This is a genomic window from Ideonella alba, from assembly GCF_018069875.1.
GTDB lineage: Bacteria > Pseudomonadota > Gammaproteobacteria > Burkholderiales > Burkholderiaceae_C > Ideonella > Ideonella alba.
Genome location: NZ_JAGQDF010000008.1, coordinates 1 through 56,584, shown reverse-complemented (window position 1 = coordinate 56,584; position 56,584 = coordinate 1). Strand labels below are relative to the sequence as shown.

The window sequence follows — 56,584 nt, the reverse complement described above, 5'->3', positions numbered from 1 at the left end:
ATCCGCGAGACCGCCGACGCGGTGCGCGGCGTGGTCACCCAGGTGCAGCTGACCAGCGCCCACGTGAGCGCCGTGGACGCCACCTGCCAGGCGCTGGAGCAGCAGGCGCGCCAGGGCAGCCAGGAGGTGCAGGACACGGTGGGCTCGATCGAACGCATCGACCAGCGCACCCGCGAGATGGACGAGGCGATCGTGCTGATCGAGGCGATCGCCTTCCAGACCAACCTGCTGTCGCTCAATGCGGCGATCGAGGCTGCGCGCGCCGGTCAGGCCGGGCGCGGCTTCGCGGTGGTGGCGTCCGAGGTGCGCACACTCTCCTCCCGCACCCGCGACGCCGCGGCCCAGGTGCGCGCCTTGATCGAGCGCGCGCGCCAGCAATCGGGCGACGGCGTGCAGCGCGTGCTGCATGTGCGCGAGACGCTGCAGCGCATGACCGGCTCGGTGCAGGACGTGGCGGCACGCATGCGCGAGGTCGCGGAGGATGCCAGCCGCCAGCGCGAGGCGCTGGACGGGGTGCTGGGTCACCTGGACGCACTGACCACGCTGACCGACGCCAACGCCAGCATGGTGGCACACAGCGTGATGGCCTCCGACGACATGAACGCCAGCGCGCGCCAACTGACCGAAGTGGTGGCGCGTGCCCAGGGTCAGGGCAGCGCGCCTCGGCCAGTTGTGGCGCCTGTGACGGCAGAGGCGGAGCCCGCGATCGAGTTCTTCTGAGCCCTCAGGGCTGGCAGATGCCCCGCTGCCGTGGCCGGCGCCGCGGCGCGCCGTCAGGTCCTGTCACCCGGCCACCACCACCCGGTCGCGTCCCTCCGCCTTGGCGCGGTACATCGCCCGGTCGGCGCGGTCGATCAGCGCCTGCGGTGAGGCCTCGCCCGGCAGCACCTGGGCCACGCCGATGCTCACCGTCAGCGGCTCGCCCAGCGTCTGCTGCGCGGCCTGGCGCAGGCTCTCGCGCAGGCGGTCGCAGGCCAGTTGCGCTGCGGCCAGGCTGCTGCCCGGCATCGACAGCAAGAACTCCTCGCCGCCCCAGCGGCCCAGGGTCTCGCCAACGCGGATGCGCGATTGCAGGTGACGGGCCACGAAGACCAGCACCTCGTCGCCGCGCGCATGGCCGTGGCGGTCGTTGATCGACTTGAAGTGGTCGACATCGATCAGCGCCAGTGACAGGCCGCTCATCTGGCGCTGGTGGCGCGCCCAGTCGACCGCCAGACCGTCCTCGGTGGCGCGGCGGTTGGGCAGGCCGGTCAGGTGGTCCTGCCGCGCGCTGGCGCGCCACTGGCTGATCAGACGACCCAGCAGCAGGAACAGGTAGCCGAAGTTGAACACCGCCGAGGCCACCAGCGAGGCCAGCACCTGCGGCACCCGGGCCGCCTGCTGCATCTGGCCCAGCGCCGGCGCGCCCAGCATCAGGTGCATCACGCCACTGGCCAGACCGGTCAGGCCGGTCAGTGCGCTGGGCAGCAGCACCGCCAGCGCGGCCAGCGTACCGGCACGCCGGCGCAGCGGCCGCCACAGCAGCGCCACGCTGGACAGCAGCAGCACGCCCAGGCCAAACGCATACGGCGTCTCCTGCCAGCGCCGCCGCAGGGCGGGGTCCTCGACCCACAGCGCGCTGAGCACGATCGGCAGCAGGGTCAGCACGGTCAGGGGCAGCAGCCAGCGGTCCAGCGTGGCGCGGCCGCGGGTGAACAGGTCGATGCCGCGGGTGGCAGCGACAAAGCCCAGCACCGACAGCACCAGGCTGGCCATCGGCGGCCGCAGGCCCTGCGCCATCGGCTCGGCAGCCAGCCAGGCAGAGGCCGCCTGCATCAGCGCGTAGGCCGCCCAGTGGGACAGCGCCGCCCGCTCCTCGGCCAGGTAGACCGCGGCCAGGGCCCAGCCCAGCCCGTAGAGCGCCAGCTGCAGTCCGGCAATCGCTTCGATCGGCACGCGGCCCCTCCCCGCCCCCGGCAGGCGGCGAAGGCCGCCCGAGCCCGGCGCGTCGTCAGGTTATCGGCGGCGCGGCTCGCGGGCTTGAGCTCAGGCGTACTCGAGACGCTCGGCCAAGCGGTCGCTGCGGTACTCGACGAACTCGAACTGCACACTGCCCTCGTCCACCAGGTAGGCGCTGCGGCGCACCGCGCTGCTACCGCCCCAGTGGTCGAGCGGCCAACCGGCGGCCTGCAGCCGCGCCACCACCGCCTCCACATCGGGGACGATAAAGCCCAGGTGCTTGACGCCCACCGCATGGCCCTGCCAGTCCAGGGCCTCGCCGTCGCCCTGCGATTGCAGCGCCAGGTACTGCTGCTCATCGCCCACATGCAGCCAGCGGATGCGGCGGCCGGACCAGTCCATCGTGCCCTCGCCGCGCACCCGCCAATGGGGCAGCGCGGTCAGGATGAAGTGCAGCGTGCGGTCCAGGTCGCGCACGGTGAGGTTGGCGTGTTCCAGGGTGATCATGGGGTCTGTCCTTTCAGGTTGCAGGGTGGCCGGCTTGCAAAGCGCCGGGGGCTGGCGCTATTCTCAAAGTTCAAGTGAACTTCAAGTCAAGAGGTGCGGCATGGCCACGAGCCCGGAGGACGGCTGGCTGACGATCGGCGAGCTGGCGCGACGCGCCGGCGTGGCGGCCAGCACGCTGCGCTTCTACGAGGCCGAGGGCCTGATCCGCGGCGGCCGCAGCAGTGGCAACCAGCGCCGCTACGCCAAGGACACGCTGCGGCGCGTGGCCTTCATCCGCGTGGCGCAGGGCGTGGGTCTGGGCCTGGCCGAGGTGCGCCAGGCGCTGGCCACGCTGCCCGACGCCCGCACCCCCACCGCGGCCGACTGGAAGCGCCTGTCCAGCGCCTGGCAGCCGCTGCTGCAGGCGCGCATCGACGCCCTGTGTGCGCTGCGCGACCAGCTCGAGAGCTGCATTGGCTGCGGCTGCCTGTCGCTCAAGGCCTGCCGGCTCTACAACCCCGGGGATGGCGCTGCCCGCTGGGGGGCCGGCCCGCGCTACCTGATGGGCAACCGCTCGTCGGATCTGGACAGCGCCGCCACCGAGTCTTGACGCCCATCAAGACCCCTGGTCGCGCGGCCACGACGCCTGGCTTGACAGTCCTCAAACATGCGCGTGGAATTCAGGTTTTGCCGCCGTCGCCGACCATGTCCAGCCGCACCATCCCGATCGCCGCCGCCTGTGAGCCGGGGGCTGAACCCAGCCGCTGCCAGGCCTGCGGTGGCGGCGAGATCGCGCCGCCCTGCGGTGCCTCGGTGCGCGGCCTGCCCTGCGCGGCACCGCGCCTGGAAGGCCCCAGCGACCTGCTGCAGCGGGTGATGGGCGAGCTCACCGAGGCCCTGGACCGCGAGAGCCGCGGCTGCGTCGCCGCCCGCGATTTCGTCCATCTGTTGCGGGTGCAGGACGGCGAGGCCGAACTGCGCCTGGGTGTGCACCCCGACCACGCCGGCATCCAGCTGATGGACACCGCCTTCCAGACGCTGCGCCGCCTGCTGCCCGACACCGACATCTACGTGCAGCAACTGGCCTGACGTCCGGCCAGCGCCGGCCGTAAGATCGGGGCAGGCCGGGGTCACCCGACAGCGGCCAGCCGCACTGGGAGCCAACGGTTGTTGTCCGCGCGCTTCGCTGAATCGGTCCACGGCCGCGTCACGGCCTGGGTCGTGCTCGCCGTCTCGGTGCTGATGACCGTGCTGGCCTGGCGCGCGGCCGAGCGCTACCAGGCCGACGATGCGCGCGGCCGCTTCGAGGCCGCGGTCGACGCCACGCAACTGCGCATTGTCGAGCGCCTGCGCAACTACGAACTGGTGCTGCGCACCGGCGCCGGCCTGTTCGCCGCCAGCCAGGAGGTCAGCGCCGACGAGTGGCGCGCCTTCACCGCCCGCATCGACCTGCAGCGCAGCTACCCCGGCCTGCAGGGCCTGGGCTACGCGGTGCTCACCGCGCCCCCCACACCCCAGGCGGCCGAGGGCCGCAGCGCCATCATCTACCTCGAGCCCCAGGACTGGCGCAACCAGCGCGCACTGGGCTTCGACATGCTGTCCGAGCCGGTGCGCCTGAGCGCGATGGCCCGCGCCCGCGACGAGGGTGGCGCCGCGCTGAGCGGCCGCGTCACGCTGCTGCAGGAAACCGTGGAGGACATGCAGCACGGCACGCTGATGTACTGGCCGGTCTACCGCAGCGGTGCGCCGCTGGACAGCGTGGCGGCGCGCCGTGCCGCGCTGCAGGGGTGGGTGTACGCGCCGTTTCGCATGCGCGACCTGATGGACGGCATCCTGCCCGCCCAAGGCCAGCAGGTGGCGTTCGCGCTGCACGATGGCGACCGCGTCGACCCGGCCCGCCAGCTGGTCGCCAGCGGCACCGCCCAGCCCGGCACCCGCTACCGCGCGCAGCGGCAGATGATGATCGCCGGCGCGGTCTGGACGGTCGATTTCTTTGCCACACCGGCCTTCGAGGAGGCCGCGCACAGCCTGCAGCCGGCGCTGATCGGCCTGGGTGGGCTGCTGGTCGACCTGCTGCTGTTCGGCGCGCTGCACGCGCTGGCGCGCAACGGGCGCCTGCTGGCCGAGCGCAACCTGGAGCTGCAGCGCAGCCGCGAGGCCCTGTCGCGCGAGCAGGCCGCGCTGCGCGAGCGCGAGCGGCGCTACCGCGGCGTCGTCGAGTCCACCCGCGAGGGCTTCCTGATGGCCGACCACCAGGGCCGCATCACCGAGGTCAATGACGCCTACCTGGCGCTCAGCGGCTTCCCGCGCGAGGCGCTGATCGGCCAGCCGATCGGCAGCGTCGATGCACAGCTGGACGCTGCGGCGCTGCAGGAGATCGCCCACCGTGTGCAGCTCCAGGGCCACCTGCGCTTCGAGACCCGGCACCGGCGCGCCGACGGCCCGCCCTGGCCGGTCGAGGTCTCGCTGAGCCGCCAGGCCGAGGACGGCGCGGTGTTCGCTTTCGTGCACGACCTGGGCGAGCTCAAGCGCCTGGAGGCCGAGCGACAGCAGGCCACCGAGCAGATCCGCCGCCTGGCCTTCCACGATGCGCTGACCCAGCTGCCCAACCGGCGCCTGCTGCTCGACCGGCTGGGGCAGGCGCTGTCCGCCGCGCGGCGCACGCGCCAGCACGGCGCGCTGCTGTTCATCGACCTGGACCACTTCAAGGCGCTGAACGACACCCACGGCCACGCCGCCGGCGACGAGGTGCTGGTGCAGTGCGCCCAGCGCCTGCAGGCCTGCACCCGTGCCGAGGACACGGTGGCACGGCTGGGCGGCGACGAGTTCGTGCTGATGATGGCCAGCGGCCTGCCCGAGGACCCGGCCGAGGCCCTGGCCCAGGTGCGGGTGGTGGCCGACAAGCTGCTGGCAACACTGGACCTGCCCTACGCGGTGGCGGACACGCAGCACCACTGCTCGCCCAGCATCGGTGCCACGCTGTTCCGCGACCAGGCGGCGGCCGAAGACGTCTTGCGGCAGGCCGACGACGCGATGTACCGTGCCAAGCGCGAAGGCCGCCGCGCGCTGCGTTTCGCCACCCTCTGACCCTGCCCTGCATGAGCACAGCGATCACCGACCTGCTGCACCGCCACGGCCACCGCCGCGATCGCCTGGTGCAGCTGCTGCACGACGTGCAAGCCCTGCAGGGCTGGCTGCCGCGCCCGGCGCTGGCCGAGCTGGCCGCCGGCCTGGGCCTGAGCGCCGCGGTGGTCGAGGGCGTGGCCGGCTTCTACCGCTTCTTCCACCTGCAGCCGGTGGGCCGCTACCACCTGCTGTTCGCCGACAACGTCACCGACCGTTTCGCCGGCAGCCGGGCGCTGGCCGCCGACCTGTGCCGCCGGCTGTGGCTGGAGCCCGGGCGCACCAGCGAGGACGGCCTGGCCCGGGTGGGCTTCACCTCCTGCACCGGCCTGGGCGACCAGGGCCCGGCGCTGCTGCTCAACCAGCAGCGGGTGATCACCCGGCTCGACGGCGGCCGCATCGCCGAGATCGCCGAGCTGGTGCGCGCCCAGGTGCCGGTGGCCGAGTGGCCCGCGGAGTGGTTCGTGGTCGAGCCCGGGGTGCGCCGGCCCGGCGTGCTGCTGAACGCGCCTGCGCCGCGCGGCGAGGCCATCGTCGCCACCCGCGCCCGCGGTGCCGCCGCCGCGCTGGACGAGGTGCAGGCCAGCGGCCTGCGCGGCCGCGGCGGGGCCGGCTACCCCACGCATGCCAAGTGGCGCGCCTGCCTGGCCGCGCCGCTGGCCGCCGGACAGACGCGGGTGGTGGTCTGCAATGCCGACGAGGGCGAGCCCGGCACCTTCAAGGACCGGGTACTGCTGATGCAGCACGCCCACGCGGTGTTCGAGGGCATGGGCGTGGCCGCCGAGGTGCTGGGCGCGCGCCAGGGCCTGGTCTACCTGCGCGCCGAGTACCGTTTCCTGCTGGAGGGCCTGCAGGCGGTGCTGGCCGAGCGCCGGGCGGCCGGCCTGCTGGGGCCGCACTTCGACATCGAGATCCACCTGGGCGCCGGCGCGTACGTCTGCGGCGAGGAGAGCGCGCTGATCGAGTCGCTCGAGGGCAAGCGCGGCACGCCGCGCATCCGCCCGCCCTTTCCGGTGGAGCGCGGCTACCTGGGCCAGCCCACGGTGGTCAACAACGTCGAGACCTTTGCCGCGGTGGCCTGGATCGCCCGCCACGGCGCCGCCGCCTGGGCGGCGCTGGGCACGCCCGAGAGCCGCGGCAGCAAGCTGCATTCGGTCAGCGGCGACGTGTCGCGCCCCGGTGTCTACGAGCTGCCCTTCGGCACCCCGCTGGCCGAGCTGCTGCGCGAGGCCGGCGCCCATGACGTGCAGGCGGTGCAGCTGGGCGGCCCGTCGGGCCTGCTGCTGGCGCCACCCGACTTCGAGCGCCGCCTGGGCTTCGAGGACCTGCCCACCGCCGGCGCGCTGATGGTGTTCAACCGCCAGCGCGACCTGCTGGAGGTGGTGCGCGGCTTCGCCCAGTTCTTCGCCCACGAGAGCTGCGGCTTCTGCACGCCCTGCCGCGTGGGCACCGAACTGGTCGTGCGGCGCCTGGACAAGCTGCATGCCGGCCACGGCTCGCCCTTCGACGAACGCGAGCTGCGCGACCTGGAGGCGCTGATGCACGGCACCACCCACTGCGGTCTGGGCGCCAGCGCCACCAACCCGCTGCGCGACCTGCTGCAGCGCTTCCCCGAGGCGCTGCGCAGCCGCTCGCCGCATGCCGGCTTCGTGCCCGGCTTCGACCTCGACGCCGAGCTGGCCTCGGCGCGCGCCGCCACCGGCCGCGACGACCGCCACGCCCACCTGGACCAGGTTCCCCGATGAGTGCCACCTTTGACCTCGACGGCCAGCCGGTGCCCTTCGAGCCCGGCGACACGCTGATCGCCGCCGCGGCGCGCGCCGGCCACCCCATCCCGCACCTGTGCTGGGACCCGCGCCTGGGCCCCAGCGGCGCCTGCCGGCTGTGCACGGTGGAGGTCGACGGCCGCCCCGCCGCCGCCTGCACCACCCGCGCCCTGGCCGGCCTGCGCGTGGCCTGCCGCACCGACGCGCTGCAGGCGCGGCGCCGCCAGCTGCTGCAGATGCTGTTCGTCGAGGGCAACCACTTCTGCCCCTCGTGCGAGAAGAGCGGCGGCTGCGCGCTGCAGAGCGCCGCCTACGACGCCGGCATGACCGGGCCACAGTGGGAGGAGTTCTACCCGCAGCGCGCGGTGGACGCCAGCCACCCCGAGCTGTGGCTGGACACCAACCGCTGCATCCTGTGCAAGCTGTGCGTGCGCGCCAGCACCGAACTCGACGGCAAGGGCGTCTTCGCCATCGGCGGCCACGGCATCCACACCCGGCTGATCGTCAACTCGCCCAGTGGCCGCCTGGCCGACAGCCAGCTCGCCCCCGGCGACGAGGCCGCGCAGATCTGCCCGGTGGGCGCGATCCTGCCCAAGCGGCGCGGTTTCGCGGTGCCGATCAGCGAGCGTGCGGAAGACAAGGGATGAAGCCCCCAAGCTCGCTGGCGCTCGCTCCCCCCCGAGGGGGCCGCCCACCAGCGGCCCGGCAGAGCCGGTTCCGCGGCGGGAACCCTGGTCTGACCCGCTCCGCCGCGGTTGGTGCGATGCACTTCGGAACACGAACATGAGCAAACCGCGGATCGCAACGGTGTCGCTGGCCGGCTGCTTCGGCTGCCACATGTCGCTGCTCGACATCGACGAGCGGCTCTTCGCGCTGGCCGAGCTGGTCGAGTTCGACCGCAGCCCGCTGACCGACCTGAAGGAGGTGGGTCCCTGCGACATCGGCCTGATCGAGGGCGGGCTGTGCAATGCCGAGAACGTCGAGGTGCTGCGCACCTTCCGCCGCCAGTGCCGCGTGCTGGTGGCCGTGGGCGCCTGCGCGATCAACGGCGGCCTGCCGGCACAGCGCAACGGCCGCGACATCGGCCGCCTGATGGCCGAGGTCTACCACGCCCGCCCCGGCCTGGCCGAGGGCAGCGGCATCCCCAATGACCCCGAGCTGCCGCTGCCGCTGGCGCGCGTGCACCCGATCCACGAGGTGGTCCACATCGACCACTGCCTGCCCGGCTGCCCGCCCTCGGCCGATGCGATCTGGGCCTGCCTCACCGCACTGCTGGATGGCCGCGATCCCGCCCTGCCCCGCCCACTGATCCGCTATGACTGAGCCCCTGCCCAGCGGCTTGCGCCGCGTCGCCATCGATCCCGTCTCGCGCGTCGAGGGGCATGGCAAGGTCACGCTGCTGCTCGACGATGCCCACCGCGTGCGCCAGGCGCGGCTGCACATCGTCGAGTTCCGCGGCTTCGAGGCCTTCATCGTCGGCCGCCCCTACTGGGAGGTGCCGGTGATGGTGCAGCGCCTGTGCGGCATCTGCCCGGTGTCGCACCACCTGGCGGCCAGCAAGGCGCTGGACGTGGCGCTGGGCCTGCAGGCGCCGCCCGCCGCGCAGGCGCTGCGCCGGCTGATGCACCACGCGCAGATCATGCAGTCGCATGCGCTGCACTTCTTCCACCTGTCCTCGCCCGACCTGCTGCTGGGTTTCGACAGCGAGGTGGCGCGGCGCAACATCGTCGGCATCGCCCAGGCCCACCCGGATGTCGCCCGCCAGGGCGTGCTGCTGCGCGCCTTCGGCCAGGAACTGATCCGCCTGACCAGCGGCAAGAAGGTGCACGGCACCGGCTCGATCCCCGGCGGCGTCAACCGCCAACTGACGGCCGACGAGGTGGCCCAGGCCCGCGCCCAGGTGCCGCAGATGCTGGCCTGGTGCGAACAGGCGGTGGACCTGGCCGAGCGGCTGTGGGCCGCCAACCGGCCGCTGCACGAGGGCTTCGGCGCGTTTCGCTCGTCCTTCATGGGCCTGGTGGCGCCCGATGGCACGCTGGACCTGTACGACGGCGCGCTGCGCGTGCGCAGTGCGGAGGGCGCCCGACTGCTCAATGACGTCAGCGTGCAGCAGTACCTGGACCACATCGAGGAGGCCAGCGAGCCCTGGAGCTACATGAAGTTCCCCTACCTGAAGGCGCTGGGCCGCGAGGCCGGCAGCTACCGGGTGGGCCCGCTGGCGCGGCTGCAGGTGGCCGATCGCCTGTCCACGCCGCGCGCCGAGGCGCGCCGCCAGGCCTTCCTGGCCGAGGCCCGGGACGGCGGCGTGTTCGGCTCGCTGGCCTACCACCGCGCGCGGCTGATCGAGATGCTGCATGCGATGGAGCTGATCGCCGACGGCCTGGACGACCCGGCGCTGCTGGGCGGCGAGCTGGCGCAGCCGATGCCGCGCCCGCAGCCCGGCCAGCGGCGCGAGGGCGTGGGCGTGATCGAGGCGCCGCGCGGCACGCTGATCCACCACTACGTGCTGGGCGACGACGACCTGGTGCAGTGGTGCAACCTGATCGTCAGCACCACCCACAACAACGCGGCGATGAACGAGGCGATCCGCCAGGTGGCCGACACCTATTTTGACGGCCGCGAACTCAGCGAGGGTCTGCTCAACCACGTCGAGGTGGCCGTGCGCGCCTACGACCCCTGCCTGAGCTGCGCCACCCATGCGCTGGGGCAGATGCCGCTGGCGCTGGACCTGGTGGGCGGCGACGGCACGCTGCGCCAACGCCTGGTGCGCGACAGCGACGGCCGCATCACCGACGCCGCGCCCGCGTGAGGCCGCCGCTGCTGATCGGCATCGGCAACCCGGCCCGGGGCGACGATGGCCTGGGCCCGGCGCTGGTCGAGGCGCTGCAGACCGAACCCGGCCTGGAAGCGATCGCCGTCTTCCAGCTGCAGGTCGAGGACGCGCTGCTGCTGGCCGACCGGCCGGCGGTGCTGTTCGTCGACGCTGCCCGGCCCGGCCATGCCGGCGACGGCGTGCAGTTGCGGCCGATCAGCGCGCAGCCGGACCGCGCCCCGATCAGCCACGCGTTGCAGCCCGAGGCGCTGCTGGCGGTGGCCCGCGACGTGCTGGGCCAGGCACCGCCGCCGGCCGCGCTGCTGGCCATCGAGGGCGAGCACTTCGGCCTGGGTGAAGGTCTCAGCGGGGTCGCTGCCGCCCGGATGCCCGTCGCGCAGGCGCTCGTGCGCGACTGGCTGACCCGCGCTGTGGCCTAATCTCGTCTTGCCCTGCGGCCCAACTTGCCGCCAGCAAAGACATGCCCCCAAGCTCACTTCGTTCGCTACCCCCCAAGGGGGCCGCCAGTCCCTTCGGAACGGCCGTGCGGGACTGACATGCTTCGCATCACCGAACTGCGCCTGCCGCTGAACCACGCCGAGGACGCGCTGCGCCCGGCCATCGTCGCCCGTTTGCGGCTGCCTGACGACGCCCTGCTCGGGTTCGAGGTCTTCCGCCGTGGCTATGACGCCCGCCGCAAGAGCGACATCCAGCTGGTCTACACGCTGGACTGCACGCTGGCCGACGAGGCTGCGGTGCTCAAACGCCTGCACGGCGACCACCACATCCGGCCGACGCCGGACACCCGCTATCGCTTCGTCGGCCACGCGCCGGCCGACTTCTACACGTCCGGCGAGCGGCTGCGGCCGCTGGTCATCGGCTTCGGGCCCTGCGGCATCCTGGCCGCCCTGATCCTGGCGCAGATGGGTCTGCGGCCGATCGTGCTGGAGCGCGGCAAGACGGTGCGCCAGCGCACCCAGGACACCTGGGGCCTGTGGCGGCGCAGCGAGCTCAACCCGCAGTCCAACGTGCAGTTCGGCGAAGGCGGCGCCGGCACCTTCTCGGACGGCAAGCTCTGGAGCCAGATCTCCGACCCGCGCCACCTGACGCGCAAGGTGCTGACCGAGTTCGTCAAGGCCGGCGCGCCGGAAGAGATCCTGTTCGTCAGCAAGCCCCACATCGGCACCTTCCGCCTGGTCAGCATGGTCGAGAAGATCCGCGCCGACATCGAGGCCCTGGGCGGCGAGATCCGCTTCGAGCAGCAGGTCACCGATCTGCTGATCGAGCGCGGCGCCGACGGCCAGCGCCATGTGCGCGGCGTCACGCTGGCCAGCGGCACTCAGCTGCGCGCCGACCACGTCATCCTGGCGCTGGGCCACAGCGCGCGCGACACCTTCGCGATGCTGCATGAGCGCGGCGTGCAGATGGAGGCCAAGCCCTTCTCGATCGGCTACCGCATCGAGCACCCGCAGGGCGTGATCGACCGCGCCCGATTCGGCCCCAGTGCCGGCCACCCGCTGCTGGGTGCGGCCGACTACAAGCTGGTGCACCACGCGAAGAACGGCCGCTCGGTCTACAGCTTCTGCATGTGCCCCGGCGGCACCGTGGTGGCCGCCACGTCCGAGCCGGAGCGCGTGGTCACCAACGGCATGAGCCAGTATTCGCGCAACGAGCGCAACGCCAATGCCGGCATCGTGGTGGGCATCTCGCCCGAGGACTACCGCCAGGACCGGGGCGGCAGCGGCCCGGTCAACCCGCTCGACGGCATCGCCTTCCAGCGGGTGTGGGAGTCGCGCGCCTATGAGCTGGGCGGCGGGCGCTACATCGCCCCGGGCCAGCTGGTGGGTGATTTCATCAAGCGCCAGCGCGGGCCGGCCGCGGGCTTCGGCACGGTGATGCCCTCGTACAAGCCCGGCGTGCACCTGACCGACCTGAGCGAGAAGGGGCGCGAGAGCCTGCCCCCCTACGCGCTGGAAGCCATCCGCGAGGCCCTGCCCGCCTTCGAGCGCCAGATCAAGGGCTTCAGCATGGCCGACGCGGTGCTGACCGGCGTCGAGACCCGCACCTCCTCGCCGCTGCGCATCAACCGCGGCCGCGACTACCAGAGCCTGAACACCCGCGGCCTGTACCCGGCCGGCGAGGGCGCGGGCTACGCCGGCGGCATCATGAGCGCGGGCGTGGACGGCATCGAGGTGGCCGAGGCGCTGGCGGCCGCGGTGCTGGGCGTCCCGGCACCGGGCGTGAAGACGGCGGCTTGACGCCAGCGCCGGCGGGCGCGACGATCAGCGTTTTCACGGCGCCGCGTCGGGCGCCCCGTCTTCGCCTGTCCCCGGTGTCCACCCTGCCCCCGTCGATGTTGCCGAACGCCTCCGGCAGCGGCCCCAATGCCGAGTTGCGCATGCTGCGCAACCTGCTGCTGGCCGGCTGCGTCGCGGTGCTGGTCAACGCGCTGCTGGAGTTCTCCCACGGGCGACTTTCGCCCTGGGACCGCTGGGCCTATCCGCTGATCACCGTCGTGTTCGCCTGCGGCGCGGCGATGCTGCAATGGCGACCGCGCTGGGAGCGGCTGGTGCGCCGGGTCACGGTGGTGACGCTCAACGTCTATCTGGGTGCCGCGCTGTACCTGGTGCTGCTGGCCCAACACGGCCCGCCGGACCTGTACCAGCTGGTCAGCAACCTGTACTGGCTGCCGCTGACCTATGGCTGCGCCTTCATCTTCCTCAGCCGGCGCGACGCGCTGATCGTCTCGGCCTGCATGTACGTCACGCTGTTCGGCGGCATCTTCTGGCTGCTGCAGCACGGGGTGATCGACCCGGGCCCGGTGCCGCTGGGGGTGATCCTGTCCAACGTGGCGATCGCCCAGCTGATCTACGTGGTGCTGCTGCTGGCCATCTCGAACCTGCGCCTGGACTACCTGCGCACCCGCGAGCGCGCCGAGTGGATGCAGCAGATCGCCGCCTCCGACCCGCTGACCGGCGTGGCCAACCGCCGGGCGCTGAATGAGCGGCTGGTGGGCTCGATGGCGCTGCTGGAACGCCACGGCCAGCCGCTGTCGCTGCTGCTGCTCGACATCGACGAGTTCAAGCAGATCAACGACCAGCATGGCCACGCCTGCGGTGACGCGGTGCTGGTGGAACTGGCCGGGCTGATGTCCGAGCAGTTGCGCGTGTCCGACCAGCTGGGCCGCTGGGGTGGCGAGGAATTCCTGGTGCTGGCCGCCAGCACGCCGCTGGAGGCCGCGGTGGAGCTGGCCGAGCGCATCCGCAGCGCCACCCAGGCCCACCGCTTCAGCCACGGCCAGCCGGTGACGGTGAGCATCGGCGTGGCGCAGGCGGTCGCGGGCGAGCGGCCTGAACAGCTGGTGGCGCGGGCCGACGTGGCCCTGTACGAAGCCAAGCGGCGGGGGCGCAACCAGGTGCGGCTGCACCGCCTGGACACGCAGCCGGGCACGCGCGCCGGCACCGACACGCGCTGACCCGGACCGGGCCGCGCCGGCGTGAGCGGCCTCAGGTCTGGAGCTGCCGGTGCGGGTGCGCCAGCACCTGCTCGACCATCTCGCCCCAGGCGCCCTGCGGGCTGCGGCGCAGTTCTTCCTCGCGCTGGCGCATCATCTCGATGAAGGCGTCGGAGGACTTGTCGGGGTGGGGCGCCGCCACGCGGTCGGTGGCGCGGCGCTCGCCGCCCTGGACATGGGCCACCGCGCGGCGCACCACGGCGTGGTAGATCTGCGAGACGCGCGACGGCGTCACCTTCAGCGACTGGGCCACCTCGACCGGGGTCAGGCCGACGCCCAGGTAGGCGTCGATCACCATGCGCTCGCGCTCGGGCAGCTCGGCAAAGAACTTCTCCAGGCGGCGCAGCACGATGCCGGTGTCCACGCGGGCCTCGACCTCCTCGCGCGGCGTGGCCGGATGGAAGTGGCGCTGGCCCTCGTCGTCGGTCTCGTCCACCTGGACCTGGTGGCGGCCATGCTGGTCGGCCTGCAGCAGCGAGCCGATCTCGTCGGCGTCGATACCGGTGCTGCGGGCCAGCTCGCCCAGGCTGGGCTCACGGCCGCTGTCCTGGCGCAGGCGCTCGCGGGCGATCTGGATGACCTTGATCTTGCGGCGCTCGCCGCGGGTCAGGAAGTCCATCTGGCGCAGCTCGTCGAGCATCGCGCCCTTGACCCGCATGCGCGCGTAGCGCACGAAGGCCTCCTGGGCCTCGGCGGAGTCGCGGTCGCCGTCCCACTCGAAGCTCACCGCGGCCTGGGCCACGGCGATCAGACCGACCTGGATCAGATCGGCCCGCTCGACATTGGCGGGCAGGTGGCGCACCAGCGCCTGGGCCTGCTTGCGGACCCAGCTCTGGTTGCGGGCGATGAGGACTGACGGCACGCCGTCCATGGAAATCATGCGACGATCTTAGGAAGCCGGGCGCCCGGCCATGGGTTTTGAAGGCCTGCTTTTGGGCCCGATATCTGCGCCTGGGCGGCCCCCGCCCGGCTTGACAGCCCCGCCGGGCGCTGTCAGGCCGCTGCAATCCGGCGGTCGCACACTGGCCGCGTACCCCCGACAACCTGGATCTGAGGAGACTTCCATGACCGCTTCCCGTGACGTTTTCGTCGTCGGTGCCGCCCGCACCGCCATTGGCACCTATGGGGGTGCCCTGAAGGATGTGGCGCTGGCCGACATCGCCACGCTGGCGGTCAAGACCGCCGTCGAGCGCTCGGGCGCCGGTGCCGAGAGCGTCGGCCACCTGGCCATGGGCACGGTGGTGGTCACCGAGCCGCGTGACGCCTACCTCAGCCGCGTCGCCGCGGTAAACGCCGGCATCCCCAAGGAAACGCCCGCCTTCAACGTCAACCGCCTGTGCGGCTCGGGCCTGCAGGCCATCGTCTCGGCCTCGCAGGCCATCCTGCTGGGCGACTGCGAGATCGCGGTGGGCGCCGGCGCCGAGAACATGAGCCGCGGCGCCTACCTGCTGCCGCAGGGCCGCTGGGGCGCCCGCATGGGCGACACGCCGATGATCGACATGGTGGTGGGCGCGCTGCACGACCCCTTCCACAAGATCCACATGGGCATCACCGCCGAGAACGTGGCCGAGCAGTACGGCATCACCCGTGAGCAGATGGACGCGCTGGCTGCCGAAAGCCACCGCCGCGCCGCCGCGGCCATCGCCGCCGGCTACTTCAAGGAGCAGATCGTCCCGGTGGTCACCGCCAGCAAGAAGGGCGACATCGTCTTCGACACCGACGAGCACGTGAAGGCCTCCACCACGGTGGAATCGCTGTCCAAGATGCGCCCGGCCTTCAAGAAGGACGGCCATGTCACCGCCGGCAACGCCTCGGGCATCAACGACGGCGCCGGCGCCGTGGTGCTGGCCAGCGGCGAGGCGGTGAAGGCCCGTGGCCTCAAGCCGATGGCCCGCCTGGTGGCCTACGCCCACGCCGGCGTCGAGCCCACCATCATGGGCATCGGCCCGGTGCCGGCCACCCGCCTGGCGCTGAAGAAGGCCGGCCTGACGGTGGCCGACCTCGACGTCATCGAGTCCAACGAGGCCTTTGCCGCCCAGGCCTGTGCGGTGGTCAAGGAACTGGGCCTGGATCCGGCCAAGGTCAACCCCAACGGTTCGGGCATCTCGCTGGGCCACCCGATCGGCGCCACCGGCGCAATCATCACCACCAAGGCCCTGTACGAGCTGCAACGCGTCGGCGGCCGCTACGCGCTGGTGACGATGTGCATCGGCGGCGGCCAGGGCATCGCCGCGATCTTCGAACGGGTCTGATAGGGCACCCGGCGCCGGGGGTACCCGGCGCCACCCGCCTGGCGGGTGGGCCGGGCGGCTTGGGGCGGCCCGGCGCTCGCCCGGCCACCCCGCCGCAACGCTCTTCGTCCCTCTGACCAGAGCCTCCCTCCCGGAGGGAGGCTGGAGGGAGCCCATGCCCATGCTGGAGCCCCTTCCCGGAGGGTGCTCGGGGAAGCCCAACGCATCGGCCGCAGGCCGGAACCGGGTGTGCGGCTCAGCCGCACACCCGGTTCCGGCCTTCGCGCTTGGCGCGGTACAGCTCGCGGTCGGCGGCCTGCACCAGGTCCTCGGCCACCGGGTCGGCGGCATCGCCGGCCACGCCGATGCTCACGGTCACGCGGCTCAGTGTGGGGTGCAGGCCTTCCACATCCATGGTCGCCACCAGCCGGCGCAGCTTCTCGCACACGCCGCGCGCCGCCGCCAGCGGCGTCTCGACCAGCACGACCAGGAACTCCTCGCCGCCGTAGCGGCCGACCAGGTCGCCCTGGCGGCAGGTCTGCAGCAGCAGCCGGCCGATGCGGCGCAGCACCTCGTCGCCCACATGGTGCGAACAGCGGTCGTTGATCGCCTTGAAGTGATCCAGGTCGATCATCGCCACCGCCAGCGGGTGGCCGTGGCGGCGGGCGCGCTCGCGCTCGCGCATCAGCATGCTGTCGAGCCAGCGTCGGTTGGCCACGCCGGTCAGGCCGTCCTCGCGCGCCAGCTGGCGCAGCAGCTCGGCCTGGTGGCGCAGCGCCCGCACCAGTTCGTCCTTGTGGCGGTCGCTGGCACGGGCGATGTCCAGCGCCTCGGCCAGCGCATCGCCGCGGCGGCGCTGGTGCTCGGCATCGCGGTGCACCACCTTCAGCTCGCTGCCTGCCAACAGCGTGCGCAGGCGGCGCTGCACCGCCTGGCCCTGCACCCGCTGCAGACAGTCGTGGAAGGCCTGGTGGTGGCGCAGCGCGGCCTCGAACTCGCGCTGCTGCTCGTGCCAGCGCGACAGCGCACGGTGCACCCGGCCGGCCAGGTGGTCGGCCTGCAGCCGCTCGGCGCCAGACAGGGCCTGCAGCAGCAGCGGCCGCGCGTCGCTGCTGTCGCCCTGGCGGCCGCGCAGTTCGCCCAGGCTCAGCAGCACCTCGGCCTCGGCCAGCGGCTGGCCGCCGCGGCGCGCCGCGGCCAGGGCCTCGTGCAGCAGCCACTCGGCGCGCTGCGGCTGGGCCAGGCCCTGGTGCGCCTGGCCCAGCGCGTGCAGCGCCGAGGCCAGGTCGTCGATGCGGCCGCTTCGGTGGGCCACGGCCAGCGCGCGCTCCAGGTGGGACAGCGCCTCCTCGGGGTGGCCGGTGCGGGCCAGCAGCCGGCCCAGGCCGGTGCGGGCCGACGCCTCCAGCGCCGGGTCGGGCCATTGCTCCAGCACCGCCAGCGCGCGCAGGTGGAATTCGGTGGCGCGGCCGGTCTCGCCCAGCTCGGCCAGCACGGTGCCGATGCTGGCCAGGGCATGCGCCGTGGCGCGCTCGTCGCCCAGGTCCTCGGCCAGCTCCAGGCTGGCGAAGAGGCAGGCCAGCGCGTCGGCGAACTGCGCGGTGTCGCGCAGCAGCAGGCCGATGTTGTTGAGCACGCCGGCTTCGCCGATGCGGTCGCCCAGGTCGCGCCGCACGCTCAGGCTGCGGTGGTACAGCGGCAGCGCCTGGGCGTGGGCGCCGCAGGCGGCATGCAGGTTGGCCAGGGTGTTGGCCGCCTCGGCCTCGCCGTGGCGGTCCTCCAGGCCGACGAACAGCTCCATCGCCTGGCCCAGCCGCTCATGCGCCGCCTGCTGGTGCTGCTGGCGCGTGCCGCCGGCCGGAGCCACGGCCAGCGCGCTCAGACACTGGCCGGCGCGCAACAGGGCGCGCGCCAGATCGCCCTGTGAATCGAGCGCCCGCGCCAGCACCTCGGCCTGTTCGCACAGCGCCAGCGCCTCGGCGGGAAAGCGGCTGCGCAGGCTGCCGGCGCGGGCCAGGTGCTGGGCCAGCTGGGTGCGCGCGTCCGTCGGCAGCGGGGGCGGAGGGGCCGTGGACGCGTCGTTCATGCTCAGCGGGCCGGCCGGTCCAGGGGTTGGCTCTGGGCCATCTGCTCGCGCCGGCGGTCGATCCAGCCGCGCAGGTCGGTCCACATCGCCGCCATCTCGTTGCCGGACACCTGGCGCGCGTTGCGCAGCTCCAGCGTGACGACCGGCACGCGGCGCACCACACCGCCGTAGTTGCCCAGCGAGCCGGGGTAGATGCCCACCTGATCCAGGTGCAGGCTGCCCAGCTTCTCGGGCGGTGGCGGCGGGCCGTCGAAATCGAGCACGCCGTAGGGCGCGTGCACCGAGACGATCAGGTGCGGCTTGAACTGGTCGACCTGGGCCTGGACCCAGCGGGTCTCGGGCTCGGACATCGCGCTCGGGCCGGGAAAGCGGCGCGGGTCCTTGCCGGTGCGGCTGGCCCAGTAGGCCTGGGCGGCACGCTCCCACTCGGGCGTGGGGAAGTTGCGGTTGAGGTCCACGCCGCGCGCATTGACCCGGGTCGAGGGCTTGCGCATCAGGCCGTCGGGGTTGACCAGCGGCACCATGCGCCAGTGGATGCCGGGGTCGGCCGCCTTGACGGCCCGGTCCAGCCAGTCGAAGACGACATTCACGCTGGCCATCTCGTCGCCGTGGATGCCGCCCAGCACCAGCACGCGCAGGCGTGGCGGTGCGGCCGGACGCACGTCACGGAACCACAGCGGCACGCCACGCACCGAGCGGCCATCGCCCGGCAGCAGCGCCGCCTGCTGGCAACGCGCCGCCGTCAGATCGACCAGGAAGCTGCTGACCTGGCGGCACCAGGCGGCGGCGTCGGGCGGCCGGGGGGCATCGTTGCGCGGCGCCGCGCTGGCCGCCGATGCCGCCGCCGCCGCGAGCACCGGCGCCGCGGCCTTGGCGGCGATCGGGGCCGAAGCCGCTGGCGCGGGGGCGGGCCGCGGCGCCGGTTTGGCTGCCGGCTTGGCCGGCGGCTTGGGCGCGGCCTTGGGTGCGGCCTTGGGCGCGGACGCCGAGGCGGATGGGGGCGCTGCCTTGGGCGCTGCCTTGGGCGCTGGCTTGGGCGCTGGCTTCGGCGCGGGTGTGGGCACCGGCTTCGGCGCCGGTCTGGGCGCCGAACCGGACGCTGACGCCGACGCCGGCGCCGCTGACGGCCCGGGCGCCGGCATCGCCAGCGGGACGCCGGCACCGCAGGCCAGGGCCAGCGCCAGGCAACCGTGGCGGATTCGTTGGCGGGTCGCGGAATTCATCTGTCGCGAGTGTAGGCGGCGCCCGCGACGGCCTGAACGCCGGGCTTGCCGAAGATCATGACTTGTCATCACCGGGGGCCACAATCGGTGCATGACGGACGCCCCCTTCTCCCCCCGCCAGTCCTTTGACGATGCCGACGCCGCACTGGCCTGTGTGCAGTCGCTGTACCAGACCCAGGTGACCCACCTGCGCCAGCAGTTGCAGGCCTACGTGCAGGGCCAGACACCGCCGCGCCGGGTGCGCGCGCTCTACCCCAGCGTGCGGGTGCACACCCACACGGTGGCGCGCGCCGACACCCGGCTGAGCTTCGGCTTCGTCGCCGGCCCGGGCGTGTTCGAGACCACGCTGACCCGGCCCGACCTGTTCGCCGACTACTACCGCGAGCAGTTCCGCCTGCTGCTGCGCAACCATGGTGTGTCGCTGGAGGTGGGCCTGGGCCACCAGCCGATCCCGGTGCACTTCTGCCTGGCCGAGGCCGACCACGTGGAGGGCTCGCTGAGCGCCGAGCAGCGGCTGCGCCTGCGTGACTTCTTCGATCTGCCCGACCTGGCGGCGATGGACGACGGCATCGCCAACGGCACCTACGAGCCCGGCCCGCGCGAGCCGCAGCCGTTGTCGCTGTTCACCGCACCGCGGGTGGACTACTCGCTGCACCGGCTGCGCCACTACACCGGCACCGCGCCCGAGCACTTCCAGAACTTCGTGCTGTTCACCAACTACCAGTTCTACATCGACGAGTTCATCCGCCTGGGCCATGCGCTGATGCAGGACCCGGCCAGCCCCTACGAGGCCTTCGTCGAGCCCGGCAACGTGCTGACGCCGCGCAGCGGCAGCGCGCGCAGCGCCGGCGGCACGCCGCCGGCGCGGCTGCCGCAGATGCCGGCCTACCACCTGGTGCGCCCGGGCAGCGGCGGCATCACGATGGTCAACATCGGCGTCGGCCCGGCCAACGCGAAGAACATCACCGACCACATCGCCGTGCTGCGCCCGCACGCCTGGATCATGCTGGGCCACTGCGCGGGCCTGCGCAACAGCCAGCAACTGGGCGACTACGTGCTGGCCCACGGCTATGTGCGCGAGGACCATGTGCTCGACGAGGAACTGCCGCTGTGGGTGCCCATCCCGCCGCTGGCCGAGGTGCAGCTGGCGCTGGAGCAGGCGGTGGCCGAGGTCACCCAGCTGGCCGGCTACGAGCTCAAGAAGATCATGCGCACCGGCACCGTGGCCAGCACCGACAACCGCAACTGGGAACTGCTGCCGCACCCGGGTCCCGAGCGCCGCTTCAGCCAGAGCCGGGCGATCGCGCTGGACATGGAAAGCGCCACCATCGCCGCCAACGGCTTTCGCTTCCGGGTGCCCTACGGCACGCTGCTGTGCGTCAGCGACAAGCCGCTGCACGGCGAGATCAAGCTGCCCGGCATGGCCAACCACTTCTACCGCGAGCGGGTGGACCAGCATCTGCGCATCGGCATCCGCGCGCTGGAACTGCTGCGCGAGGCCGGCGCCAGCCAGTTGCACAGCCGCAAGCTGCGCAGCTTTGCCGAGGTGGCCTTTCAGTGAGCGACGGGGCGCGTCAGGGCGCGGTGTGCACCAGCAGTTCGCCCACCGAGTACAGGCCGTCGCCGTTGCTGGCGCTGATCCGGAAGTAGCGCACCGGCCCGGGCTGGAAGCCCAGGCCCTTGACGCGGTCCGGGTCGCCCTTGACGGTGGAGATCGTGTCCATGCCGAAGTTGATCTCGCTGTCGGCGGCGCGGATGTTCAGCACGCGGGTCCAGGTCTGGCCGTCGACCGAGGCCATCACCTTGTAGTCGTCGTTGTTGTCGACAGAAATGGTCAGGCCGGTCATGTCGACCACCTCGCCCAGGTCGATCTTCACCTTGGCCGCCGCGTCGCGCCACCAGGCGGTGTTGGTGGTCCAGTCCTGGCCTTGCGCGGGCCAATCGCCGTCGTAGGCGAACGAGCAGCCGGTGACCGGAGCGCTGCAGCTGACGGTGGCCGCCGCCGCCGGGAAGGCCAGGCACAGACCCAGGCCCACGCCCAGGAGAGAAGTGAACACGCGCATCAGGCATCCTCAGGTTGTTCAGGGTGGCCTGGAGTGTGGGCAGGCACGCCGGCTCCGCCCATCCCACATCGCGCTGTCCGGATTCGGGGCCGCAGACCGTTTTCCGGCGCGGATGCCTGATCTGTCTCAAGGGTCGCGCGACAGCGCTTGCGACCCGCGGGCCGCAGGCGTAGGCTGATCCGCACGAAAGATCCACGGCCCGCCCCTTCCGCGGCGCCATCGCGCCCCGGCGGGCCCGGACGAGGAGATGCCTCATGTCAAGCGCATCCTCGGCGGCCGCACTGGCCGCCATGCACGCGATCCGTACCCTGGCCCTGGTGGGCCCCGCCGCCGCCGGCAAGACCAGCCTGAGCGAGGCACTGCTGGCCCAGGCCGGCGCGATCGGCGCCCCGGGCTCGCTGGAGCGCGGCACCACGGTGTCCGACTTCGACCCGATCGAGAAACGCCTGCAGCACTCGCTGGCCAGCAGTGTGATGCACCTGCAGCACCTGGACACCCGCCTCCACCTGATCGACACCCCGGGAGCGGCTGAACTGGCCGGTCAGGCCCTGCCGGCGCTGGAAGCGGTGGAGACCGCCGCCGTGGTGATCAACGCCGCCGCCGGCATCGAGGCCGGTGCGATCCGCATGATGGAGCACGCTGCGCGGCGCCATCTGGACCGGCTGATCATTGTCAACAAGATCGACGCCCCCGGCGTGGACCTGCAGGCCCTGCTGGGCCAGATCCAGGCCACCTTCGGCAAGGAATGCCTGCCGCTGAACCTGCCCTCGGCCGGCGCGCTGCGGGTGGTGGATTGCTTCTACAACAAGACCGGCTCGGCCGATTTCTCCAGCGTGGAGGCGGCCCACCGCGCGCTGGTGGAACAGGTGGTGGAGGTCGATGGCGACTTCGTCGAGCGCTACCTGAACGACGGCGATATCGACGCCAGCGAGCTGCACGCCCCGCTGGAGGAAGCGCTGCGCCAGGGCCACCTGATCCCGGTGTGCTTCGTCTCGGCACGCAGCGGCGCTGGCGTGAAGGAACTGCTCGACGTGATCGTGCGCCTGCTGCCCGACCCCACCGAGGGCAACCCGCCCGATTTCCTCAAGGGCGAGGGCGCCGAGGCGCAGCCGATGCACGCCACGCCCGATCCGTCGGCGCACGTGCTGGCCCATGTCTTCAAGGTGACCAACGACCCCTTCGTCGGCAAGATGGGCCTGCTGCGCGTGCACCAGGGCACGATCACCCGCGACAGCCAGCTCTACGTGGGCGACGGCCGCAAGCCCTTCAAGGTGGGTCACCTGTTTCGCCTGCAGGGCAAGGAGCACCAGGACGTGGACCGCGCGCTGCCCGGGGACATCGTGGCCATCGCCAAGGTCGATGCGCTCCACTATGACGCCGTGCTGCACGACGCCGCCGAGGACGACCACATCCATCTGGCGCCGCTGGCCTTCCCGCTGCCGGTGCACGGCCTGGCGATCGAACCCAAGCGCCACGGTGACGAGCAGCGGTTGTGGGAGATCCTGCAGAAGCTGATCGACGAGGATCCCTGCCTGCGCATCGAGCAGCATGCCGGCACCCACGAGACCGTGGTCTACGGCCTGGGCGAGCTGCACCTGAAGCTGCTGCTCGAGCGCATGAAGGAGGTCTACCGCTTCGAGGTCGACACCCACCCGCCCAAGGTGGCCTACCGCGAGACCATCGGCGGCCGCGCCGAGGCGCAGTACCGCCACAAGAAGCAGACCGGCGGCGCGGGCCAGTTCGGTGAGGTGCACCTGCGGGTGGCGCCGCTGGGCCGCGGTGAGGGCTTCCGCTTCATCGACGCGGTCAAGGGCGGCACCATCCCGACCAACTTCATGCCGGCGGTGGAAAAGGGCGTGCGCGAGGCGCTGGACGGCGGCGTGCTGGCCGGCTACCCGGTGGTCGACATCGAGGTCACGGTCTACGACGGCAAGCACCACAGCGTCGACTCCAAGGAGATCGCCTTCGTCACCGCGGCACGCAAGGCAACGATCGCCGCCATCCTGGAGGCGCAGCCGGTGCTGCTGGAGCCGATCGTCGATGTCGAGATCAGCGCGCCCGGCCACGCCACCGGCGACATCACCGGCGATCTGTCGTCGCGCCGAGCCCAGGTGGCCGGCACCGATGGCGGCGTGGGCCAGATGATGGTGGTGCGCGCCCAGGCCCCGCTGGCCGAGCTGACCGGCTACCAGACCCGGCTGAATGCGCTGACCGCCGGCCAGGGCCACTACACGCTGGCCTTCAGCCACTACGAGCCGGTGCCGCCGGCACAACAGGCCAAGCTGGCGGCCAGCTTCAAGCGCATGGATGACTGAGCGAGTGCCCACACCCATCTGAGGCTTGATGCTGACACGGCCGCCCCGGGGGGCTCCCCTGGGGCGGCCGTGTGCTGTGGGCAGCTTGATCGGGGCTTGGCGGGGCCTGGCGGGGCCTTTCAATTGCCATTGCGAATCATTCGTATTTGTTATACGATGTGATCCAACGCCCCTCCTGCCCTGCCCGCCATGCCCACCACCGCCCCGGTTTCCGCCGCCGTCCTGCCCGACCTGGGCGGCGTGCTGCGCCAGGCCCAGCGGCACACCGGCCTGCCGCCGGCCGGCCGCCGCACGCTGGTGCTGGGCGTGCTGGCGGCCCATGGCGCGCTGGCCTGGGGTCTGTGGCAGCTGGACGGCGTCCGCCAGGCGGTGCAGACCGTGCTGCCGCTGCAGGTGAGCTGGATCGCGCCGCCCGCCCCGGTGCCGGTGCCGCCGCCACCGCCGTCGCCAGTGACCCCCCGGCCACTGCCGCGCCCGACGCCGGTGATCGCCGCGGCCCCCTCGCCGGCACCGGCGCCGGCGGCGGCCATCCGCGTGGCGCCTGAGCCGGCGACCGCCGAGCCTGCACCGCCTGCCCCGCCCGCCCCGGCTGCGGTGGCCGCCCCGGCGCCGCCGCCACCGGCCGCACCGGTCGCGCTGCCCAGCTCGGCGCTGCGCTACCTGGTGCCGCCTGCCCAGGTCTACCCGCTGACCTCGCGCCGCTTGCGCGAACAGGGCACGGTGCTGCTGCGCCTGGTGGTCGATGCCCAGGGCCTGCCGCAGCAGGTCAGCCTGCACCGCAGCAGCGGCTTCGCGCGGCTGGACGAGCAGGCGCTGCAGGCCATGCGCGCCGCCCGCTTCGCGCCCCACACCGTCAACGGCACCGCCGTCCCCTGGACCGCGCTGGCGCCGCTGGCCTACGAACTCGAGTGAACCCAGGACCTCAGATGGACACCCCCACCCCCTCCCTCGGCTTCGGCCACTTCCTTTCGCAGTCCGACGCCGTCGGCCAGACCCTGCTCGCGCTGCTGCTGCTGATGTCGGCCGCCTCGTGGGTGATCATCGTCGCCAAGGCGCTCAGCCACCAGCTGCGCCAGCGCCGGGCCAACGGTTTCCTGAACCACTTCTGGAATGCCAGCACGCTGGACGAGGTGCGCCACGAGCTGCAGACCCACGGTGCACGCGACCCCTTCGCCCACCTCTCGGCCCATGCGCTGCACGCCCAGGCACACCACGCGCGCCACGGCGCGGCCAAGCTGTCCGAGGCCGGCACCGCCAGCGAGTTCATCACCCGCACGATCAAGAAGGTGCTGGACGAGGAGACCACCCGCCTGGAAGCTGGCCTGACCACGCTGGCCACGGTGGGCGCCACCGCGCCGTTCGTCGGCCTGTTCGGCACCGTCTGGGGCGTGTACCACGCGCTGCTGGCGATCGGCCTGAGTGGCGCCGGCACGCTGGACAAGGTGGCCGGCCCGGTGGGCGAGGCGCTGATCATGACCGGCCTGGGCCTGGCCGTGGCCATCCCCGCGGTGGTGGCCTACAACGCCTTCACGCGCAGCAACCGGGTGCTCACCGGCCGGCTCGACGCCTTTGCGTTCGAGCTGCACAGCTTCCTGACCATGGGCGAAGCGCCGGGCGCGCAGACCCAGGCGCCAGCGCCGGTGCGCCAGCTCAAGCCCGCGGCCTGAGCCGGGAGCCCGCCATGGCCTTCGCCTCCTTCGACAAGCAGCGCGGCGCCGCCCCGCTGGCCGAGATCAACATGGTGCCGCTGATCGACGTGATGCTGGTGCTGCTGGTCATCTTCATCGTCACCGCGCCGCTGCTGACGCACGCCGTGAAGCTGGAGCTGCCGCGCGCCGACACCGCCACCAACACGCTGCTGCCCCAGACGATCGAGTTCGCGATCGACGCTGCCGGCCAGCGCTACTGGAACGGCGAGCGCATCGACCGCGCCGAGGCCGCACGCCGCTTCAGCCAGGCCGGCGCCACCGACCCGCGCACCGAGGTGCAGCTGCGCGCCGATGGCGACAGCGCCTACCGCAGCGTCGCCGAGACGCTGGCCGATGCCTCGCGCGCCGGCCTCACCCGCATCGGCTTCGTCAGCCAGCCCGACAGCCGCTGAGCGGCCCGTCCCACCCTGCCCACGCGGCCCTGCCAGGCGGCCGCGCGGGACCACGCATCCCCACGAATCCACATCGTCCACGGAGAACCCCATGCATGACCTGACCCGCCACACCCTGTTGCCGCTCGGTGCCCTGGCCGCCGGCTTCGGCGTCGCCAGCCTGGCGGTGGCCCAGACCGCCCCGCCGGACGCTGCAGCCAGCGAGACCGTGCTGCCCGTTGTCAAGCTCAAGGCCGCGGCCGAGCCCACGGCCAAGGACTCGGTGCAGGCCACCACCACCTCGATCGGCAAGGGCACGCAGGCGCTGCGCGACCTGGGCCAGTCGATCACCGTGGTCACCGAGAAGCTGATCGACGACCGCCACCTCGACACGATGAAGGACGTGCTGCGCAACACCGCGGGCATCACCTTCCTGGCGGCCGAGGGCGGCGAGGAGGACATCCGCCTGCGCGGCTTCCCGCTGCAGAGCACCGGCGACGTCTTCGTCGATGGCCTGCGCGACCCCGCCTTCTACGACCGCGACACCTTCTTCCTGGACCGGGTGGAGGTGCTGCGCGGCTCGGCCTCGATGCTGTTCGGACGCGGCTCCACCGGCGGCGCGGTCAACCAGGTCACGAAGACGCCGCGCCTGATCGACGAGCACCAGGTCGACCTCACCGTCGGCAGCCACGGCTATGTGCGCGGCGTGGGCGACTTCAACCTGAAGATGGGCGACAACGCCGCGCTGCGCCTGGGCACCATGGTCACCCAGGCCGACAGCAACGGTGCCGGCAGCGCGATCAACAAGACCGGCGTCGCCGCCGCCTACCGCTGGGGCATAGGCGAGCGCGACGAGTTCCTGGTCAGCGCCAGCGTGCTGGACAACCGCAACGGCATGAACTACGGCCTGCCGTGGATCCGGCCCAGCGCCAGCGCCACGGTCGACCGCACCACGCTGCTGCCGCTGGACCCCGACAGCTACTACGGCCTGGCCAGCGACTACAACGCCAGCGCGGCCACCCAGGTCACGCTCAGCCACACCCATCGCTTCGCGCCCCAGGTGCAGTGGCGCACCCAGCTGCGCAGCGGCCACTTCACGCGCGACCAGCGCGCCGGCACCGTGCGCCTGTGCGGGCCGCGCGCGGTCACGGCACCGGATGGCAGCGTCAGCTACACGCCCAACGCCGCCTGCCCCGACCAGCTGGTGCCGGTGACGCTGGAGAACTTCAGCGCCTCGACCGCCCTCACCCGCGGCACCAACCTGAAGATCCAGAACGTCGACACGCTCGCCCTGCAAAGCGACCTGAGCGCAGCCTTCGAGGCACTGGGCCTGCGCCACGAGCTGACCGCCGGCTTCGACGCGGCCCAGGAGCGCAAGCGGGTCTACGCCGCCCGCTCGGCCGCCCAGGGCGGTGTGACGATCGACAAGCCGGTGACCACGGTGGGCACACCCGACGATGGCGCCAGCGTCGACGAGTCCAGCCGCGTGCTGCGCCTGGCCAGCGCCTACACCTCGCAGGCCCTGGGCGTCTATGCGCAGGACCTGCTGCAGCTGGCGCCGAGCTGGAAGCTGCTGGCCGGCCTGCGCTACGACCACCTGCAGGGCGACTACACGCTCAACACCCTGCCGGCCAACGCCGCCGGCCCGCTCACCACCACCGCGTACCAGATGACGGTGTCGGAGTGGAGCCAACGCCTGGGCCTGCTGTTCCAGCCGAACGACCGGATGAGCTTTCACCTCTCGGGCGCCACCTCGTTCAACACCTCGGGCGACGCCTACTCGCTGAGCGCCGCCAACGCCGATGTGCCGCCCGAGCAGTCGATCAACCTGGAGCTGGGCGCCCGCCTGGAGTCGGCCGACGGCCAGTGGAGCCTGCGCACCGCGGCCTTCCGCTCGACCAAGCTGCACGAGCGCAACACCGACCCGGACAGCCAACTGGTCACGCTGTCGGGCCGGCGCCATGTGGCGGGGCTGGAGATCGACGTGGCCGGTCGGCTGACGCCGCAGTGGGAGGTGTTCGCCTCCTACATGTGGATGCCGGTGGCCAAGATCGACGAGGGCGTGGCGGGCTCCGAGGGCGAGGGCACCCGGCCCTCGCTGACCCCGCGCCACTCGGGCACGGTGTGGACCACCTACCAGCTCACGCCGCGCTGGCGCGTGGGGGGTGGCCTCAACGCCCGCTCCTCGCAGTCGCCCAACCGCAACCCGGGCTGGACCGCGCCCGGCTACATCACCGCCGACCTGATGGCCGAGGTGGTGGTGGTGCCCGAGCGCTTCACCGTCAAGGCCCACCTCACCAACGTCACCAACAAGCTCTACGCCGAGTCGCTCTACAGCGGGCACTACATCCCGGGCGCCGGCCGCCTGCTGATGCTGACCGGCAGCCTGAAGTTCTGAGACGGAGAGTCCCGATGCTGATCCGCATTCCCGGCCTGCTCGGCCCCGCCGCCCTGGCGCAGGCCCGGGCCCTGCTGGCCGACGCGCCCTGGGAGCCCGGCGCGGCCACCGCCGGCACCCAGGCGCGCCAGGTCAAGCACAACGAGCAGCTCGCGCCCACCGGCGCGCCGGCGCGGCAGATCCAGGCCCTGGTGCTGGGGGCGCTGCAGGGGCACCCGCTGTTCTTCTCGGCGGCACTGCCGCGCAGGATCTTCCCGCCGATGGTCAACCGCTACAGCGGCGCCACCAACCACTACGGCGCGCATGTCGACAACGCGGTGCGGGTGATCCCCGGCAGCGACGGCGAGCGGGTGCGCGCCGACATCAGCGCCACCGTCTTCCTGGCCGAGCCGCACGAGTACGACGGCGGCGAGCTGGTGATCGCCGACACCTACGGCGAGCAGCGCATCAAGTGGGCCGCCGGCGACATGGTGCTCTACCCGGCCAGCAGCGTGCACCGCGTGGAGCCGGTCACCCGCGGCGCCCGGCTGGCGGCCTTCCTGTGGGTGGAGAGCATGGTGCGCAGCGACGAGCAGCGCCGCCTGCTGTTCGACCTGGACCTGTCGCTGATGCGCCTGCGTGAGCGCCACGGCGATGACGAGGACACGGTGCGGCTGGCCGGCACCTACCACAACCTGCTGCGTCAATGGGCCAGCACCTGAGCCCCGCACCGGCGATGAGCGCCGACGAGTTCGCCCGGCGCGCGGCGGCGCGGCTGCCGTCGGCCTGCCGGGACTACATCGATGGCGGCGCCGCCGACGAGCTGACCCTGGCCGCCAACCGCGCCGACTGGGCCGCGCTGCGCCTGTGGCCGCGCGTGCTGCGCCCGCTGGGCACGGCCGACACCCGCACCCGCATCGGCCCGCATGCGGTGGCCCACCCGATCTGGCTGGCCCCGGTGGCCTTCCAGCGCCTGGCCCACCCGGATGGCGAACTGGCCAGCGCGCTGGCCGCCGCCGCCCAGGGCGCCGGCATGGTGCTGAGCGGCCAGAGCAGCGTCGAGGTCGAACGTGTGGCCGCCGCCTTCGCCCGCGAACCCGGGGCCGGCCCGCTGTGGTTCCAGCTGCACGCCCAGCCCGACCCGGGCCTGACCCGTGCACTGGCCCAGCGCGCCCAGGCCGCCGGCTGCCAGGCGATCGTGCTGACGGTGGACGCGCCGGTGCACGGCGTGCGCGACCGCGAGCGCCGCGCGGGCTTCCGGCTGCCCGCCGGCGTGCGCGCGGTGCACCTGCCCGAGGGCCCTGTGGCGCAGCACCCGATCGACGCGCTGCTGCAGGCCGCGCTCACCTGGGAGCAGCTGGACACGCTGCGCGCCGCCACCGGCCTGCCGCTGTGGCTCAAGGGCGTGCTGCACCCGGACGATGCGCGCCGCGCGCTGGACGCCGGCATTGCGGGCCTGATCGTCTCCAACCACGGCGGCCGCACGCTGGACACCGCGGTCTCCACCGCCTGGGCGCTGCCGCACATCGCACGCGCGGTGGACGGCCGCCTGCCGCTGCTGGTGGACGGCGGCATCCGCCGCGGCACCGATGTGCTCAAGGCGCTGGCGCTGGGCGCCCAGGGGGTGCTGATCGGCCGCCCGCAGGTGCATGCGCTGGCCGCCGAAGGGCCGCTGGGCGTGGCGCGGCTGCTGCGGATCCTGCGCGACGAGCTGCAGGTGGCGATGGCGCTGACCGGCTGCGCCCGCATCGCCGACATCACGCCGGCGCTGCTGGCCCAATAGCCCCAAAATCTGTCGGGACAAACCGTCCTGACGCAGAATCCCGGCTGTCGAAAGGGGAGTAGCCGGCACCGATCCCCTTGGTGTCGCGGCCCCCCGTCAGTACGGAGCACCGGCGCCTTGCCGGATCGCTCCCGGGACCGCACAGGGCGCCTGAGCCCTGGCAAGACCTTTCGGCGCGAACCCATCCACCCTTCCTTCCAGGAGAGTCCATGGACACCATCGCGCCGATCTGGCTGTGGTCTGTCTTCGTCGCCACCGTGCTGGTGGCCCTGTTCGTCGATTTTGTCGTGCTCAAGAAGCAGGGCGCGCACGCCGTGGGCGTGCGGGAGGCGGCCTGGTGGTCGCTGATCTGGGTCGCCGTCAGCCTGGCCTTCAACGGCCTGCTGTGGTGGGCCGTGCAGCAGGACCACGGCACCGCGCTGGCCAACGAGAAGTCGCTGGAGTTCCTCACCGGCTACCTCATCGAGAAGAGCCTGGCGGTGGACAACATCTTCGTCTTCCTGATGATCTTCACCTACTTCGCGGTGCCGCCGGCCTACCAGAAGCGGGTGCTGATGATCGGCATCATCGGCGCGATCGTGCTGCGCACGCTGATGATCCTGGCCGGCGCCTGGCTGATCCAGGAGTTCCACTGGCTGCTCTACGTCTTCGGTGCCTTCCTGGTGCTCACCGGCGTGAAGATGTGGTGGGCCGCCGGCCAGGACAACAGCCTGGACGACAACCCCGCGCTGAAGCTGCTGCGCCGCGTGCTGCCGGTGTCCAAGGGCTTTGACGGCGAGAAGTTCTTCACCGTCGAGAACGGCAAGCGCATCGCCACGCCGCTGATGCTGGTGATCGCGCTGGTGGGCCTGACCGACGTGATCTTCGCGGTGGACTCCATCCCCGCGATCTTCGCGATCACCACCGACCCGTTCATCGTGCTGACCTCCAACGTCTTCGCGATCCTGGGTCTGCGCGCGATGTACTTCCTGCTGGCCGCGGTGGCCGAGCGCTTCCACCTGCTCAGCTACGGCCTGGCGGTGGTGCTCGTCTTCATCGGCACGAAGATGATGCTGATCGACGTCTTCAAGATCCCGGTGGCGGTGTCGCTGGGCGTGGTGGCCGCGATCCTGGGCGTGACGATGTGGCTGAGCATGCGCACGGCGCCCAAGCCCAAGCTCAGCAGCCCGCAGGCCTGAGGCCGCCGCGGTCCGGTGCCGTGCTCACTGCTGACGCGGGGGCACGGGCCGGATCGCAGCGTCCAGCGCCGAGCGCGCGGCATCCCCCTCACGGGCCGCCTGCTCGGCGCTGCGGCAGCGGGTGACCGGGATGTTGCTGCCCAGGGGCGCTTCGCGGGTGCAGATCTGCTGCGACGCGCTGCCCGCCGGCGTCTCGGGGCTGGCACAGGCGGCCAGCAGGCCGGCGACGGTGATGGCGATCAGGACCTTGTCCATGGGACGTCTGCACCCCCTGCTGCATGCGTTCAACGCACTATAGCCTTCGGACGCCGCCGTGCCAGCCTTGGACCGTCTCGCCGTATCATGAGGGCATGACCGCCGTACGCGACGTGGCCGCGATCCGCCTCGACAACGCGCTGCTGCTGTTCGACGAATTCGTCCAGGCCACCGTCAAGCATCCCGATGCCGCCACGCTGCGCGGCCTGGAGCGCCGGTTCGCCGAGCGGCTGCAGATCCAGCCAAGCTACTGGAGCCAGATCAAGAGCCGCTCGCGCCAGATCGGCGAGCGGCTGGCCCGTCAGTTCGAACAGTGCAGCCACAAGCCCGCCTTCTGGATGGACGAGCCGCATGCGGCCGCGCCGGAACCGGTGGCCGCCGACGACCGCCTGGAGCCGCGCAACGACGACGAGCGCTTCATCACCGGCCTGGTGCTGGCCTACTACCGCCGCAACCCGCAGCGCGCCCGCACCAAGCTGATGGACCTGCTGGGCGAGGTGCTGGCGCCGCCGCCACCGGCGACCCAGCCGGCGCCGGTTGAACGGCCGCCGCGCCCCACCGCCGTGGCCAGCGCCCCGGCGGCCCCGGTCGCTGCGCCCGCGGCCGACCCGATGGCGCTGTGGCGCGCCTCACAGGCGGGCGTGGCGCCGCTCAAGAAGAAGCGCTGACGCCCATCGTGGGCCGGCCGCGGCCAGCAAGGCGCGACGGCGCGCAGCGCCTGGCCTGGGGGCCCACCGCGGGCCGCCGGGCCGCCCCAAGGCCCGCGGAGCCCCCTTGGGGGGCGAGTCCGGACGGGCGTCGTCCAGTGGACGAGGCCCGCCTGACGAGCGGGACGGCCGTCAGGCCGGCCGCGGCCTGCAAGGCGCGACGGCGCGCAGCGCCTAGCCTGGGGGCTCCAGTGTCATGCCGTGGCCATCACACTGAGGCCCAGCTCGCGCATCATCAGCTCGCGCATGATGAACTTCTGCGGCTTGCCGGTCACGGTGACCGGCAGGTCGTCGACGAAGCGGATGTAGCGCGGCACCTTGTAGTGGGCGATCTGCTCACGGCACCAGTCGCGCACCTCGTCCTCGGTGCAGGACTGGCCCGGGCGCACGATGATCCAGGCGCACAGTTCCTCGCCATAGCGGCTGTCGGGCACGCCGAAGACCTGCACCGCGGCCACCTTGGGGTGGCGGAACAGGTATTCCTCGACCTCGCGCGGGTAGATGTTCTCGCCGCCGCGGATCACCATGTCCTTCACCCGGCCGACGATGTTGCAGTAGCCCTGGGCGTCGATCGTGGCCAGGTCGCCGGTGTGCATCCAGCCCTCGCGCAGCGCGTCCGCCGTGCGCTCGGGGTCGTCCCAGTAGCCCAGCATCACCGAGTAGCCGCGCGTGCACAGCTCGCCCTTCTCGCCCACCGGCACGATGTGGCCGTCGATGTCGACCACCTTGACCTCCAGGTGCGGCAGCACCCGGCCGACGGTGGTGACGCGCTTGTCCAGCGGGTCGTCGGTGGCGCTCTGGAAGGACACCGGGCTGGTCTCGGTCATGCCGTAGGCGATGGTGACCTCGGTCATGTGCATCAAGGACTGCACGCGGCGCATCACCTCGATCGGGCAGGGCGCGCCGGCCATGATGCCGGTGCGCAGCGTGGACAGGTCGAACTGGGCGAAATCCGCATGGTCCAGCTCGGCGATGAACATCGTGGGCACGCCGTGCAGCGCGGTGCAGCGCTCGGCCTGCACCGCCGCCAGCGTGGCGCGCGGCTCGAAGGCCTCGCCCGGGAACACCATGGCCGCGCCGCTGCCCACGCAGGCCAGCACCGCCAGCACCATGCCGAAGCAGTGGTACAGCGGCACCGGGATGCACAGCCGGTCGGCCGGGCCCAGTTTCATGCAGGCGGCCACCGCCAGCGCGTTGTTGACGATGTTGTGGTGCGTCAGCGTGGCGCCCTTGGGCGCACCGGTGGTGCCGCTGGTGAACTGGATGTTGATCGGCTGGCGGGCCTCGAGCGCCGGCACCTCGGCCAGCACGTCGCGGTGCTGCGCGCCGTCGGCGCACAGCGCGGCCCAGTTCAGCATGCCGCGCGTGGGCTCGTCGCCCAGGCGAACCACCTGGCGCAGCGCCGGCAGGCGCGGCGCGCCGCCGCCCTCGCCCCAGCCCAGGTTCTGCAGCAGGCCCAGGTAGTTGCTGGACTTGAAGGCCGCCGCGGTGACCAGCACGCTGACGCCCACCTTGTTCAGCGCGTACTCCAGCTCGGCCAGGCGGTAGGCCGGGTTGATCGTCACCAGGATGGCGCCGATGCGCGCGGTGGCGAACTGCGTGACCAGCCACTCGGCGCGGTTGGGGCTCCAGATGCCCACGCGGTCGCCCGGCCGCACGCCCAGGCGCCACAGGCCGGCGGCGGCGTCGGCCACCTGTCCGTCCAGCTCGGCCCAGGTCCAGCGCAGGCCCTGCTCGACGAAGACCGCCGCCTCGGCCGATGGCGCCTGATCGACCACGCGGCGCAGCAGCTGGTCCACCGTCAGGCCGCTGAGCGGCTGGTCGGTCAGGCCGCGGACCAGGGAGCGGCCGGCATCGGGCAGGCGGGGATCATCCATGGGTGTCAGGGGACCAGTTGGTACTGCCGCAGTGTTTCAGAGGGCAGTTCGTCGAACATCGCCTTGTAGTGGCGGGTGAAGTGGCTGGCGCTGGAAAAGCCCAGCATTGACGCCAGCTCGGTGATCGGCTTGCTGGCCGGGTCGCCGCACAGCTTCAGCGCGCGGCGCGCCTCGTTCAGGCGCAGTGCGCGCAGGTAGGCCTGCGGCGTGGTGTGCATGAACTCCTCGAAGCAGTACTGCAGGCTGCGCCGGCTGGCAAACGCCGCGGCGCAGATCTCGCCCACGCCGATGTCCTGCTCCAGGTGGGCGCGCATGAAGTCGATCGCGCGCTGCACCACCTTCAGCCGGCTGTCGGCGCGGCGCGGGATGGTGCTGCCCTGCGGGCCGCTGCGGTCGCCGCCCATGGCCAGCAGCACGGCCTGGTTCAGCGCCATCGCCAGCAGCTCGGACTCGCGCCTGTCGCTGGCCGGCTGGCCCAGGGCGTCCTCGGCCTCGCCACAGACCGCCAGCAGCATCTGACGGATCGCCTGCGCCGAGTCGGGCGACAGGCCCAGGTTGCGCTCGTTCTCGGCCTGCTGCAGCCATTCGCGCTTGGCCGGGGCCAGCGTGCGCTCAAGCATCTCGCGGTGCACCGCCAGGCCGATCAGGTCGAGCTCGCCGGCCGAGACCACGTCGACCTCGCGCCCGCCGGGCAGCACCATCAGCGTGTCGCGGTCCAGCGCGCGCCCGGCGTAGACCGAGCCGGGCTGCACCGCCAGCGGCAGCGCCAGCACGACATGGTCATCGGGCGGCGCGATCTGCTCGCGCAGCTGGCGGTTGGTCTGTTCGCGCACCAGAAAGCCGTCGCGCAGGGCCAGGTGCCACAGTTCGCCGCGGAAGCGTCCGCAGGACAACTGCTCGTAGTGCTGGTCCCAGCCGGTCAGGGCCTCGGCCTGGTCGTCGACGTCGTGCGCCGTGTGTCGGGTCAGTGCTGCCATGCGATCCTCCTCGATCTCCGGCATGTCATGTGCAGATGCTGTGCCAGCCGCGGCCGCTCGGCTAGCCCGGGATCACCCGCACGCCGGCGGCGCCGGCCAGCGCCAGCCGCCCACCGGGCAGGGGCACCGCGCCGGTCAGCGTGCTGCGGTCGTCCAGGCGGCGGAAGTCCATCGCATCGGCGCCGGCCGCGCCCTGCAGCTGCGTGCCATCGACGCCCACCATCAGCACGCGGCCGGCGGCCAAGGGCACCACCGCGGTGATCGAGCCGGCCTGCTCGGCACGGTGCTGGGTCCAGCTGCGCCCGTCATCGGTGCTGCGCACCCAGTGGCCGCGCATGCCGCCGGCCAGCAGCGTGCCGCCGATGTCGGCGCCGCTCCACAGCGAGCCGGCGTAGGCGGTCTTCACCGCGGACCAGGTGTCGCCCTGGTCGCTGCTGCGCAGCACATGGCCGGATTCGGCCGCGATCAGCCAGGTGCCCGCGGCCGAGACGAAGACCCGGTTCAGGTGGCGCTCGCCCTCCTCGCCTTCGAGCAGTGTGGCGGGCTTCCAGCTCGCGCCAGCATCGCGGCTGGCCAGCGCAAAGCCGAAGCCCCCCACCGCCAGACCGCGGCCGCCGGTGTCGACGCGGATCGACAGCAGCACGTCCGGGCTCCGGGCCTCGCCGGCCACGCGCTGCCAGTGCTCGCCGGCGTCGTCGCTGCGCAGGATGGTGCCGCCATGGCCGCAGGCCCACAACTGGGTGGCGCTGCTGGCATGCAGCGCGGTGAGGGTCACGCGGGTGGGCACCGCCTGCGCCTGGCGCCAGTGGGCGCCCTGGTCGTCGGACAGCAGCACATGGCCGCGCTCACCCACCGCCACCAGGCGCTGGCCGGCCAGCGTCAGGTCCAGCATCGGGCTGCGGGCGGCCAGCGGCATCGTGCGGGCGGCGCCATCGGGCGCGAAGGCGGCGCTCGCGCGACTGCCGGCCAGCGTGGCCGCGGCCAGGGCCAGCCAGAGGCGTCGGTTCATCAAGGGGTGCATCAGGGGGTGCATCAGTGGGCTCCGAACGGACGGTGCACCGGCCCGCGCCGCGGGATCAGCAGGTCGATCACCACCGCCAGCGCAGGCAGCAGCGTGATCGCCATCACCATGTTGAGCATGAACATGAAGGCCAGCAGCAGGCCCATGTCGGCCTGGAACTTCAGCGGCGAGAAGACCCAGGTCGCCACGCCCACGCTCAGCGTCAGCGCGGTGAAGACGGTGGCGATGCCGGTCTCGGTCAGTGCGCGGTGGAAGGCCGGCACGATGGTCTGGCCCTCGGCCAGGTACATCTGCAGGCGGTTGTAGATGTAGAAGGCGTAGTCCACGCCGATGCCCACCGCCAGCACCATCACCGGCAGCGTGGCCACCGTCAGGCCGATGTCCAGCGCCTTCATGAACCAGTAGCCGACGAAGGTGGCCACGGTCAGCGGCAGGCAGCAGGCCAGCACCGCGCGCCAGTCCCGGTAGGTCAGGAAGACCAGCACCACGATGGTGGCGTAGACGTACAGCATCATCGGCAGCTCGGTGGCCTCCAGCACCTCGTTGGTGGCCGCCTGCACGCCGGCGTTGCCGCTGGCCAGGCGCACCTTCAGGCCATCGAAGGCGTTCTCGGCGCGCCAGGCCTTGACGGTTTCCACCGCGCGGTGGATGGTCTGCGCCTTGTGGTCGGACAGGTAGGCATGCACCGGCAGCACGGTGCAGCGCGGGTCGTACAGGCCCGAGCCTTCGCCCACCAGGCCGATGAAGCTGGCCATCGAGCGCTTGTCGCGCGGCAGGTCGCCCCAGCGCGGATTGCCTTCGTTGAAACCCGCGGCGCCCAGCTTGACCAGCGCCGGCAGACCCGCGGTGCCGATCACGCCCTCGGTGTTCTGCAGCGACCAGGCCAGGTCGTCGATGGCGCTCATCGTCGTCCAGTCGTGGCAGGCGTCCTCGGGCGTCTCGTTGACCACGGTCAGCACGTCCAGGCCGACGGTGAACTTCTCGGCGATCGACACCGCGTCCAGGTTGTAGCGCGCGCTGTCGCGCAGCTCCGGCGCACCCGGCTGCACATAGCCCACATGGCGGTCGCGCGAGCCCCACACCGCCAGGCCGAACAGCAGCACGCCCAGTAGCACGGTCCAGCGCGCGTTGCGCGGATCGGCCACGCGCGAGATCAGCGAGATCTGGCTCTCGCGCCGCGCCCGCATCACCTGCATGCGCTGGCCCCAGCCGCTGTCGAGCTTCACATAGGACGCGACGATCGGCAGCATCACCAGGTTGGTGACGATCTTGTAGGCCACGCCCAGCGAGGCGGTGATCGCCAGCTCGCGGATCATCGGGATCGGGATCACCAGCAGCGTGGCGAAGCCGACGAAGGCGGTGATCAGCGCCATCGTGCCCGGCACCAGCAGCCCGGCGAAGCTGGCGCGCGCGGCGTCGTGGACGCTTTGGCCCAGGCCGATCTCGCGGGTGATGTAGTTGATCTGCTGCACGCCGTGCGACACGCCGATCGCAAACACCAGGAAGGGCACCAGCACCGCCAGCGGGTCCAGGCCGTAGCCCAGGATCTGCAGCGAGGCGAACTGCCACACCAGCGAGACCAGCGAGCAGAACAAGGCAGTGGCGGTAAAGGCCACGCTGCGGCAGTACCAGTAGACCGCCGCCGCAGTCAGCACGAAGGCCAGCGCGAAGAACACCACCACGCCCTTGGCGCCCTCGGCGATGTCGCTGATCTGCTTGGCAAAGCCGATGATCTGCACCTCGACCTGCGCGTCCTCGAACTTGCCGCGGATCTCCTGCTCGATCTTCGGGCCCAGCGCGATGTAGTCCAGGGGGGCGCGGGTCTGCGGGTCGGCGTCGAGCAGGTCGGCGGTGACCATCGCACCGCTGAAGTCGGCCGCCACCAGCGAGCCCACGTAGCCGCCCTGCACCACGTTGTCGCGGATGCGGCCGATCACCGTGGCGTCGAGCTTGTCGGGGGTGACGTCGCCACCGATCACGTCGCGCGCCTCGTAGCCCTCCTCGGTCACCTGCATCACGCGGGTGTTGGGGGTCCACAGCGAGCTGACCGAGCGGCGGTCCACGCCGGGCAGGTACATCACCGCCTGCGTGACCTCGTTGAGGCGCTTGAGCGTCGCCGGCTGCCAGATGTCGCCCTGGCGCGCCCGCACCACGATGATCAGGCGGTTGGCGCCGAACAGCACGTCCTTGTACTGGACGAAGGTGTCGGTGTATTCATGGCCCAGCGGCAGTTGCTTGCCGAAGCCGGCCGTCATGTGCAGGCGGGCCGCGAACACCGCCATCAGCGCGGTGGTCGCCAGCATCACCGCCAGCACCTTGGCGCGGTGGCCGAACAGCAGGCGCTCGGCCGCCTGCACGAGTTGGGTGAGCAGCATGGAAGAACCCGTCAGGGACGCGCCGCCCGCAGGGGCGGCGCGCCGGGGTCAGAAGTTGTAGGAGACGCTGGCCGAGACGTTGTCGCGGTCGCGCAGCATGTTGCCCAGCCCGCCGCCGAAGAAGGCGGTGTAGCCCAGCTGCACCCGCCAGACGGCGCTGTTGTCGAACAGCGCGCCCAGGAACAGCGACTTGCGTCCCTCGACGAAGGGCAGCGTGTTCGGCGAGATGCCCTTGACGTCGTGCGTGAAGACCGTCACCTGGGTGAGGTTCCAGTCGCTGCCCCAGACCCGCGGGTAGCTCAGGTCGAATTCGACGGCGTAGCCGAAGGAGCTCTTGGTCGGGTTCTTGTACGAGGGGAAGATCAGGTAGGGCACCTGGCCGATCTTCAGGCTGGGGTAGTGGGTGACGGCCACTTCGGCCAGCACCGTGCCCTCGGCCGCGCCCAGCGCCTTGACCAGCGCGCCCATCGGCGAGTTGACCTCGGTGAAGTACAGGCCGGTCAGGTGGGCCTGGATCTTCTTCTCCTCGGTGTAGCCGCGCACCGTGATGCGGCCGTTGGCGTCGGCATTGGCGGGGTCGAAGATGCTGTACTTGCCGGCGAAGGGCACGCTGCCGTCGATCGCCACCGAGTCGCGCGGCCGGTACGAGATCTCGCCCCCCACCGCGACCGGCCCGGCCTTGGTGTTGAAGCTGGCGCCGAACAGGTCCTTGTCGCGGCCGAACTCGTTGTAGTAGCCGATGTTCGCCACGTTGTGGGCCGCGTAGGCCGGGTCGGTGAACAGCGTGGTGAAAGGCAGCTTGTCGTGGTAGCGCTCGTAGTACACGGCGAACTCGGCACCGATGCTGGCCGGCTTGAAGCGCATCGCCAGGCCGTACTGGCCGCCGGTGGGCGGGCGCTTGTCCTTTTCGAAGGGCACGACGTTGATGCCAGGCTGGATGCCGGTGCCGTTGTCGCCGCAGGGCGTGGGCGCGGTGCACAGGCCGAAGCCGCTCAGCGAGGAGCTGGGGATGTAGGCCGGGCGCTGGCCGGCACCCGCCACATCGGCCGCCGAGAAGAAGGTGCCCACCGGGTCGAAGCGGAAGGCGTTCCAGGCGAACTGGTAGTAGGCCTCGGCGCTGACGCTGCTGGTCAGGCCGGTGTTCAGGCTGATCATCGGCGCCGGGCGCAGGATCTCCTTGACCTGGGTGCCGGGCGTGTGGGCCTTGCGCAGGTCGATGGCGTTGATCGAGTTGATGCCGCCGATGACGAAGATGTCCTCGCCCCAGCTCAGCACCTGGTTGCCCAGGCGCACGGTGGCGGTGCGGTCGTCCAGCCACTTGAAGTCCTTGGCCACCCAGGCATCCAGCAGCGTGGCGTTGTGGACCGCGATGTTGCGGGCGGCGGAGGACAGGTCGGTGCGCTGGGTGTTGTCGGCGGCGGGGTCGTAGACCCAGGTGCCACGGGCCAGTGCGCGCCAGCCGTCGGTGGTCTTCAGGCCGAACTCGTGCGTGCCCTTGACCGCGCTGGAGACCAGCTGGCCGCGCTTGTAGTTCAGGTTGCCGTCGTCGCCGTTGAGGACGTTGAAGTCCGGGTTGGCGGCGCCGTCGTTGCCGGCACCGTTGAGCTGCGAGCCGAGCGCGGCGCCGGTGGGCACCTTGCCGCCGTTGTCGTTGCCGATGGCCAGCGGATCGGGCTTCTGCAGCCGCCACTGCAGGCCGAAGCTCAGCGTGGTGTTGAAGTCGATCTCGGTGCCGCCATCGGTGGTGGTGCGCCAGGCGTGGGCCGGCGCGGCGGACAGCAGGGCCGCGGCGGCGGCCGCGGCCAGCGCGGTCTGGCGCCGCGCTGCGTGACGTGGGGTGGGTCGCATGGTGGGTTCTCCTCGCTGGTGGTTCAGCGGGCGCCGGCGCGGCGCAGTTCGTCGGGGTTGAACTTGTTGGCGTCGATGCGGCCCTCGCGGCCCGCCAGCCAGTCGGTCTTGCCTTCCTGGGGCATGTTGTCGGCCATGTAGCGGCCGACGTTCAGGTCATAGACCGTGTAGCCCTGGTAGACGCAGGCCGGCAGCTCCCACGCGACGTAGGGGTAGCTCTCCTGCACGCGCCAGACCTTGCCCTGGGCGTCGTAGATGTCGGCCGCCACCATCATCCAGCTGTCCTCGTCCAGGTAGATGGTGCGCTTGGGGAACTGGTGGCGCTGGCCGGCCTTGACGGTGGCCTCGATCTTCCAGACGCGGTGCGCCTCATAGCGGATCAGGTCGCGCTTGGGGTACTCGGGGCCGAAGATGTCGGCCAGCTTCTTGCCCTGGTCATTGAAGCGGAAGGTGTTGTAGGGCACCACCAGCTCCTGCTTGCCCACCAGCTTCCAGTCGTAGCGGTCCAGGCGGCCGCCGAACATCGGGTACTGGTCCACCGCCAGCAGGTTCTCGTAGCCCGGCACCGGGTTGTCGTAGCTGAAGGTGGGCGCGCGGCGCACGCGGCGCTGGCCGGGGAAGTACAGCCAGGCGTCGTTGTCCTTGGCCAGGAAGTAGTGCACCAGGATCAGCTCGCCGGTGCGGGCGGCCGGGGCCACCACCTCGTTGAGCAGCTTGTACTCGGCGCCTTCGCCGTCGGGGATGGGCTTGCCGCCCAGGTCACCGCCGGGCGTCACCGTCCACTGGTCCTGCACCAGCGGCACGAACTTGCCGTCGCCGGGCTGCGAGAAGACGGTGGAGTAGCGCTCGATGCGGCCCTCGCCCAGCCAGCGCAGCTTGTAGTTCCACATCGCCTCGGCGCCATTGGCCGGGATCGGGAACGGGATGCCGCCGCTGACGGCCTTCTCCAGGTCGTAGCCGTTGGCGGCCAGCTTGGCGGTGGTGGCGTTCTTGCGGGTGTTGGTGTAGACCGCTTCGGGGTAGCCGCAGGTGCGCCGCGTGGGGTAGACCTCCATGCGGTAGTCCTTCTTGCCCTTGAGCAGGGCCAGTTGGCCGTCGCTGAGCTTGTCCTTGTACTTGTCGGCGTTGCTGGCGTCGATGGTGAACAGCGGCTTGTCCGACGCGTAGGGGTCGGGGCGCGCCTGGCCCGGCTTCCAGCCCGGCGGGGCCTTGGTGTCGCCGCCGGTCCAGGCGGGGATGCTGCCGTCCTTGTTGGCGGCCTTCTCGCCGCCCAGCGGCGTCAGGTCCTTGCCCAGGGCCTGGGCCTGGGCGTCGGTGGCGGCGTGGGTGGCCGGTCCGCCGGCCAGCGCCAGCAGGGCCAGCAAGGCGGCCTGGGCCACGGGGTGGCGCATGCTCGTGGGAATCATCGTGGGGGCTCCTTCTCGTCGTACGGCTGTGGGTTGCTTCATGGCAGGGGCAGGCCCTGGGTGCGGGCCTGGGCCACCAGGCGATCCCGCGTGGCGGCCACGTCCAGCGGTGGGCTGGTGCGGGCGCGGCGGACCTCGTCGGCGGTGTAGGGCTGGTGCTGCGCCGGCACCGAGGGCGCGGCCAGCGTGGCCAGCACCCAGTTCGTGACCTCGGCCACCTGCGCGTCATCCAGGCCCGAGCCCATCACGCCCGGCACCTGGATCAGGAACTGGCGGCCGCCGTCCAGGCGCAGGAAATGGCCGGCGCCGCGCATGTCGGGCACGCGGCCGACCTCGGAGCCGGCGCCGTCACGCCCGTGGCAGCCGGCGCAGTGCACCACGTAGAGGCTGCGCGCGCTGGTGGCGGTGGAGAGGACCTCGGCGTTGCTGCGCGGCGGCGGCATGCGGCCGGTGACCTGGGCCAGCGCCGGGACGGCGCACAGCAGGGCAGCGAACAGAACGGTCGGGCGCATGGCGGTCAGGGCAGCAGCGACTGGCGCTTCAGGCGGGTGGCGGGCGGGCTGCCGGCAGCGGCGCGCGCGGCGGCAAAGTCGGCTGCCGTCAGCGGCGCCGCATCGGCCGCGCCCTGCAGGCCGCGCAGGTGGTTGGCGATCAGCACCAGCTCCTCATCCGGCAACTGGGCGCCGAAGGCCGGCATGCTGCCCACAAAACGCAGCGCGCCCACCTGGATCGGGCCCGACAGGCCGTGCACCAGCACCGTGGGCAGGTAGCTGCGCTCGGCGCCCAGCCGGGCCCAGTGCTCGCCCTTGAGCGGCGGCGCCAGGCCCACCGTGCCCGAGGCATCGGCCTGGTGGCAGGCGGCGCAGTGGCGCTCGAACAGCTTGGCGCCGTCCTCGGCCGCCAGCGCCAGCGCGGGCGCCAGCAGCGCGGCAGACAGCCAGGCACGCAGGATCACGCGGCCCCCACGATGATCGAGGTGGTGCAGTGGAACATCGAGCTGGTGTTGGCCATGCACCAGTTGATGTCGTTGTGCGCGCCGAGGCGGTAGCCCGGGCGCTCGCGCTCGTTGTTGTTGCACAGGCACTCGCCGCAGGCGCCCTTGCCGCAGCAGTCGTTGTAGGACACCAGGTAGTGGCGGCCGTCGGCGGGGTTCAGGCAGGTGCCGACCCAGCTGACCTTGGAGGCCTCGGTGCCCGGCGGGCAGGTGGTCAGCGAGCCGCCGCAGCAGGTGCACAGGTAGCCGTCGAAGGCGCAGTAGCGCCAGTACTCGCACTGCGTCGGGTCTTCCTTGGCGGGGGTCTTCTTGGCCGCTGCCGCCGCGCCGCCATGGCCGGCGGCATGCGCGGTGCCGAACTGGCCGCTGCGGTCGAAGGGCAGCATCGGCAGCACGGCGCCGCCCACCATGGCCACGCCCAGGCGGGTCAGCAGGCTGCGGCGGCCGTGCTGCTGGGCGACGGTGCGCACGCGGCGCTCGGTGGCGCGGTCGATCAGGGAGGTGAACCAGGACATCGTCGGGCTCCCGGGGCTCAGGCGTGGGCCTGGTGGTCGAGGAACTGCTGGATCGTGGGTGTGCCCATCTCCAGCGCGTTGAGCAGGCTGTCGAGCTGCTCGCGGGAATTGACCAGGCCCTTGGCGCGCACGATGCCCTGGTCGTCCAGCAGCACCGCATAGGGCAGGCGCGAGACGCGGTAGCCCATGCCCAGCTCGGGCGAGAGCAGGTAGGGCATGGCCTCCAGGCCCTGCTCACGCACGAAGGCCAGGTGCTGCTCGGGCGTGGCGCCGTCGCTGGCCAGCAGCACCCGCACGCGGGCGCCCTCGTCGCGGTTCAGCGCCTTGAGCACCGGGATCAGCTTCTTGCAGACCGGGCAGGTCGGTGCCAGGAAGAACACCAGCTGCGCGCGGCCCTGCGGCCCGCCGATCTCCACGCTCTCGGACTGCAGCCCGACCAGCGAGTAGTTCGGCGAAGGCGAACCCACCGGCGGACCGGCATCGGTCACCAGCGCGCCCATCGGCGCCACGCGCTCGAACAGCACGCCCACCTGGCGCGACAGCGCCCACAGCATCACGCCCAGGGCCAGCACGGCCAGCCACAGCAGCACCATCGAGATCGTCATCGCGTCCATCTCAGATCCTCCTCATGCGCACACCCACCTGGTGGCGCAGCAGTTCATTGAAAGCGGCGTAGAGCAGCGCAGCCAGCGGCACGCTGGCGGCCACCACCGCGAAGTCCCCCAGGCCCAGCGCGCGCTCGGCGTGCGGCGTGGCGGCGACCCCGGCCAGCAGGGCCAGCGCCGCATTGCGGGCCACCAGCGCCCAGGACACCGGCAGCGGCTCGCCGCCGCAGCCGCAGTCCAGCGCCAGGCCGCGGGCCAGGTGCCAGGCCATCGCGGCGGCATAGGCCAGCAGCAACGCAGCGGCCAGCGCCGCGCCGGCCCCCCGCCAGGGCGACAGCAGCGCCGCGGCGGTGACCAGTTCCAGCGCGGGCAGCGTGCGCAACAGCACGGTGCGCAGCGCATCGGGCAGGTGGTAGGCCGCCAGGTGCTGCTCGAACAGCGCCAGGTCGCCCCACTTGGCCACGGCCGCGTGCGCGAACAGCACGGCCAGCCAGGCGCTGGCGATCCAGCCAGCCAGCGGATCGGCGAGCAGGGCCTCAGTCATGGCTTTCCAGGTGCAGCGAGGCCTCACCTGCCTTGGCGACCTTGGTCATCAGCGTCAGCGCCGGCTTGGCCGGGTTCCACTGCCACACGTTCAGCGCGCCGGTCATGCCGTCCAGCGCCTGCAGCCGCTGGCCGTTGTGCGAGAAGGTCAGCGAGGCGCTGGCGTGGCCGGGCAGGCGCGCGGTGCGCTGGCCGGTGGCGGTGTCGACCACCCACAGCGACTTGGCCGGCATCTTGTGCGTGCCCTCGCTGCCCTTGTCGTGCATGGCCACCACCATCTGGCGGCCGTCGGGCGTGACCGCGAAGGCCTGGTAGCCGCCCGGGCGCCAGCCGGCCTTGGCGGCCGCGGCGTCGACAAAGGACTGCGAGCGCAGCAGCCGGGCCGCCGGACCCGACAGGTCCAGCTCGTTGAGCACGCCCTTGAACGACACATAGAACATGCGCTCGCCCACCACCTCGGCATGGTGGAACCAGGGGTCCTGGTCGGCGTCGAAGAGCTTGTCGCTGGCGGCACGGTCGGTGGCCTGGCCGGCATCGTCCAGCGTGATCGTCACCATCTTGCCGTCGCCGCACAGCGTGGCGAAGCGGTTGCTGTTGCCGATCGGCCAGACGCCCCAGCAGCCCGGCGTGGCGATCTCGCTGGCCACCTTGCGCTGTGCCAGATCGACCACGGTGACCGAGGTGGCCGGCGTGGCGTTCTGGACCAGCACGAAGCGGCCGTTGGTGGTGGCGCGCACCAGGCCGCGGTAGTTCAGCGCCTGGGCGCGGTGCGGCGGCAGCAGCACCTCGTACTTCAGGCCCAGCGTGCCGCTGTCCCACACCTCCAGCACGTCGGCGCGATCGCCCCGGCCGCCGCGGCTGAGGTAGGTGGTGGCCACGTAGACCTCGTCCGAGCGGGCGCTCAGCGCGAAGTTGCCGGCGAAGCCGGTGTTGACCATGCCCAGCAGCTTGCCGTCGCGGGCGCCGAAGACGCGCAGGCGGCCGTCGGTGATGTGGGCGATGGCCACGTCGGCCACGTAGATGCGCTCGCTGGGCGCGCTGGCCAGCGTGGTGCCGGTGAGCGTCTCGGCCGGCAGCTCGGGGGGCGGCGCCTTGGGCGCCGCAGGGGGTTTGGCGGCCTGTGCGGCGCCGGCCACCACGGCCAGCGCGCAGAACCACCTCAGGCGGTGTGTCATCCGTGAACTCCTCGAACGCCAGACCTTGGCGACGGTGTGGTGATGGGGCGCGAGTATGGAAACCGGCGACCGGTGGCGATAGCAAAAATCGGCAAGAAAGACTTGATCCGGGTTAGCCCTCAGCGACCCCCGACGGGGCGAACCAGCGCTGGTGCATGACCATGCCCACCCACAGGGCGCCGATCACCGCGACGAGGCCCAACACCCCCGCCAGCGCACCGAAGATGGGCGCTTCCAGCTCGGGCGCCGGGGCGGCGTGGGCGATCACCCAGCCCAGTCCGGCGATGGCCAGCAGTTGCAGCCATGGCGCCATCGGCGCCTTCCAGGGCCGCGCGGCGGACGGCGCCAGCCGGCGCAGGCGCAGCAGGCTGGCGTGGGCCAGCATGTAGCTGACCAGCCAGGCGCTGGCTGCGGCCACCAGCAGCGGCAGGATGCGGGTGACGTCGCCACCCGACCACAGCAGGCCCACCACCGGCAGCGCCGCCACGAACAGCGTGGCCACCCAGGGCACGCCATGGCGGTTCAGGCGGGTGAAGACCGGGAAGGCCTCGCCCGCGCGGGCCATGTCGCACAGCATGCGCGGCACCGCCGCCAGCACGGTGTTGATCAGGCTGGCGGTGGCGACGATGACCACCGTGGCGAACAGCAGTTTCACGCCCGGCCCGCCGATGGCCAGCGCGACGTCCAGGTGCGGCAGCGGCGCGGTGGCCAGCACCTCGCGCCCCACCAGGCCGGCGGCGCCCAGGCAGTACAGCGCGTTGACCACGGCCACCACGGTCAGGCCGATGAACATCGCGCGCGGCACGTCGCGCTCGGGCCGCGCCGCCAGCGCGGTCATCGGCGTGACGAACTCGGTGCCGATCAGCGAATACATCACCAGCGCCACCACCCCCAGCACGCTGGCATCGGCGCCCATCGCGGCAAAGCCCGCACGCGCCGGCGCCGCCACCGGGCCACCCAGCGCCCAGGCGCCACTGAGCGCCAGGAAGACCAGCATCGCGAAGGTCAGCACCGTCTGCACGCGGGCGAAGACATCGGTGCCGCGCAGGTTCAGCGCCACCAGCACCGCCAGCACGATCGCCGCCCAGCCCAGCGCCGGCAGCGCCTGCGGCAGCACCTGGTCCAGCACCGCGTCCACCAGCAGCAGCTCGGCCGCCGGGCCAAACAGCGCCGGGACGATGTAGCCGGCAAACACCGCGAAGATCGCCGGCAGCGGCCCGAGGCCGGCGCGGATGTAGGCGCTGATGCCTTCGGCGCGCGGCATCATCAGCGCCAGCTCGGCGTAGGTGGCGGAGTTGGCCATCATCAGCGCCCAGCCCAGCGCCATCGCGCCGATGAAGCCCCAGCCGGCGATGCCGGCGGCCTGCAGCAGCGAGACGATGGTGCTCTGCGCAACGATCACGCCGATCGCCACCGCAAAGAGCGGCGCCAGGCCCAGACGGGGGGAGTCGTTCATGCCAGGGCTCCTTCGATCACAGGTTCAGCCAGACCCAGCGCGCGCAGCGCGCGGCGGTAGGACCCGGCGGGGTCGCGCACGTCGAACGCCACCGCGGTCCAGCCGGCGCGCTGGGCGCCGGCGATGTTGCGGTCCTGGTCGTCGACGAACACGCAGTCGGCGGCGGCCAGGCCCAGCGCGTCCTGCACCGCGGCGTAGGCGCGCGCATCGGGCTTGAGGATGCCAGTGTGGGTGGCGTCGACGATCACATCGAACGCCTCCAGCAGCGGCAGCCGGGTGCGAAAGTCGGCGCCGTAGAACAGGTCCAGTTCGTTCGACAGGATGGCCAGCGGACAGCCGGCGTGCTTCGCGGCGGTGATGGCCGCCACCGCCTCGGGGCGGATCACCGCCGCCGGCTCAGCGCCGCGGGCGCGCTGCACGAACTGCTCCATGCGTGTCCAGCGCTCGCCCACCAGCGCGCCCACCTCCTGCGTGCGGGCCAGCCAATAGTCGCGCTCGCCGATCTGGTCGGCCTGCATGGCGCGCCACAGCGCGTCGGTGGACGGATCGAAGGGGCCGCGCCAGCTGAGTGTGCCGGCGGGCAGACCCAACGCGGCTTCGGTCATCGCATGGGTTTCAAAGAGCGTTCGGCTGATCACGCCGCCGAAGTCCAGGATGAGTGCCTTGGTCATGCCACCGCTCTGTGGATCAGGCCGCGTTCCAGCCAGTCGTCGAACACCGCCAGCGCCGCATCGGCAAACGCAGCATCGTTGATGTGGGCCGGCACCTCACGCAGGTCGATGCGGCCGGCGCCGGCGCGCAGCGCGCGCTGGAAGGCGGCCAGGCCCTCGGGGTCGTGCAGCGCCTCGCCGGGCCTGTCCCAGGCCTGCAGACCGGCGGTGGGCAGCAGCACGCAGGCCGGGCCGGTGGCGCCCGCGACACGGTCGATGATCTCGGCGGCGATGCGCTCGCGCAGCGCCGGTGTGGCCACAGTGCTGGCGATCAGGCGGTTGTGCGCATGCGCGGGCGCCGTCTCGTAGCCGGCGGGGGCGCCGGCCCAGGTGGGGAAGTCGATCATGTCGGCGGCGCCGGGGGCGACGATCTGCGGCACGCCGGCGCGGCCGGCGCCGCGCAGCCGGTCGGGGCCGGCGGTGACGCAGGAGCCGCCCACCTGGTTGGCCAGTTCCTGCAGGCTGAAGTCCATCACCGCGGCGAAGCGGCCCTCGGCGGCCAGGGCCTCGAAGGCGCGGCCGCCCATGCCGGTGGTGTGGAACACCGCCACCTCGAAGCCGCGCGCCTCCAGCGCGGGCTTGAGCCGCACCATGTAGGACAGGCAGCTCTTGCCCAGCGAGCTCATGCCCACCAGTGGCCGCTCAGGCCGCGGCGGCTCGGCCACGCGGGCCGCGCCCACCACCGCGCCCGCGGCCTGGCTGAGCGCCGAACGGCACAGGCTGTTCAGGCCATACAGACCGCCGGCCCACAGCACCATCATCAGGTCGGGGGCGATGCGCTCGGGCGGGATCAGGTGCGAGTAGGCCACCGTGGTCAGCACCAGCTTCGGGCAGCCCAGCGGCAGCGCCGCGGCCACGTCCAGCGCCAGGTCGGTGCCCATGGTGCCACCCAGCACCAGCAGGCCCTGGATGCGGCCGGCGCGCTGCAGCTGCGCGGCCAGCCTGGCCGCACCGCGCGCCATCAGCGCCATCGCGCTGTTCTCGTCGCCGCTGTCCAGCACCTGTTGCAGCGTGCAGCCGGCGGCGGCGGCCACCTCGGTGTTGGCGATGGCCGGTGCATAGGGCCCCGGGGCCAGCACGCCCACGTCCATCAGCAGCGGCGTGCCGCCCGTGGCCGTGATGCGCTCGCCCAGGTAGCGCAGCTCGTCGCTCTTGGTGTCGGCGGTGCCGACCAGCAGGATGGTCGGGTTCACAGCGACGCGCCCACCTCGTCGAACGAGGCTTCCAGCACCTCGCAGAGAAAGTCGATCTCCTCGGCGCTGATCGTCAGCGGCGGCGACAGGATCAGGTTGGGCCCGGAGATGCGCACCATCAGGCCACGGCGGTAGGCGGCGCGGGCCACGCGGGCGGGGATGTCGCTGGTCCGCGGCATGGGCGCACGCGTGGCCTGGTCGGTGACCATCTCGATGCCGATCATCAGGCCGATGCCACGCACATCGCCGACGAAGGCGCAGCGCTGCGGCAGCCGGCGCAGCCGCTCCTGAAGGCGCGCGCCCACGCGGGCGGCATTGGCCACCACGTCCAGGCGCGCCAGCTCATCAAAGGTGGCCAGCGCCGCGGCCGCCGCCACCGGGTGCGCGCTGTAGGTGTAGCCGTGGCTGACGGCGCCCAGGCCGGAGGTGTCGCTCAGGAAGGCGTCGGCCACCCTGGCGCCGATGGCCGTGGCGCCCAGCGGCACATAACCCGAGGAGATGCCCTTGGCCAGGCACCAGATGTCCGCGTTGACGCCCCACAGCCGGGTGCCAAAGAGCTCGCCGGTGCGGCCGAAGCCGGTGACCACCTCGTCGGCGATCAGCAGCACGCCGTGGCGGTCGCAGATCTCGCGCACCTTCGGCCAGTAGCTGGCGGGCGGCACGATCACGCCGCCGGCGCCCTGCACCGGCTCGGCGATGAAGGCGGCCACGGTGTCGGGGCCCTGGAAGACGATCTCGCGCTCGAGCAGTTCGGCGCAGATCTCGCTGAGTCGCTCGGGGTCGTCGGTGAAGGGGTTGCGGTACAGCCAGGGCGTGTCGACATGGAAGCAGCCCGGCAGCAGCGGCTCATACGCGCGGCGGAAGTTGCTGTTGCCGTTGACGCTCATGCCACCGAAGTGCACGCCGTGGTAGCCCTGGCGCAGGCTGATGAACTTGCTGCGGTCCTTCTGGCCGCGCAGCTTGTGGAACTGGCGGGCGATCTTCAGCGCGCCCTCCACCGCATCCGAGCCGCCGTTGCTGAACACCACGGCCTGCACGCCCTCGGGCCCCATCATCTCGACCAGGCGCGTGGACAGCTCGATCGCCTTGACATGCGTGGTGCCGCGGAAGGCGTTGTAGAAGGGCAGCGTGTCCATCTGCGCGACGATGGCGTCGCGCACCGCGCGGTTGCTGTGGCCCAGGTTGGCGCTCCACAGGCCGCCCACGCCGTCGAGCATCCTGTGGCCGTCGATGTCCCAGACCCAGCTGCCCTCGCCGCGGGCGATGATGTCGGGCGGGGTGTCGCGCATCGCCTGCGGATGCGCCATCGGGTGCCACAGGTGGCGGCCGTTGTGCTGCTTGAGTTGGTCGATGTCCATCGTCGTGGTGTTCAGTGCGTGGATCCGTCGGGCGTACCGACATAGACGGTCTTCAGGTCGGTGTAGGCCAGCAGGCCCTCGGCGCCCATCTCCTGGCCGTGGCCGCTGTCCTTCCAGCCGCCGAAGGGCATCTCGGGCTGCGAGATGCCGAAGTGGTTGATGCCCACCATGCCGGCCTCGATCTCCTCGGACAGGCGGTGCGCGGTGTGCAGGTGGGCGGTGAAGGCGTAGGCGCCCAGGCCGTAGCGCGAGTCATTCGCCAGCGCGATCGCCTCGTCCAGCGTGTCGAAGCCGGCGATGGTGGCGATCGGGCCGAAGGGCTCGGTGGTGGCCAGGCGGCAGCCGGCGGGCACGTCGGCGATCAGCGTGGGCTCGAAGAACCAGCCCGGGCGCTCGGCGCGCTGGCCGCCGCACAGGCGGCGCGCGCCGTGGTCCAGCGCGTCGTCCACCAGCGTCTGCATCTCGACCACGCGGCGGGCATGGGTCAGCGGCCCCATCTGCGTGGCGGCCTCCAGACCCGGGCCCAGGCGCAGCGCGCGGGCGGCGGCGGCAAAGCGCTCGCTGAATGCGGCCAGCAGCGACGCGTGCACATAGAAGCGGATCGGCGAGGCGCAGATCTGCCCGGCGTTGCGGTACTTGGCGGTGACCGAGGCCTTCACGGCAAAGTCCAGGTCGGCGTCGGCGCAGACGATCACCGGCGCATGCCCGCCCAACTCGGGTGTGTAGCGCTTGACGCCGCGCGCGCACAGCTCGCCCAGGTGCCGCCCCACCGCCACCGAGCCGGTGAACGAGACCTTGCGGATCGCGTCGTGGCCGATCAGGAACGAGGACACCTCGGAGGGCTCGCCACACACCAGGTTCAGCACATCGGGCGGCAGGCCGGCGTCCAGGAAGCACTGCACCAGCGCCATCGCCGTGGCCGGGGTCTCCTCGGCCGGCTTGAGCACCACGCTGCAGCCCGCCGCCAGCGCACTGCCCAGCTTGCGCGCCGGCAGGTTCATCGGGAAGTTCCAGGGCGTGAAGGCCGCCACCGGGCCCACCGGCTGGCGCAATACCGTCTGGCTGAGGAGGCCCGGCACGCGCGGCGGCACGGTGCGGCCGTAGAGGCGCTTGGCCTCCTCGGCCTGGAAGTCGATGATGTCGGCCGACAGCGTGACCTCGCGCAGCGCCTCGGCCAGCGGCTTGCCCTGCTCCAGCGTCAGCACGCGGGCGATGGCCGGCGCGCGTTCGCGCAGCAGATCGGTGGCGCGGCGGATCAGCGTGAAGCGCTCCAGCGCGCTGGTGCGGCGCCAGCTGGCAAAGCCGCGCTGCGCCGACTCGGCGGCTGCGGCCAGCTCGGCGGCGCCGGCCAGCGGCAGGTCGGCCAGCACCGATTCGTCGGCGGGGTTGATGACCGGGCGCTGGCCGCCGCTGGCCTGGGTGATCCAGCGGCCGGCCACGTGCAGGGCCAGGCTCGGGTAGTCGGGTGTGTGCATGACGCCGCCAGTCTGCGGCGCCAGGGGCTGCAGGCGTTATCGAAAAACGCTCACAGCGGGGGCAGGGTGAACCTCAGTTCGGCTCGGGCGGCCGCCGCGCCAGCAGCTCGGGCACCCGCTGCTCGTAGGCCGCCGCCACCTGCAGCAGCAGGGCCTCGCCCTGCGGCGGGCCGATCAGCTGCAGGCCCATCGGCCAGCGCCCGGTGGGGTCGAAGCCGGAGGGCAGGCTGAGCGCCGGCAGGCCGGCGAAGGTGGCGTAGAGCGTGGCCTCCATCCAGCGGTGGTAGGTGTCCATCACCCGCTCGCCGATGCGCTGCGGCCAGCGCCACTCCACCGGGAAGGGCCAGACCTGGGCCACCGGCAGCGCCAGCACCTGGTGGCGCTGCAGCGCGGCCAGCATCTTCTGGGTGAAGGCGCTGCGCGCCTGGCTGGCGGCCATGAAGTCGGCAAACGTCAGGCCGGCCGCCTGGTCGTGTTCCCACAGCGCCTCGGCCTTGATCTGCTCGCGCGCGCCGGGGCGGGCCAGCAGCGGCGTCAGCCGGCTGCCGGTGAGCGCGCGGCGCCACACCAGCCAGGCGCGCCAGACGGCTTCCAGGTCGGTGTCGAGCGCGGCCGTTTCGACCATGGCGCCGCCGTCCTCGAACACCCGCAGCGCCTGCGTGCAGACCTCGGCAATGCCGGGCTCCAGCGCCAGGTGGCCGCCCAGGTTGCCCAGCCAGCCGATGCGCAGGCCACGCAGCGCGTGCGGGCGCACCGGCGCGAAGGCCGGTACCGGGCCGGCGATCGACAGTGGCTGGCGCGGGTCGTGGCCGCTCTGGGTTTGCAGCAGGCGCGCCAGGTCCTCGACGCAGGTGGCCATCGGGCCTTCGGTGCCCAGCTGGTCGACCCAGACATCGGCGACCGGCCAGAACGGCACCCGACCCTGGCTGGGGCGCAGGCCGAAGACATGGTTCCAGCCCGCCGGGTTGCGCAGCGAGCCCATGAAGTCGGAGCCATCGGCCACGCTCAGCAGGCGCAGCGCCAGCGCCACCGCCGCCCCCCCGCTGCTGCCGCCGGCGCTGACCGCCGGGTCCCAGGCATTGCGGGTGGGGCCGAACAGCGCATTGAAGGTGTGCGAGCCCAGGCCCCACTCGGGCATGTTGGTCTTGCCGATGACGATGCAGCCGGCCGACTTCATGCGCGCCGCCATCAGCCCGTCGGTGGGCGCCACCGCATCTTTCAGCAGCGGGCTGCCGAAGGTGGTGGGAAACCCGGCGGCGTTTCCGGTGTCCTTGATCGCCTGCGGCAGGCCATGCATCCAGCCGCGCGAGCGGCCCTCGGCCAGTTCGGCATCGAAGGCGCGGGCCTGGGCCAGCAACTCGTCGTCCGGCGCCAGGTTGACGATCGCGTTGTGCAGCGGGTTGAAGCGGTGGATGCGCGCCAGCGTGGCCTGCATCAGCTCGGTGCAGGACAGCGCCCGCGCATGGATCAGACGCGAGAGCTGGTGCGCGGGCAGATCGGTCGGGTCGCTGGCGTCAGGGCTCAACGGCGGGCAGACTCACTGGGGTTGCAGGTTCACCGATTTCGCGATGGCGGTGTAGCGGGCGATCTCGGCGGTGTAGAAGCGCTGCAGCTCGGCCGGGTTCATCGGCTTGCCGACCACGTTGCCGGTGCCCTCGTAGGCCTTGCGGATGTCCGGATTCTGCAATGCCTGCAGCGCCGCCTTGTTCAGGGCTTCTACCGCTGCGTCGGGCACGCCGCGCGGCACTTCCAGGCCGGCCCAGAGGTCGAATTCGAAGTCGTCCAGCGCCTTGGTGCTGGTCAGCGTGGGCAGGTTGGGGAACAGCGGGTGGGGCGCCTTGGACGCCACGCCGAAGGCCTTGACCTTGCCCTCCTTGATCAGCCCCGGCACCGGGCCCGACAGCGGCATGAAGACGATGTCGATCTGGCCGCCCATCAGGTCGGTGATCAGCGGCGCGGCGCCCTTGTAGGGCACGTGCAGCATCTTCAGGCCGGTCTGCTGCGAGAACTTCTCGGCCACCAGGTGGTAGAGCGAGCCCGGGCCCACGCTGCCAAAGCTCAGCTCCTTGGCGCCGGGCTTCTTTTCCATGGCCACCAGCTCGTCCACGCTGGACGCGGGCAGGTCCTTGCGGGCCAGCATCACCATGGTGGTGGTCACCAGCAGCGCCACCAGGCGCATGTCCTCGGGCTTGAACTTCACCGCCGACAGGCCCAGCGGCGCCAGCACCAGCTCCATCGGCGAGGCCATGGTCAGCGTGTGGCCGTCGGGCGGCGCGGCGATGGCCTTCTGGATGCCCAGCGCACCGCCCACGCCGCCGACGTTCTCGACGATCATCTGCTGGCCCAGCAGCCGCGACAGCTCGGGCTGGATCTGGCGGGCGATGAAGTCGGACGGGCCGCCCGCCGGGTAGGGCACGATCATCGTCATCAGCTTGGACGGGAAGGCGTCGGCCGCGTGGGCGCCCAGGACCGCCGGACCGGCGGTGGCGCCCAGCAGGGCTTGCAGGATCTGGCGGCGGTGCAGCATGGTCGTCTCTCCGTGGGGTGGGTGTGGGCGTGCGGGCGAGCGGGCAAAGGTGGCCGGCAGGCTACGCGCCGCGCAGGCGGGGCGACTATCAGTTTTGCGCAAAAGGGGCCCGGTGTTTGTACCAGGGGCCGCACCGCGGCCGGGGTGCGGCGCGCAGAATCGGCGCCACCATGAGCGCCCTGCCCCGCCCGCCCGGCGACGCCTCGCCGGCCTGGCACCACCTGCTGGAAACCTCCGATCTGGACGAGCTGGCCGAGGGCCAGCCCGACTGGCAGCTGCGCTACCAGCAGCTCAGCGCCGGCAGCTTTCGCGGTGCGGTGCAGCACCTGCAGCTGCCCGGCCTGCGCCTGGTGCGCGAGCAGGTCAGCCAGGCGGTGCACCAGAAAGGCCACCTGGGCCAGGGAAACTATGGCTTCGCGATGATGCCGGCGCTGCAGGGCGAGGCCATCTTCAACGGCCAGCGCCTGGACGCCCAGGCCATCATGGTGGGCCGCAGCGACGACCTGGACCTGCTCAGCCCGGCCGGGTCCACCCTGATCGGCGTGGTGGTCAGCGAGGAGCTGCTGAACCCGCTGTGGGAGCGCATGTACCAGAAGCCGCTGGCGCGCTGGCTGGACAGCCAGATCGTGCTGCGCACCCGCCCCGCCGCCGCCCAGGCCGTGCAGCAGCTGCACCTGGCCACCATGGCCCACCTGGCCGAGCGCGGCACCGACGCCCTGGACGACACCACGCTGAAGCAGGCCCGCGACGCCGTGCTGATCGAATGGATCGAGGCCCTGCCCGCCGCCGTGGACACCACCGAGCTGAAGACCGTGGGCGCCCGCCGCCGTGTGGTGGACCGCGCCTGCGAGCTGATGCTGGGCAACACCGCTGAACCCTTGAGCGTGCTGGAGCTGTGCCGCCAGGTCGGCGCCAGCCGCCGCAAGCTCAACTACTGCTTCCAGGACGTGCTGGGCACCAGCCCGCTGAAGTACCTGCGCCTGGTGCGCCTGAACGGCGCCCGCCGCGAACTCAAGACCGGCCGCGACCGCGGCCTGACCGTGCAGGACGTGGCCAGCCGCTGGGGCTTCTGGCACCTGGGGCAGTTTGCGCTGGACTACAAGAAGCAGTTTGGGGAGCTGCCGTCGGTGACCTTGAGGGGCTGAGGACCGGACGCCGCCCCCCTCGGAAGAAGGATGCCCAGAGGCTGCCGTGGCCCTTGGCAGCCCCCACGCCGCGCTGCAGAATGGTTTGTAACAGGCGCCGGTTTTCGCGCCGAATTTCATACTGGATAAATATCCAGCACATCAGGGAGAAATGACAGATGCGACAGGCACTTGCGACTGCCAGTGGCAGCCATCTTAGGGCGCAGTGGTCCAATAGTGGCGCAGGCTGTTGATCCCCAAAACACGTTAGGCCTCACAGGAGACGCCCTTGGGATCGTTCTATACAAACCACACCGTTCGTGGTCCGTCTCAGGCGCAGCTTCTAGAGTGGCTGCACGATAGACCAGCATTTGTGTCCAAGGTGGAACATGGCCAAGCTGTGGTGCTCGATGCAGAGTGCGAGGAACAAGATGGCGAAGTCTTGGCTGGCTTGGCCTCACAGATCTCAAAGCAGTTCAGCTGCCCCGTATTGGCCGTCTTGAATCACGACGACGACGTCTTGTATTTCGAGCTGTATGAGAATGGGATCAAAACAGACGAGTACAACTCTAGCCCGTCGTTCTTTGACGAGAGCGCAGATACCGATGAGCCGCTGGGTGGAGATGCGGAACGGCTCTGTAGCGTGTTCAACGCCACCGACCCAGAGAAGGTAGAGGCTGCGCTAAGAGGCGATTATGTATTCGCCTTCAAGCGGCATCGGGATCTGGCGCTTGCACTTGGTCTTCCCATCTACTCAGTTGGTCTGGGCTACAACTACGTGAGCGAAGGTGATCTTCCGCCGGATGCGCCTGATGGCGAGTACAAGCACAGTGAGGCCTAACCCCTCGCTCGAACCGACGCCCACCGTCATGGCACTTGGCCCGCTTCCCGGCTTAGGTCATCATCCGTCCAGCGGGCCAAGCGCCATGCCGGTGTGCGCGGCTCAGCTCGAACGTTAGCAACTGTGTTGCGCGTCAAGCCCTGGAGCCCAATCGGAGTGGTGCTTGAGCATGGCGTTCATGATGGTGAGCAACTTGCGCATGCAGGCGGTGAGCGCGACCTTGGCGGGCTTGCCTTGGGCACGCAGGCGCTGATAGAACTCGCGCAGGACTGGGTTGCATCGGATGCCTGCGACCGTGGCCATGTAGAGGATGCGGCGCACCTGTGCGCGGCCACCCCAGATCACGCGCGCGCCGCGGTGAGTACCGCTGTCGCGGTTGAAGGGTGCAAGACCCACGAGTGCGGCGATCTGTCGACGCTTGAGCGAGCCCAGCTCAGGCAGCCAGGCCAGCATGGCAGCACGGGTGAGCGAGCCCACGCCGGGAATCTGCTTGAGCAGGTCGTCCTTGTCACGCCAGGCGCTGGAGGTGCGCAGCGCGTGGGTCAGATCGATGTCCAGGCGGGCGATGCGCTCATCGAGCCAGGCGATGTGCTCGCGCAGGCTGATGCGCTGCAGGCTGGAGGCACG

At 71.8% G+C, this 56,584-nt stretch carries 51 protein-coding genes (1 of these 51 cut by a window edge); 24 read left to right on the top strand and 27 right to left on the bottom strand.

Going from position 1 to position 56,584, the window contains the following annotated elements; genetic code table 11:
* On the top strand, positions 1-720 hold the final stretch of the coding sequence (locus KAK07_RS14645; RefSeq protein ID WP_210851712.1) for a methyl-accepting chemotaxis protein. It extends 756 nt beyond the left edge of the window; 720 of the gene's 1,476 nt are visible here — the last part of the coding sequence; its start codon lies beyond the left edge, outside the window; the stop codon is at positions 718-720.
* Positions 721-783: 63 nt separating this feature from the next.
* Here KAK07_RS14645 and KAK07_RS25800 read toward each other — a convergent pair whose 3' ends face one another.
* Together KAK07_RS25800 and KAK07_RS14635 are read right to left on the bottom strand one after the other, a co-directional pair.
* Positions 784-1,935, bottom strand: coding sequence for a GGDEF domain-containing protein (locus KAK07_RS25800; protein ID WP_210851711.1), 1,152 nt, complete (start codon positions 1,933-1,935; stop codon positions 784-786).
* Positions 1,936-2,025: 90 nt separating this feature from the next.
* Positions 2,026-2,445, bottom strand: a complete 420-nt coding sequence (locus KAK07_RS14635; protein ID WP_210851710.1) for a VOC family protein — start codon at positions 2,443-2,445, stop codon at positions 2,026-2,028.
* A 100-nt stretch (positions 2,446-2,545) separates the two neighbouring features.
* Here KAK07_RS14635 and soxR point away from each other — a divergent pair, with 100 nt between their 5' ends.
* The 10 genes from soxR (at position 2,546) to KAK07_RS14585 (ending at position 13,600) form a co-directional block, all read left to right on the top strand.
* Positions 2,546-3,034, top strand: a complete 489-nt coding sequence (soxR, locus tag KAK07_RS14630; RefSeq protein WP_210851709.1) for a redox-sensitive transcriptional activator SoxR — start codon at positions 2,546-2,548, stop codon at positions 3,032-3,034.
* A 95-nt stretch (positions 3,035-3,129) separates the two neighbouring features.
* The gene (locus tag KAK07_RS14625) at positions 3,130-3,513 is read left to right on the top strand and encodes a hypothetical protein (protein WP_210851708.1); all 384 of its coding nucleotides are present in this window, start codon (positions 3,130-3,132) and stop codon (positions 3,511-3,513) included.
* Between the two features lie 81 nt (positions 3,514-3,594).
* The gene (locus KAK07_RS14620; RefSeq protein ID WP_210851707.1) at positions 3,595-5,511 is read left to right on the top strand and encodes a sensor domain-containing diguanylate cyclase; all 1,917 of its coding nucleotides are present in this window, start codon (positions 3,595-3,597) and stop codon (positions 5,509-5,511) included.
* A gap of 11 nt (positions 5,512-5,522) precedes the next feature.
* Complete coding sequence (locus tag KAK07_RS14615; RefSeq protein WP_210851706.1) at positions 5,523-7,292, top strand: NAD(P)H-dependent oxidoreductase subunit E; 1,770 nt, start codon at positions 5,523-5,525, stop codon at positions 7,290-7,292.
* Positions 7,289-7,960, top strand: a complete 672-nt coding sequence (locus KAK07_RS14610) for a 2Fe-2S iron-sulfur cluster-binding protein (RefSeq protein WP_210851705.1) — start codon at positions 7,289-7,291, stop codon at positions 7,958-7,960. Before KAK07_RS14615 ends, KAK07_RS14610 begins: the two co-directional genes overlap by 4 nt.
* 136 nt (positions 7,961-8,096) lie before the next feature.
* Positions 8,097-8,636, top strand: a complete 540-nt coding sequence (locus tag KAK07_RS14605; protein ID WP_210851704.1) for an NADH-quinone oxidoreductase subunit B family protein — start codon at positions 8,097-8,099, stop codon at positions 8,634-8,636.
* On the top strand, positions 8,629-10,122 hold the full coding sequence (locus tag KAK07_RS14600; protein ID WP_210851703.1) for a Ni/Fe hydrogenase subunit alpha: 1,494 nt from the start codon (positions 8,629-8,631) through the stop codon (positions 10,120-10,122). Before KAK07_RS14605 ends, KAK07_RS14600 begins: the two co-directional genes overlap by 8 nt.
* Positions 10,119-10,565 (top strand): hydrogenase maturation protease, encoded by a 447-nt coding sequence (locus KAK07_RS14595; RefSeq protein ID WP_210851702.1) that lies wholly within the window; start codon positions 10,119-10,121, stop codon positions 10,563-10,565. Before KAK07_RS14600 ends, KAK07_RS14595 begins: the two co-directional genes overlap by 4 nt.
* A gap of 117 nt (positions 10,566-10,682) precedes the next feature.
* The gene (locus tag KAK07_RS14590; RefSeq protein ID WP_210851701.1) at positions 10,683-12,383 is read left to right on the top strand and encodes an NAD(P)/FAD-dependent oxidoreductase; all 1,701 of its coding nucleotides are present in this window, start codon (positions 10,683-10,685) and stop codon (positions 12,381-12,383) included.
* A 74-nt stretch (positions 12,384-12,457) separates the two neighbouring features.
* The gene (locus KAK07_RS14585) at positions 12,458-13,600 is read left to right on the top strand and encodes a GGDEF domain-containing protein (RefSeq protein WP_210861529.1); all 1,143 of its coding nucleotides are present in this window, start codon (positions 12,458-12,460) and stop codon (positions 13,598-13,600) included.
* Positions 13,601-13,631: 31 nt separating this feature from the next.
* Here the strand turns inward: KAK07_RS14585 and KAK07_RS14580 are convergent, their stop codons facing one another.
* On the bottom strand, positions 13,632-14,519 hold the full coding sequence (locus tag KAK07_RS14580) for a sigma-70 family RNA polymerase sigma factor (protein WP_210851699.1): 888 nt from the start codon (positions 14,517-14,519) through the stop codon (positions 13,632-13,634).
* A 184-nt stretch (positions 14,520-14,703) separates the two neighbouring features.
* On the opposite strand from KAK07_RS14580, the gene KAK07_RS14575 reads away from it, so the two are divergent.
* Positions 14,704-15,891, top strand: a complete 1,188-nt coding sequence (locus KAK07_RS14575) for an acetyl-CoA C-acyltransferase family protein (RefSeq protein ID WP_210861526.1) — start codon at positions 14,704-14,706, stop codon at positions 15,889-15,891.
* A gap of 235 nt (positions 15,892-16,126) precedes the next feature.
* Here KAK07_RS14575 and KAK07_RS14570 read toward each other — a convergent pair whose 3' ends face one another.
* The gene (locus KAK07_RS14570) at positions 16,127-17,956 is read right to left on the bottom strand and encodes a GGDEF domain-containing protein (RefSeq protein ID WP_210861524.1); all 1,830 of its coding nucleotides are present in this window, start codon (positions 17,954-17,956) and stop codon (positions 16,127-16,129) included.
* Positions 17,957-17,958: 2 nt separating this feature from the next.
* On the bottom strand, positions 17,959-19,179 hold the full coding sequence (locus KAK07_RS14565) for a M14 family zinc carboxypeptidase (RefSeq protein WP_247664378.1): 1,221 nt from the start codon (positions 19,177-19,179) through the stop codon (positions 17,959-17,961).
* A gap of 91 nt (positions 19,180-19,270) precedes the next feature.
* Between KAK07_RS14565 and KAK07_RS14560 the strand changes: the two genes are divergently transcribed.
* The gene (locus KAK07_RS14560) at positions 19,271-20,740 is read left to right on the top strand and encodes an AMP nucleosidase (protein WP_210851696.1); all 1,470 of its coding nucleotides are present in this window, start codon (positions 19,271-19,273) and stop codon (positions 20,738-20,740) included.
* A gap of 13 nt (positions 20,741-20,753) precedes the next feature.
* Here the strand turns inward: KAK07_RS14560 and KAK07_RS14555 are convergent, their stop codons facing one another.
* On the bottom strand, positions 20,754-21,236 hold the full coding sequence (locus KAK07_RS14555) for a discoidin domain-containing protein (RefSeq protein ID WP_210851695.1): 483 nt from the start codon (positions 21,234-21,236) through the stop codon (positions 20,754-20,756).
* 260 nt (positions 21,237-21,496) lie between these two features.
* Here KAK07_RS14555 and fusA point away from each other — a divergent pair, with 260 nt between their 5' ends.
* The 8 genes from fusA (at position 21,497) to KAK07_RS14515 (ending at position 30,975) form a co-directional block, all read left to right on the top strand.
* Positions 21,497-23,557, top strand: coding sequence for an elongation factor G (gene fusA / locus KAK07_RS14550; RefSeq protein ID WP_210851694.1), 2,061 nt, complete (start codon positions 21,497-21,499; stop codon positions 23,555-23,557).
* A gap of 189 nt (positions 23,558-23,746) precedes the next feature.
* Positions 23,747-24,469, top strand: a complete 723-nt coding sequence (locus KAK07_RS14545; RefSeq protein ID WP_210851693.1) for an energy transducer TonB — start codon at positions 23,747-23,749, stop codon at positions 24,467-24,469.
* A 14-nt stretch (positions 24,470-24,483) separates the two neighbouring features.
* Positions 24,484-25,224: a MotA/TolQ/ExbB proton channel family protein gene (locus KAK07_RS14540; RefSeq protein ID WP_210851692.1), complete on the top strand. Its 741-nt coding sequence runs from the start codon at positions 24,484-24,486 to the stop codon at positions 25,222-25,224.
* A gap of 14 nt (positions 25,225-25,238) precedes the next feature.
* A complete protein-coding gene (locus KAK07_RS14535; protein ID WP_210851691.1) occupies positions 25,239-25,658 on the top strand; it encodes an ExbD/TolR family protein in 420 nt (139 codons plus the stop codon).
* Between the two features lie 91 nt (positions 25,659-25,749).
* Complete coding sequence (locus tag KAK07_RS14530) at positions 25,750-28,035, top strand: TonB-dependent receptor (RefSeq protein WP_210851690.1); 2,286 nt, start codon at positions 25,750-25,752, stop codon at positions 28,033-28,035.
* A gap of 14 nt (positions 28,036-28,049) precedes the next feature.
* Positions 28,050-28,736, top strand: a complete 687-nt coding sequence (locus KAK07_RS14525; RefSeq protein ID WP_210851689.1) for a Fe2+-dependent dioxygenase — start codon at positions 28,050-28,052, stop codon at positions 28,734-28,736.
* Entirely contained in the window at positions 28,721-29,797 is a 1,077-nt protein-coding gene (locus tag KAK07_RS14520) for an alpha-hydroxy acid oxidase (protein ID WP_210851688.1), read from the top strand. Before KAK07_RS14525 ends, KAK07_RS14520 begins: the two co-directional genes overlap by 16 nt.
* Positions 29,798-30,006: 209 nt before the next feature.
* On the top strand, positions 30,007-30,975 hold the full coding sequence (locus KAK07_RS14515) for a TerC family protein (protein WP_210851687.1): 969 nt from the start codon (positions 30,007-30,009) through the stop codon (positions 30,973-30,975).
* Between the two features lie 24 nt (positions 30,976-30,999).
* On the opposite strand, the gene KAK07_RS14510 is transcribed toward KAK07_RS14515, so the two are convergent.
* A complete protein-coding gene (locus tag KAK07_RS14510; protein ID WP_210851686.1) occupies positions 31,000-31,230 on the bottom strand; it encodes a hypothetical protein in 231 nt (76 codons plus the stop codon).
* A gap of 95 nt (positions 31,231-31,325) precedes the next feature.
* Here KAK07_RS14510 and KAK07_RS14505 point away from each other — a divergent pair, with 95 nt between their 5' ends.
* Positions 31,326-31,898 carry a hypothetical protein gene (locus KAK07_RS14505; RefSeq protein WP_210851685.1) on the top strand — a complete coding sequence of 191 codons (573 nt, stop codon included), beginning with the start codon at positions 31,326-31,328 and terminating at the stop codon, positions 31,896-31,898.
* A gap of 233 nt (positions 31,899-32,131) precedes the next feature.
* On the opposite strand, the gene KAK07_RS14500 is transcribed toward KAK07_RS14505, so the two are convergent.
* From KAK07_RS14500 to KAK07_RS14410, 19 genes are all read right to left on the bottom strand, one after another.
* On the bottom strand, positions 32,132-33,814 hold the full coding sequence (locus KAK07_RS14500; RefSeq protein WP_210861522.1) for an AMP-binding protein: 1,683 nt from the start codon (positions 33,812-33,814) through the stop codon (positions 32,132-32,134).
* Positions 33,815-33,819: 5 nt separating this feature from the next.
* Positions 33,820-34,791 carry a helix-turn-helix domain-containing protein gene (locus tag KAK07_RS14495; RefSeq protein WP_210861520.1) on the bottom strand — a complete coding sequence of 324 codons (972 nt, stop codon included), beginning with the start codon at positions 34,789-34,791 and terminating at the stop codon, positions 33,820-33,822.
* 61 nt (positions 34,792-34,852) lie between these two features.
* On the bottom strand, positions 34,853-35,800 hold the full coding sequence (locus KAK07_RS14490; protein ID WP_210861518.1) for a WD40/YVTN/BNR-like repeat-containing protein: 948 nt from the start codon (positions 35,798-35,800) through the stop codon (positions 34,853-34,855).
* Positions 35,801-35,823: 23 nt separating this feature from the next.
* Complete coding sequence (locus tag KAK07_RS14485) at positions 35,824-38,184, bottom strand: efflux RND transporter permease subunit (RefSeq protein WP_210861724.1); 2,361 nt, start codon at positions 38,182-38,184, stop codon at positions 35,824-35,826.
* A 51-nt stretch (positions 38,185-38,235) separates the two neighbouring features.
* Positions 38,236-40,035 carry a DUF1302 domain-containing protein gene (locus KAK07_RS14480; RefSeq protein WP_210861516.1) on the bottom strand — a complete coding sequence of 600 codons (1,800 nt, stop codon included), beginning with the start codon at positions 40,033-40,035 and terminating at the stop codon, positions 38,236-38,238.
* A gap of 23 nt (positions 40,036-40,058) precedes the next feature.
* Positions 40,059-41,441, bottom strand: coding sequence for a DUF1329 domain-containing protein (locus KAK07_RS14475; protein ID WP_247660872.1), 1,383 nt, complete (start codon positions 41,439-41,441; stop codon positions 40,059-40,061).
* 38 nt (positions 41,442-41,479) lie between these two features.
* Positions 41,480-41,953 (bottom strand): c-type cytochrome, encoded by a 474-nt coding sequence (locus tag KAK07_RS14470; protein ID WP_210851680.1) that lies wholly within the window; start codon positions 41,951-41,953, stop codon positions 41,480-41,482.
* Positions 41,954-41,958: 5 nt separating this feature from the next.
* Positions 41,959-42,396 carry a c-type cytochrome gene (locus KAK07_RS14465; RefSeq protein ID WP_210861514.1) on the bottom strand — a complete coding sequence of 146 codons (438 nt, stop codon included), beginning with the start codon at positions 42,394-42,396 and terminating at the stop codon, positions 41,959-41,961.
* A complete protein-coding gene (locus KAK07_RS14460; RefSeq protein WP_210861512.1) occupies positions 42,393-42,950 on the bottom strand; it encodes a methylamine dehydrogenase light chain in 558 nt (185 codons plus the stop codon). The genes KAK07_RS14465 and KAK07_RS14460 overlap by 4 nt, the downstream gene beginning before the upstream one ends.
* A 17-nt stretch (positions 42,951-42,967) precedes the next feature.
* Entirely contained in the window at positions 42,968-43,564 is a 597-nt protein-coding gene (gene mauD, locus KAK07_RS14455; RefSeq protein WP_210851677.1) for a methylamine dehydrogenase accessory protein MauD, read from the bottom strand.
* Between the two features lies 1 nt (position 43,565).
* Positions 43,566-44,099 (bottom strand): MauE/DoxX family redox-associated membrane protein, encoded by a 534-nt coding sequence (locus KAK07_RS14450; RefSeq protein WP_210851676.1) that lies wholly within the window; start codon positions 44,097-44,099, stop codon positions 43,566-43,568.
* On the bottom strand, positions 44,092-45,273 hold the full coding sequence (locus tag KAK07_RS14445) for an amine dehydrogenase large subunit (RefSeq protein ID WP_210851675.1): 1,182 nt from the start codon (positions 45,271-45,273) through the stop codon (positions 44,092-44,094). Before KAK07_RS14445 ends, KAK07_RS14450 begins: the two co-directional genes overlap by 8 nt.
* A 112-nt stretch (positions 45,274-45,385) precedes the next feature.
* Positions 45,386-46,729, bottom strand: coding sequence for an APC family permease (locus KAK07_RS14440; protein WP_210851674.1), 1,344 nt, complete (start codon positions 46,727-46,729; stop codon positions 45,386-45,388).
* Entirely contained in the window at positions 46,726-47,400 is a 675-nt protein-coding gene (locus tag KAK07_RS14435) for an HAD family hydrolase (protein WP_210851673.1), read from the bottom strand. The genes KAK07_RS14440 and KAK07_RS14435 overlap by 4 nt, the downstream gene beginning before the upstream one ends.
* Positions 47,397-48,632, bottom strand: coding sequence for a Tm-1-like ATP-binding domain-containing protein (locus tag KAK07_RS14430; protein WP_310740738.1), 1,236 nt, complete (start codon positions 48,630-48,632; stop codon positions 47,397-47,399). The genes KAK07_RS14435 and KAK07_RS14430 overlap by 4 nt, the downstream gene beginning before the upstream one ends.
* Positions 48,629-49,990: an aminotransferase class III-fold pyridoxal phosphate-dependent enzyme gene (locus tag KAK07_RS14425; RefSeq protein ID WP_210861510.1), complete on the bottom strand. Its 1,362-nt coding sequence runs from the start codon at positions 49,988-49,990 to the stop codon at positions 48,629-48,631. Before KAK07_RS14425 ends, KAK07_RS14430 begins: the two co-directional genes overlap by 4 nt.
* Before the next feature lie 11 nt (positions 49,991-50,001).
* A complete protein-coding gene (locus KAK07_RS14420; RefSeq protein ID WP_210861508.1) occupies positions 50,002-51,465 on the bottom strand; it encodes an NAD-dependent succinate-semialdehyde dehydrogenase in 1,464 nt (487 codons plus the stop codon).
* A 73-nt stretch (positions 51,466-51,538) separates the two neighbouring features.
* Positions 51,539-52,990 (bottom strand): amidase, encoded by a 1,452-nt coding sequence (locus KAK07_RS14415; RefSeq protein WP_210861506.1) that lies wholly within the window; start codon positions 52,988-52,990, stop codon positions 51,539-51,541.
* 12 nt (positions 52,991-53,002) lie between these two features.
* Positions 53,003-53,992: a Bug family tripartite tricarboxylate transporter substrate binding protein gene (locus KAK07_RS14410; RefSeq protein ID WP_210851669.1), complete on the bottom strand. Its 990-nt coding sequence runs from the start codon at positions 53,990-53,992 to the stop codon at positions 53,003-53,005.
* A gap of 170 nt (positions 53,993-54,162) precedes the next feature.
* Here KAK07_RS14410 and KAK07_RS14405 point away from each other — a divergent pair, with 170 nt between their 5' ends.
* Complete coding sequence (locus KAK07_RS14405) at positions 54,163-55,137, top strand: helix-turn-helix domain-containing protein (protein WP_210861504.1); 975 nt, start codon at positions 54,163-54,165, stop codon at positions 55,135-55,137.
* Positions 55,138-55,405: 268 nt separating this feature from the next.
* Positions 55,406-55,957 carry a hypothetical protein gene (locus tag KAK07_RS14400; RefSeq protein WP_210861502.1) on the top strand — a complete coding sequence of 184 codons (552 nt, stop codon included), beginning with the start codon at positions 55,406-55,408 and terminating at the stop codon, positions 55,955-55,957.
* Between the two features lie 114 nt (positions 55,958-56,071).
* On the opposite strand, the gene KAK07_RS14395 is transcribed toward KAK07_RS14400, so the two are convergent.
* Positions 56,072-56,584, bottom strand: a 513-nt coding sequence (locus KAK07_RS14395; RefSeq protein WP_210861501.1) for a transposase, incomplete at its 5' end; no start/stop codon positions are given.

Bases quoted from the DNA above. Each gene is read 5' to 3' on its own strand.
- KAK07_RS14635 (WP_210851710.1), bottom strand. From the start codon at position 2,445: ATGATCACCCTGGAACACGCCAACCTCACCGTGCGCGACCTGGACCGC.
- soxR (WP_210851709.1), top strand. From the start codon at position 2,546: ATGGCCACGAGCCCGGAGGACGGCTGGCTGACGATCGGCGAGCTGGCG.
- KAK07_RS14625 (WP_210851708.1), top strand. From the start codon at position 3,130: ATGTCCAGCCGCACCATCCCGATCGCCGCCGCCTGTGAGCCGGGGGCT.
- KAK07_RS14615 (WP_210851706.1), top strand. From the start codon at position 5,523: ATGAGCACAGCGATCACCGACCTGCTGCACCGCCACGGCCACCGCCGC.
- KAK07_RS14610 (WP_210851705.1), top strand. From the start codon at position 7,289: ATGAGTGCCACCTTTGACCTCGACGGCCAGCCGGTGCCCTTCGAGCCC.
- KAK07_RS14605 (WP_210851704.1), top strand. From the start codon at position 8,097: ATGAGCAAACCGCGGATCGCAACGGTGTCGCTGGCCGGCTGCTTCGGC.
- KAK07_RS14600 (WP_210851703.1), top strand. From the start codon at position 8,629: ATGACTGAGCCCCTGCCCAGCGGCTTGCGCCGCGTCGCCATCGATCCC.
- KAK07_RS14590 (WP_210851701.1), top strand. From the start codon at position 10,683: ATGCTTCGCATCACCGAACTGCGCCTGCCGCTGAACCACGCCGAGGAC.
- KAK07_RS14580 (WP_210851699.1), bottom strand. From the start codon at position 14,519: ATGATTTCCATGGACGGCGTGCCGTCAGTCCTCATCGCCCGCAACCAG.
- KAK07_RS14575 (WP_210861526.1), top strand. From the start codon at position 14,704: ATGACCGCTTCCCGTGACGTTTTCGTCGTCGGTGCCGCCCGCACCGCC.
- KAK07_RS14570 (WP_210861524.1), bottom strand. From the start codon at position 17,956: ATGAACGACGCGTCCACGGCCCCTCCGCCCCCGCTGCCGACGGACGCG.
- KAK07_RS14565 (WP_247664378.1), bottom strand. From the start codon at position 19,179: ATGAATTCCGCGACCCGCCAACGAATCCGCCACGGTTGCCTGGCGCTG.
- KAK07_RS14560 (WP_210851696.1), top strand. From the start codon at position 19,271: ATGACGGACGCCCCCTTCTCCCCCCGCCAGTCCTTTGACGATGCCGAC.
- fusA (WP_210851694.1), top strand. From the start codon at position 21,497: ATGTCAAGCGCATCCTCGGCGGCCGCACTGGCCGCCATGCACGCGATC.
- KAK07_RS14545 (WP_210851693.1), top strand. From the start codon at position 23,747: ATGCCCACCACCGCCCCGGTTTCCGCCGCCGTCCTGCCCGACCTGGGC.
- KAK07_RS14540 (WP_210851692.1), top strand. From the start codon at position 24,484: ATGGACACCCCCACCCCCTCCCTCGGCTTCGGCCACTTCCTTTCGCAG.
- KAK07_RS14535 (WP_210851691.1), top strand. From the start codon at position 25,239: ATGGCCTTCGCCTCCTTCGACAAGCAGCGCGGCGCCGCCCCGCTGGCC.
- KAK07_RS14530 (WP_210851690.1), top strand. From the start codon at position 25,750: ATGCATGACCTGACCCGCCACACCCTGTTGCCGCTCGGTGCCCTGGCC.
- KAK07_RS14525 (WP_210851689.1), top strand. From the start codon at position 28,050: ATGCTGATCCGCATTCCCGGCCTGCTCGGCCCCGCCGCCCTGGCGCAG.
- KAK07_RS14520 (WP_210851688.1), top strand. From the start codon at position 28,721: ATGGGCCAGCACCTGAGCCCCGCACCGGCGATGAGCGCCGACGAGTTC.
- KAK07_RS14515 (WP_210851687.1), top strand. From the start codon at position 30,007: ATGGACACCATCGCGCCGATCTGGCTGTGGTCTGTCTTCGTCGCCACC.
- KAK07_RS14510 (WP_210851686.1), bottom strand. From the start codon at position 31,230: ATGGACAAGGTCCTGATCGCCATCACCGTCGCCGGCCTGCTGGCCGCC.
- KAK07_RS14505 (WP_210851685.1), top strand. From the start codon at position 31,326: ATGACCGCCGTACGCGACGTGGCCGCGATCCGCCTCGACAACGCGCTG.
- KAK07_RS14500 (WP_210861522.1), bottom strand. From the start codon at position 33,814: ATGGATGATCCCCGCCTGCCCGATGCCGGCCGCTCCCTGGTCCGCGGC.
- KAK07_RS14495 (WP_210861520.1), bottom strand. From the start codon at position 34,791: ATGGCAGCACTGACCCGACACACGGCGCACGACGTCGACGACCAGGCC.
- KAK07_RS14490 (WP_210861518.1), bottom strand. From the start codon at position 35,800: ATGAACCGACGCCTCTGGCTGGCCCTGGCCGCGGCCACGCTGGCCGGC.
- KAK07_RS14480 (WP_210861516.1), bottom strand. From the start codon at position 40,035: ATGCGACCCACCCCACGTCACGCAGCGCGGCGCCAGACCGCGCTGGCC.
- KAK07_RS14475 (WP_247660872.1), bottom strand. From the start codon at position 41,441: ATGATTCCCACGAGCATGCGCCACCCCGTGGCCCAGGCCGCCTTGCTG.
- KAK07_RS14470 (WP_210851680.1), bottom strand. From the start codon at position 41,953: ATGCGCCCGACCGTTCTGTTCGCTGCCCTGCTGTGCGCCGTCCCGGCG.
- KAK07_RS14460 (WP_210861512.1), bottom strand. From the start codon at position 42,950: ATGTCCTGGTTCACCTCCCTGATCGACCGCGCCACCGAGCGCCGCGTG.
- mauD (WP_210851677.1), bottom strand. From the start codon at position 43,564: ATGGACGCGATGACGATCTCGATGGTGCTGCTGTGGCTGGCCGTGCTG.
- KAK07_RS14450 (WP_210851676.1), bottom strand. From the start codon at position 44,099: ATGACTGAGGCCCTGCTCGCCGATCCGCTGGCTGGCTGGATCGCCAGC.
- KAK07_RS14445 (WP_210851675.1), bottom strand. From the start codon at position 45,273: ATGACACACCGCCTGAGGTGGTTCTGCGCGCTGGCCGTGGTGGCCGGC.
- KAK07_RS14440 (WP_210851674.1), bottom strand. From the start codon at position 46,729: ATGAACGACTCCCCCCGTCTGGGCCTGGCGCCGCTCTTTGCGGTGGCG.
- KAK07_RS14435 (WP_210851673.1), bottom strand. From the start codon at position 47,400: ATGACCAAGGCACTCATCCTGGACTTCGGCGGCGTGATCAGCCGAACG.
- KAK07_RS14425 (WP_210861510.1), bottom strand. From the start codon at position 49,990: ATGGACATCGACCAACTCAAGCAGCACAACGGCCGCCACCTGTGGCAC.
- KAK07_RS14420 (WP_210861508.1), bottom strand. From the start codon at position 51,465: ATGCACACACCCGACTACCCGAGCCTGGCCCTGCACGTGGCCGGCCGC.
- KAK07_RS14410 (WP_210851669.1), bottom strand. From the start codon at position 53,992: ATGCTGCACCGCCGCCAGATCCTGCAAGCCCTGCTGGGCGCCACCGCC.
- KAK07_RS14405 (WP_210861504.1), top strand. From the start codon at position 54,163: ATGAGCGCCCTGCCCCGCCCGCCCGGCGACGCCTCGCCGGCCTGGCAC.